This is a genomic window from Bradyrhizobium sp. Kon69 (assembly GCF_055807515.1).
Genome location: NZ_JBVVOS010000024.1, coordinates 57,672 through 113,774, shown reverse-complemented (window position 1 = coordinate 113,774; position 56,103 = coordinate 57,672). Strand labels below are relative to the sequence as shown.

General features: G+C 64.1%; 55 protein-coding genes (2 of these 55 running past the window's edge). 44 read left to right on the top strand and 11 right to left on the bottom strand.

Annotated elements, in window-relative coordinates:
- From AC0L3U_RS28605 to AC0L3U_RS28545, 13 genes are all read left to right on the top strand, one after another.
- Nucleotides 1–321, top strand: the 3' end of a protein-coding gene (locus AC0L3U_RS28605; protein ID WP_027570491.1) for a flagellar hook protein FlgE. It extends 912 nt beyond the left edge of the window; only the last 321 of its 1,233 coding nucleotides appear in the window; its start codon lies off the left edge, out of view; it ends in the stop codon at nt 319–321.
- 34 nt (nt 322–355) lie between these two features.
- On the top strand, nt 356–1,834 hold the full coding sequence (flgK, locus tag AC0L3U_RS28600) for a flagellar hook-associated protein FlgK (RefSeq protein ID WP_473364066.1): 1,479 nt from the start codon (nt 356–358) through the stop codon (nt 1,832–1,834).
- A 3-nt stretch (nt 1,835–1,837) separates the two neighbouring features.
- Nucleotides 1,838–2,884 (top strand): flagellar hook-associated family protein, encoded by a 1,047-nt coding sequence (locus AC0L3U_RS28595; RefSeq protein WP_027570493.1) that lies wholly within the window; start codon nt 1,838–1,840, stop codon nt 2,882–2,884.
- Nucleotides 2,885–2,951: 67 nt separating this feature from the next.
- Complete coding sequence (gene flaF / locus AC0L3U_RS28590; protein ID WP_027570494.1) at nt 2,952–3,296, top strand: flagellar biosynthesis regulator FlaF; 345 nt, start codon at nt 2,952–2,954, stop codon at nt 3,294–3,296.
- Nucleotides 3,296–3,706, top strand: coding sequence for a flagellar biosynthesis repressor FlbT (gene flbT / locus AC0L3U_RS28585; protein WP_027519845.1), 411 nt, complete (start codon nt 3,296–3,298; stop codon nt 3,704–3,706). The genes flaF and flbT overlap by 1 nt, the downstream gene beginning before the upstream one ends.
- 14 nt (nt 3,707–3,720) lie before the next feature.
- Complete coding sequence (gene flgD, locus AC0L3U_RS28580; RefSeq protein WP_473364065.1) at nt 3,721–4,134, top strand: flagellar hook assembly protein FlgD; 414 nt, start codon at nt 3,721–3,723, stop codon at nt 4,132–4,134.
- Entirely contained in the window at nt 4,131–4,397 is a 267-nt protein-coding gene (gene fliQ / locus AC0L3U_RS28575) for a flagellar biosynthesis protein FliQ (RefSeq protein ID WP_008130649.1), read from the top strand. Before flgD ends, fliQ begins: the two co-directional genes overlap by 4 nt.
- Before the next feature lie 85 nt (nt 4,398–4,482).
- On the top strand, nt 4,483–6,564 hold the full coding sequence (gene flhA, locus AC0L3U_RS28570) for a flagellar biosynthesis protein FlhA (RefSeq protein WP_007595850.1): 2,082 nt from the start codon (nt 4,483–4,485) through the stop codon (nt 6,562–6,564).
- Entirely contained in the window at nt 6,561–7,313 is a 753-nt protein-coding gene (gene fliR / locus AC0L3U_RS28565) for a flagellar biosynthesis protein FliR (protein WP_027570497.1), read from the top strand. Before flhA ends, fliR begins: the two co-directional genes overlap by 4 nt.
- Nucleotides 7,314–7,319: 6 nt before the next feature.
- Nucleotides 7,320–7,739 (top strand): hypothetical protein, encoded by a 420-nt coding sequence (locus AC0L3U_RS28560; protein WP_473364064.1) that lies wholly within the window; start codon nt 7,320–7,322, stop codon nt 7,737–7,739.
- Nucleotides 7,736–8,221 (top strand): rod-binding protein, encoded by a 486-nt coding sequence (locus tag AC0L3U_RS28555; protein ID WP_456768232.1) that lies wholly within the window; start codon nt 7,736–7,738, stop codon nt 8,219–8,221. Before AC0L3U_RS28560 ends, AC0L3U_RS28555 begins: the two co-directional genes overlap by 4 nt.
- Before the next feature lie 42 nt (nt 8,222–8,263).
- A complete protein-coding gene (locus AC0L3U_RS28550; RefSeq protein ID WP_473364063.1) occupies nt 8,264–8,776 on the top strand; it encodes a flagellar biosynthesis protein FlgN in 513 nt (170 codons plus the stop codon).
- Nucleotides 8,773–9,231 (top strand): hypothetical protein, encoded by a 459-nt coding sequence (locus AC0L3U_RS28545; protein WP_473364062.1) that lies wholly within the window; start codon nt 8,773–8,775, stop codon nt 9,229–9,231. The genes AC0L3U_RS28550 and AC0L3U_RS28545 overlap by 4 nt, the downstream gene beginning before the upstream one ends.
- Before the next feature lie 174 nt (nt 9,232–9,405).
- Here AC0L3U_RS28545 and AC0L3U_RS28540 read toward each other — a convergent pair whose 3' ends face one another.
- Nucleotides 9,406–10,176: a response regulator transcription factor gene (locus tag AC0L3U_RS28540; RefSeq protein WP_473294921.1), complete on the bottom strand. Its 771-nt coding sequence runs from the start codon at nt 10,174–10,176 to the stop codon at nt 9,406–9,408.
- 818 nt (nt 10,177–10,994) lie between these two features.
- On the opposite strand from AC0L3U_RS28540, the gene AC0L3U_RS28535 reads away from it, so the two are divergent.
- On the top strand, nt 10,995–11,963 hold the full coding sequence (locus AC0L3U_RS28535; protein WP_473294920.1) for a hypothetical protein: 969 nt from the start codon (nt 10,995–10,997) through the stop codon (nt 11,961–11,963).
- 13 nt (nt 11,964–11,976) lie between these two features.
- Here the strand turns inward: AC0L3U_RS28535 and AC0L3U_RS28530 are convergent, their stop codons facing one another.
- Entirely contained in the window at nt 11,977–12,555 is a 579-nt protein-coding gene (locus AC0L3U_RS28530; RefSeq protein WP_473364061.1) for a MarR family winged helix-turn-helix transcriptional regulator, read from the bottom strand.
- A 426-nt stretch (nt 12,556–12,981) separates the two neighbouring features.
- Between AC0L3U_RS28530 and AC0L3U_RS28525 the strand changes: the two genes are divergently transcribed.
- A complete protein-coding gene (locus AC0L3U_RS28525) occupies nt 12,982–14,265 on the top strand; it encodes an MFS transporter (protein ID WP_473364085.1) in 1,284 nt (427 codons plus the stop codon).
- 104 nt (nt 14,266–14,369) lie between these two features.
- Nucleotides 14,370–15,257, top strand: coding sequence for a dienelactone hydrolase family protein (locus AC0L3U_RS28520; RefSeq protein WP_473364060.1), 888 nt, complete (start codon nt 14,370–14,372; stop codon nt 15,255–15,257).
- A 57-nt stretch (nt 15,258–15,314) separates the two neighbouring features.
- On the opposite strand, the gene AC0L3U_RS28515 is transcribed toward AC0L3U_RS28520, so the two are convergent.
- Nucleotides 15,315–16,580, bottom strand: a complete 1,266-nt coding sequence (locus AC0L3U_RS28515) for a serine hydrolase domain-containing protein (RefSeq protein ID WP_473364059.1) — start codon at nt 16,578–16,580, stop codon at nt 15,315–15,317.
- 120 nt (nt 16,581–16,700) lie between these two features.
- The gene (locus AC0L3U_RS28510) at nt 16,701–17,549 is read right to left on the bottom strand and encodes an SDR family oxidoreductase (RefSeq protein WP_473364058.1); all 849 of its coding nucleotides are present in this window, start codon (nt 17,547–17,549) and stop codon (nt 16,701–16,703) included.
- 115 nt (nt 17,550–17,664) lie between these two features.
- Between AC0L3U_RS28510 and AC0L3U_RS28505 the strand changes: the two genes are divergently transcribed.
- Nucleotides 17,665–18,411: an HAD family hydrolase gene (locus AC0L3U_RS28505; RefSeq protein ID WP_473364084.1), complete on the top strand. Its 747-nt coding sequence runs from the start codon at nt 17,665–17,667 to the stop codon at nt 18,409–18,411.
- A 62-nt stretch (nt 18,412–18,473) separates the two neighbouring features.
- Here the strand turns inward: AC0L3U_RS28505 and AC0L3U_RS28500 are convergent, their stop codons facing one another.
- Both AC0L3U_RS28500 and AC0L3U_RS28495 read right to left on the bottom strand, forming a co-directional pair.
- Entirely contained in the window at nt 18,474–18,881 is a 408-nt protein-coding gene (locus tag AC0L3U_RS28500; protein ID WP_473364057.1) for a nuclear transport factor 2 family protein, read from the bottom strand.
- 100 nt (nt 18,882–18,981) lie between these two features.
- On the bottom strand, nt 18,982–20,466 hold the full coding sequence (locus tag AC0L3U_RS28495; RefSeq protein WP_473364056.1) for a mannitol dehydrogenase family protein: 1,485 nt from the start codon (nt 20,464–20,466) through the stop codon (nt 18,982–18,984).
- A 145-nt stretch (nt 20,467–20,611) separates the two neighbouring features.
- Here AC0L3U_RS28495 and AC0L3U_RS28490 point away from each other — a divergent pair, with 145 nt between their 5' ends.
- From AC0L3U_RS28490 to uxuA, 6 genes are all read left to right on the top strand, one after another.
- Nucleotides 20,612–21,421 (top strand): FadR/GntR family transcriptional regulator, encoded by an 810-nt coding sequence (locus tag AC0L3U_RS28490; protein WP_473364055.1) that lies wholly within the window; start codon nt 20,612–20,614, stop codon nt 21,419–21,421.
- 103 nt (nt 21,422–21,524) lie between these two features.
- Complete coding sequence (locus AC0L3U_RS28485; RefSeq protein WP_473364083.1) at nt 21,525–22,484, top strand: sialic acid TRAP transporter substrate-binding protein SiaP; 960 nt, start codon at nt 21,525–21,527, stop codon at nt 22,482–22,484.
- 135 nt (nt 22,485–22,619) lie between these two features.
- The gene (locus AC0L3U_RS28480; protein WP_473364054.1) at nt 22,620–23,198 is read left to right on the top strand and encodes a TRAP transporter small permease; all 579 of its coding nucleotides are present in this window, start codon (nt 22,620–22,622) and stop codon (nt 23,196–23,198) included.
- A 4-nt stretch (nt 23,199–23,202) separates the two neighbouring features.
- On the top strand, nt 23,203–24,609 hold the full coding sequence (locus tag AC0L3U_RS28475; RefSeq protein ID WP_473364053.1) for a TRAP transporter large permease: 1,407 nt from the start codon (nt 23,203–23,205) through the stop codon (nt 24,607–24,609).
- A complete protein-coding gene (locus AC0L3U_RS28470) occupies nt 24,606–25,655 on the top strand; it encodes an L-idonate 5-dehydrogenase (RefSeq protein ID WP_473364052.1) in 1,050 nt (349 codons plus the stop codon). Before AC0L3U_RS28475 ends, AC0L3U_RS28470 begins: the two co-directional genes overlap by 4 nt.
- Nucleotides 25,656–25,670: 15 nt before the next feature.
- Entirely contained in the window at nt 25,671–26,861 is a 1,191-nt protein-coding gene (gene uxuA / locus AC0L3U_RS28465; protein WP_473364051.1) for a mannonate dehydratase, read from the top strand.
- Here uxuA and AC0L3U_RS28460 read toward each other — a convergent pair.
- Nucleotides 26,855–27,793 carry a LysR family transcriptional regulator gene (locus tag AC0L3U_RS28460; protein WP_106945810.1) on the bottom strand — a complete coding sequence of 313 codons (939 nt, stop codon included), beginning with the start codon at nt 27,791–27,793 and terminating at the stop codon, nt 26,855–26,857. The two genes, uxuA and AC0L3U_RS28460, sit on opposite strands and share 7 nt — an antisense overlap.
- Nucleotides 27,794–28,004: 211 nt before the next feature.
- Here AC0L3U_RS28460 and AC0L3U_RS28455 point away from each other — a divergent pair, with 211 nt between their 5' ends.
- From AC0L3U_RS28455 to AC0L3U_RS28400, 12 genes are all read left to right on the top strand, one after another.
- Nucleotides 28,005–29,087 (top strand): ABC transporter ATP-binding protein, encoded by a 1,083-nt coding sequence (locus AC0L3U_RS28455; protein ID WP_473364050.1) that lies wholly within the window; start codon nt 28,005–28,007, stop codon nt 29,085–29,087.
- A gap of 36 nt (nt 29,088–29,123) precedes the next feature.
- Entirely contained in the window at nt 29,124–29,840 is a 717-nt protein-coding gene (locus AC0L3U_RS28450) for an HAD family hydrolase (RefSeq protein ID WP_473364049.1), read from the top strand.
- Nucleotides 29,841–29,857: 17 nt separating this feature from the next.
- Nucleotides 29,858–31,165 (top strand): NAD(P)/FAD-dependent oxidoreductase, encoded by a 1,308-nt coding sequence (locus tag AC0L3U_RS28445; protein WP_473364048.1) that lies wholly within the window; start codon nt 29,858–29,860, stop codon nt 31,163–31,165.
- Nucleotides 31,166–31,187: 22 nt separating this feature from the next.
- Nucleotides 31,188–32,237 (top strand): ABC transporter substrate-binding protein, encoded by a 1,050-nt coding sequence (locus AC0L3U_RS28440; protein WP_473364047.1) that lies wholly within the window; start codon nt 31,188–31,190, stop codon nt 32,235–32,237.
- A gap of 73 nt (nt 32,238–32,310) precedes the next feature.
- Nucleotides 32,311–33,123: an ABC transporter permease gene (locus AC0L3U_RS28435; RefSeq protein WP_473364082.1), complete on the top strand. Its 813-nt coding sequence runs from the start codon at nt 32,311–32,313 to the stop codon at nt 33,121–33,123.
- Nucleotides 33,120–33,905, top strand: coding sequence for an ABC transporter permease (locus AC0L3U_RS28430; protein WP_473364046.1), 786 nt, complete (start codon nt 33,120–33,122; stop codon nt 33,903–33,905). The genes AC0L3U_RS28435 and AC0L3U_RS28430 overlap by 4 nt, the downstream gene beginning before the upstream one ends.
- Before the next feature lie 198 nt (nt 33,906–34,103).
- The gene (locus AC0L3U_RS28425; RefSeq protein ID WP_473364045.1) at nt 34,104–35,765 is read left to right on the top strand and encodes a thiamine pyrophosphate-binding protein; all 1,662 of its coding nucleotides are present in this window, start codon (nt 34,104–34,106) and stop codon (nt 35,763–35,765) included.
- Between the two features lie 3 nt (nt 35,766–35,768).
- Nucleotides 35,769–37,034, top strand: coding sequence for an NAD(P)/FAD-dependent oxidoreductase (locus tag AC0L3U_RS28420; RefSeq protein WP_473364044.1), 1,266 nt, complete (start codon nt 35,769–35,771; stop codon nt 37,032–37,034).
- Nucleotides 37,035–37,043: 9 nt separating this feature from the next.
- Nucleotides 37,044–37,787, top strand: a complete 744-nt coding sequence (locus AC0L3U_RS28415; RefSeq protein WP_473364043.1) for an aspartate/glutamate racemase family protein — start codon at nt 37,044–37,046, stop codon at nt 37,785–37,787.
- A 313-nt stretch (nt 37,788–38,100) separates the two neighbouring features.
- Nucleotides 38,101–38,640 (top strand): thiamine pyrophosphate-binding protein, encoded by a 540-nt coding sequence (locus AC0L3U_RS28410; RefSeq protein ID WP_473364042.1) that lies wholly within the window; start codon nt 38,101–38,103, stop codon nt 38,638–38,640.
- Entirely contained in the window at nt 38,640–39,230 is a 591-nt protein-coding gene (locus AC0L3U_RS28405; protein ID WP_473364041.1) for a thiamine pyrophosphate-dependent enzyme, read from the top strand. The genes AC0L3U_RS28410 and AC0L3U_RS28405 overlap by 1 nt, the downstream gene beginning before the upstream one ends.
- A gap of 56 nt (nt 39,231–39,286) precedes the next feature.
- Complete coding sequence (locus AC0L3U_RS28400) at nt 39,287–40,069, top strand: SDR family NAD(P)-dependent oxidoreductase (RefSeq protein WP_473364040.1); 783 nt, start codon at nt 39,287–39,289, stop codon at nt 40,067–40,069.
- Between the two features lie 145 nt (nt 40,070–40,214).
- Here the strand turns inward: AC0L3U_RS28400 and AC0L3U_RS28395 are convergent, their stop codons facing one another.
- From AC0L3U_RS28395 to AC0L3U_RS28385, 3 genes are read right to left on the bottom strand one after another with little or no spacing between them, the layout of a single operon-like run.
- Complete coding sequence (locus AC0L3U_RS28395; RefSeq protein WP_473364039.1) at nt 40,215–41,009, bottom strand: IclR family transcriptional regulator; 795 nt, start codon at nt 41,007–41,009, stop codon at nt 40,215–40,217.
- A 23-nt stretch (nt 41,010–41,032) separates the two neighbouring features.
- Nucleotides 41,033–42,766 (bottom strand): FAD-dependent oxidoreductase, encoded by a 1,734-nt coding sequence (locus tag AC0L3U_RS28390; protein ID WP_473364038.1) that lies wholly within the window; start codon nt 42,764–42,766, stop codon nt 41,033–41,035.
- A gap of 7 nt (nt 42,767–42,773) precedes the next feature.
- Entirely contained in the window at nt 42,774–43,988 is a 1,215-nt protein-coding gene (locus AC0L3U_RS28385; protein ID WP_473364037.1) for an ABC transporter substrate-binding protein, read from the bottom strand.
- 365 nt (nt 43,989–44,353) lie between these two features.
- Here AC0L3U_RS28385 and AC0L3U_RS28380 point away from each other — a divergent pair, with 365 nt between their 5' ends.
- The 9 genes from AC0L3U_RS28380 (at nt 44,354) to AC0L3U_RS28340 (ending at nt 55,498) form a co-directional block, all read left to right on the top strand.
- A complete protein-coding gene (locus AC0L3U_RS28380; RefSeq protein WP_473364036.1) occupies nt 44,354–45,655 on the top strand; it encodes an MFS transporter in 1,302 nt (433 codons plus the stop codon).
- Between the two features lie 263 nt (nt 45,656–45,918).
- Nucleotides 45,919–47,268: an ABC transporter substrate-binding protein gene (locus AC0L3U_RS28375; RefSeq protein ID WP_219681221.1), complete on the top strand. Its 1,350-nt coding sequence runs from the start codon at nt 45,919–45,921 to the stop codon at nt 47,266–47,268.
- Nucleotides 47,269–47,323: 55 nt separating this feature from the next.
- Nucleotides 47,324–48,229 (top strand): ABC transporter permease, encoded by a 906-nt coding sequence (locus tag AC0L3U_RS28370; protein ID WP_473364035.1) that lies wholly within the window; start codon nt 47,324–47,326, stop codon nt 48,227–48,229.
- A complete protein-coding gene (locus tag AC0L3U_RS28365; RefSeq protein ID WP_473364034.1) occupies nt 48,226–49,161 on the top strand; it encodes an ABC transporter permease in 936 nt (311 codons plus the stop codon). Before AC0L3U_RS28370 ends, AC0L3U_RS28365 begins: the two co-directional genes overlap by 4 nt.
- Nucleotides 49,162–49,169: 8 nt before the next feature.
- Nucleotides 49,170–50,276, top strand: a complete 1,107-nt coding sequence (locus tag AC0L3U_RS28360; RefSeq protein ID WP_473364033.1) for an ABC transporter ATP-binding protein — start codon at nt 49,170–49,172, stop codon at nt 50,274–50,276.
- 24 nt (nt 50,277–50,300) lie between these two features.
- Entirely contained in the window at nt 50,301–50,789 is a 489-nt protein-coding gene (locus AC0L3U_RS28355) for a (2Fe-2S)-binding protein (protein WP_473364081.1), read from the top strand.
- Nucleotides 50,790–50,791: 2 nt separating this feature from the next.
- Entirely contained in the window at nt 50,792–53,179 is a 2,388-nt protein-coding gene (locus AC0L3U_RS28350) for a xanthine dehydrogenase family protein molybdopterin-binding subunit (protein ID WP_473364032.1), read from the top strand.
- Nucleotides 53,180–53,190: 11 nt separating this feature from the next.
- On the top strand, nt 53,191–53,988 hold the full coding sequence (locus AC0L3U_RS28345; RefSeq protein ID WP_473364031.1) for an FAD binding domain-containing protein: 798 nt from the start codon (nt 53,191–53,193) through the stop codon (nt 53,986–53,988).
- Between the two features lie 16 nt (nt 53,989–54,004).
- Complete coding sequence (locus tag AC0L3U_RS28340) at nt 54,005–55,498, top strand: amidase (RefSeq protein WP_473364030.1); 1,494 nt, start codon at nt 54,005–54,007, stop codon at nt 55,496–55,498.
- Between the two features lie 173 nt (nt 55,499–55,671).
- Here the strand turns inward: AC0L3U_RS28340 and AC0L3U_RS28335 are convergent, their stop codons facing one another.
- Nucleotides 55,672–56,103 carry the 3' portion of a LysR substrate-binding domain-containing protein gene (locus AC0L3U_RS28335; RefSeq protein WP_473364029.1) on the bottom strand. Its footprint extends 468 nt past the window's final position, so 432 of the gene's 900 nt are visible here — the last part of the coding sequence; its start codon lies off the right edge, out of view; its stop codon occupies nt 55,672–55,674.

Below are 56,103 nucleotides of genomic sequence, written 5' to 3'. Positions count from 1 at the left end.
TACGTGACCGCCGTGCTCAAGAACGGTCAGCAGCTGACGCTCTACACGCTCATGCTCGCCGACGTGGCGAGCCCCGATAATCTGACGCCCGAGCCGGGCAACGTCTATTCGACCAACCAGAATTCGGGCAACGCCCAGGCCGCGAATGCCGGCACCGGTGGGCTTGGCACGATCCAGTCTGAGGCGCTCGAAGACTCCAACGTCGATCTCGCGGACGAGCTCACCGGGATGATCGAGGCACAGCGCGGCTTCACCGCGAACTCGAAATCGTTCCAGACCGGCGCCGACCTGCTCGACGTCGTCGTCAACCTGAAGCGCTGAATCCTTCCGCACTCGTCCCGGCCAAGAGTAGACCATGTCCCTTACCGCTGCTCTCGACTCCGCTCGCGCATCGCTCATGGCGTCGGGCATCCAGTCGTCGACGATCTCGCGCAACATCGCCGGTGCCAGTGCCGCCGGCTATTCGCGCAAGATCGCCGTATTGGACAATTTCCCCGGGGCCGGCGTTTACGTGGCGGCGATCCAGCGCGCCGCCAGCTCGGGGCTCTACGACAATGTCTTGACCGCAACCTCGACGTCGGCCAAGCAGAGCGCGATCCTTGACGGTCTCCAGAAGATCGCATCTGCCACGGTGGACGATCCGGAACTCGACCAGTCGCCGACGGCGCAGCTCAATGCGCTGAAGAAGGCGCTCCAGCAATATGCCAACGCCCCGGATAACACCACGCTGGCGCAGGCGGCGGTGACGTCCGCCAAGGACATGGCGACCGCGCTCAATCAGGCGACTCTGACCGTGCAGTCGGCCCGCGAGGGCGCGGATGCCGACATGCAAACGTCGGTTCAAAACATCAATCGGTTGCTCTCCCAGTTCCAGACCGTCAACACCGCGATCGTGAAGGGTACGATCTCCGGCGACGACATCACGGACTACCTCGACCAGCGCGACAGCATCGTCTCGCAGATGTCGCAGGAGGTCGGGGTCTCGATGTCGCTCCGTCCCAACGGCGACGCGGCGCTCTATACCGACAGCGGCGTCGTGCTGTTCGACAAGATAGCGCGCACGGTGAGCTTTGCGCCGACGAACGCCTATACGGCCGGCACCACCGGCAATGCCGTCTATATCGACGGCGTTCCGGTGACCGGCGCCAATTCAGTGATGCCGCTCAAGTCCGGCAAGCTTGCTGGCCTGGCCCAGCTGCGCGACAATGATACGGTTACTTACCAGAGCCAGCTCGACGAAATCGCGCGCGGCCTGGTCGATGCCTTCAAGGAAAGTGACCAGTCGCCTGTTCCGACGCTGCCCGACGTCCCCGGTCTCTTCACCTATCCCGGCGCGCCGGCAATGCCCGCGAGCGCCACCGTCTTGGTGGGCCTCGCTGGTACGATTTCCGTTGCTGCATCGGTCGATCCGGCCCAGGGCGGCAATCCCAATCTGCTGCGCGACGGTGCGATCAGCGGCAACGTCGCATACCAATACAATACCGCCGGCAATGGCGGTTACTCGACCCGGCTGCAGCAGCTCATCGGCGCCATGGATGCGTCGCAGCCGTTCGATGCAACCACGCAAGGCAAGCCGAACGGCAGCTTGATCGACTTCGCGTCGTCTTCGACGAGCTGGATCGAAAACCAGCGCAAGACCGCCGATTCCAACGTCACCTACCAGAAAACGCTGCTCGACCGCAGCACCGCGGCGCTGTCGAACGTCAGCGGCGTCAACATGGACGACGAGATGTCGTTGATGCTCCAGGTCGAGCGCACCTATTCGGCCTCGTCGAAGATCATCTCGACCGTCGACGAAATGTTGCAGAGCCTGCTGGCTGCCGTGGGAAATTAAGTCATGATGAGCGCGAACTACATCTCGACCTTGATGCTGTCTTCGTCGTTGAGGTCCTCGATCACCAACAATCAGGCCGCGCTGGCCAAGGCCTCGAAGGAAGCCACCACCGGCCGCTTCGCCGATGTCGGCCTCGAGCTTGGCGCCACGACGGGAGGCGACGTCACCCTGCGGGCGGATTTGAGCTTCGCCGATCAACTCGTCGATACCAACGGGCTGGTCTCGGGACGCCTGGACATCACGCAGAGCCGGATCACCCAGCTTGGTTCGACCGCAACGGACTTCCTCAAGGACCTGATCGCGGCGCGCAGCACCGACGGCGGCGGGCGGATCATCCTGCCGCCTGCGTCCTCCAACCTCCAGGATCTGATCGGCGCGCTGAACGTCTCCTATAACGGCTCGTCACTCTTTGCGGGCATCAACACGCAGAACACGCCGATCACGGCCTACACCGCGGGCTCGGCCAGCAAGAACCAGGTCGATGCCGACTTCCTTGCGACCTTCGGCTTCTCGCAATCATCGCCCAGCGTGAACACCATTACCCCGGCCCAGATGCAGACCTTCCTCGACACCACCTTCGATGCCGAGTTCGCGAGCCCGGCCTGGAACACCAATTGGTCATCGGCGACCGACCAGGTCATGCAAAGCCGTATCTCCACGACCGAGATCGCCGATACCTCCGTCAGCGCCAATCAGACTGGCTTCCGCAAGCTCGCCGAGGCCTACACCATGATGGCGGATCTCGGGAACGCGAACCTGGACCAAGCGACGTTCCAGGTCGTCGTGGACAAGGCCATCGGCCTTGTCGGAAACGCCATCACTGACCTTGCGACCCTCGGCGGCGACATCGGTACGGTCCAGCAGCGGATCACCTCCGCAACCGACAAGCTCAAGACCCAGCAGGATATTCTGAACAATCAGATCGTCGGCATAGAGAAGGTCGATCCGACGGAAGCCTCCGTGAGGGTCAACACCTTGCAGACGCAGATCCAGACGGCACTTGCGCTCACCTCGCAGCTCCAGAAGATCAGCCTCATCAACTATCTCTGAGTCCAGCTCCTTCGTAAGGCGCGTAACCCTTGTCTTGTTGTTCGGTCTCCTGCGCAGAGTTGTCCTGATGACGTTTGAAGCCTATGAATCGGTCGTCGACGAGAGCGGCTATGAGGCGCGGGGCCGCGAGCGGCAGGCGCTCAGCCTCGGCATCGACCGGCTCGAGCGGATCCAGGAGGACCGCTTCAGCCTCGAGGATCTGGTCGAGAGCCTGCTCTATGTGCGGCGGCTGTGGACGATCTTCATTGAGGATCTCGCGCATCCGGAAAACGGGCTTCCGGAAAAGCTGCGCGCCGACATCATCTCGATCGGGCTGTGGGTGGTCAAGGAAGCCGACCGCCTTCGCGAAGAAAAGTCGAATGACGTGATCCAGCTCATCGAAATCAACCGCCTGATCCGAGACGCACTTTGATGAAGATATCCTTGCGTGCAGGCGAACGGGTCTACATCAACGGCGCGGTGCTGCGCGTGGACCGCAAGGTCTCCGTCGAGCTCGTCAATGACGTGATGTTCCTGCTCGAAGGGCAGATCATGCAGGCCTCCGACGCCACAACGGCGCTGCGGCAGCTCTATTTCATCGTCCAGCTCATGCTGATGAATCCGACCGATGTTCGGGATGCCTCGGCTCTGTACGGGCAACATCATGCCGCTCTGCTCGCCGTGTGCGAGAGCCAGGAGATGCTGGTCGGGCTTGGCGCGGTCGACGACCTGGTCGGGGCGAGCCGTTACTTCGAGGCGCTCAAGCGGATCCGGGCACTGTTTCCGGTGGAGCAGGCCATCCTGGCCGGCGCCAAGATCGATTCCCCATTCGAGGCTGCCTGACAGCGGAGAGCGATATGAACGTCACCAGCGCGACCGATAGTACCAACAAGTCAACCAACACGACAACGACGACGTCGAGCACCGGGGTCGACTACAACACGTTTCTTCAGCTCCTCGTCGCGGAGATGAAGAATCAGGATCCGACCAATCCGATGGATACCTCGCAATATATGAGCCAGTTTGCGCAGCTCTCGTCGGTCGAGCAGGCGATGCAGACCAATACCAAGCTCGACGCTCTGCTGTCTTCGCAATCGCTGTCGCAGGCCAATGGACTGATCGGAAAGACCGTCAGCTTCACGGACTCGACCGGAGCGAGCTTCAGCGGCAAGGTCGCTTCGGTCTCCATCAACAGCGACGGCTCCATCGCGACACTCGACAACGGTACGAAAGTCGCGGTCGGCCCCGGTCTCACGATCAGCCAGTCATGAACGAACGGGATGCCCTCGACATCGTCCAGGCGGCGATCTGGACCATCATCGTCGCCTCCGGGCCTGCCGTCGGTGCCGCGATGCTGGTCGGCACCATCATCGCGCTGATCCAGGCGCTGACCCAGATCCAGGAGGTGACGCTGACCTTCGTTCCGAAGATCATCGTCATTCTCGTGGTCGTCGCCATCTCCGGCTCCTTCATCGGAGCCCATCTCTCCACCTTCACCGAGATGGTCTATTCGCACATCGAGCGCGGCTTCTGATCCGGGCGGTCCCGGCCGCCTCTGCCACCACCCCCGCGTAAGCTTTGCACGGCAGATTACGGACCGGATCCTCTGCCGGTGACCCATGTCCGATACGTTAGCTGCTAGCCTGCCGACCCCGCGACGATTGGGCGCCGACGCCTTTTTCGCAGGCGGCATCGTGGCCATGCTCACGATCCTGTTCCTGCCGATACCGCCGATCCTGATCGATCTCGGCCTCGCATTCTCGATCGCGCTGTCGGCGCTGATCCTGATGGTCGCGCTGTGGATCCAGCGTCCGCTCGATTTCTCGGCCTTCCCGACCGTGCTCCTGATCGCGACGATCCTGCGGCTTGCACTCAACGTCGCAACGACCCGTCTCATCCTGTCGCGCGGCGGGGAGGGGGAAAACGCCGCGGGCCACGTCGTTGCCGGCTTCTCCAAGTTCGTCATGGGCGGCGACTTCGTCATCGGCTTGATCATCTTCGCGATTCTGGTCACGGTGAACTTCGTCGTGATCACCAAGGGCGCGACGCGTATCGCCGAAGTCGGCGCCCGCTTCACCCTGGATGCGATCCCCGGCAAGCAGATGGCGATCGACGCGGATCTGTCCGCGGGCCTGATCGACGACAAGGAAGCCCAGCGCCGGCGGCGCGAGCTGGAAGAGGAGAGCGCGTTCTTCGGCGCCATGGACGGTGCCTCGAAATTCGTCCGCGGCGACGCGGTCGCCGGCCTGATCATCACCGCGATCAACATTTTCGGCGGTATCATCATCGGCGTGACGCATCACGGATTGACGCTGGCACGCGCCGCCGACGTCTACACCAAGCTCTCCGTGGGCGACGGTCTGGTAACGCAGATGCCCGCGTTGATCGTGTCGCTGTCGGCGGGCCTGCTCGTCTCGAAGGGCGGCACCAGAGGTTCGGCCGAGCAGGCGGTGTTGCGGCAGCTCGGCGGCTATCCGCGCGCGGTGTCGGCCGCCGCACTGATGATGTTCGTGCTCGCCTTGATGCCGGGGCTGCCGACGGCGCCCTTCCTGCTGCTCGGCGGCGTCATGGCCTTCGTCGGATACTCGCTGCCGAGGCGGCAGGCAGCCCTGAAGCAGAAGGAAGATGCGCGCAAGGCCGACGAACGCGCCCAGGTCGATGCCAAGGAGTCCGTCAAGGAATCGCTCAAGACCGCGGAGATCGAGCTGGCGCTCGGCGGCCACCTCTCGGTCCATCTACTGGGCTCGCGCAACGAGCTGGCGCACCGCGTGGCCAAGATCCGCAAGAAGTTCGCCAAGCAGTACGGCTTCGTGGTTCCCGAGATCAAGCTCACCGACAATTTGTCGATCGATCCCAAGGGATACCAGATCCGGATCCACGACACCCGCGTCGCCCAGGGCGAGCTCAGGCTTGGCGAAGTGCTGGTGCTGGTCGACAAGGATGGCAAGCCGGACGTTCCCGGCGAAGAGGTGATCGAGCCGGCCTTCGGCATGAAGGCGCTGTGGGTGACGGACGCGTTCACCGACGAGGTCAAGCGCCAGGGCTGCAAGCCGGTCGACAATCTGTCGGTGCTGCTCACGCATCTGAGCGAAGTGATCAGGGCCAACCTCGCCCAGCTTCTGTCCTACAAGGACATGCGCGGCCTGCTCGACCGGCTCGATCCCGAATACAAGCGCCTGGTCGAGGATCTCTGCCCGTCGCAGATATCGTATTCGGGGCTGCTTGCGATCCTGAAGATCCTGCTGGCCGAGCGCGTGTCGATCCGCAATCTCCATCTGATCCTCGAAGCCATCGCCGAGATCGCGCCCCATGTGCGGCGCTCCGAGCAGGTGGCAGAGCATGTGCGTACGCGTCTTGCCCAGCAGATTTGCGGCGATCTCTCCGACAATGGCGTGCTCAACGTAGTCCGTCTCGGCAACCGTTGGGATCTCGCGTTCCACCAGAGCCTGAAGCGCGACGCCAAGGGCGACGTCGTCGAATTCGACGCCGATCCGCGCCTGATCGAGCAGTTTGCGACCGAAGCCAGCGCGGCGATCCGCAAGTTCACCGAGAACGGCACCAGCGTGGTGCTGGCGGTGACCCCGGAAGCGCGTCCCTACGTCCGGATGATCCTGGAGCGGGTCTTTCCGACCCTGCCGATCCTGTCGCATGTCGAGGTCGCGCGCAGCACCGAGATCAGGGCACTCGGAGCCATATCGTGATCAGCGGCCTCACCGACAGCGTGCTGGTGACGTTCATCGTGTTCTGCCGCATCGGTGCCTGCCTGATGCTGGTGCCCGGCTATTCCAGCGTCAACGTTCCGGCCCAGGTCCGCTTGTTCGTCGCGCTCGTCACGACGTTTGCGCTGACGCCGATCCTGATCGCCGTCCTGAAACCACTTACGGACAACGCGGCGCCGCTGACCCTTGTGCTGCTGATCTGTTCCGAGCTCGTGGTCGGCAGCGTCATCGGGCTCGGCGGTCGCGTGTTCTTTCTCGCACTCCAGACCATGGCCACCGTGATGGCCAGTGCAATCGGGCTGAGCAACATCCCGGGGACGCCGGTCGGCGACACCGATCCGGCGCCGGCCCTGGTGCCGCTGATCATGACATCCGTCACCACGCTGTTCTTCATGACCGACCAGCACTGGCAGGTCCTGCGCGGGCTGATGAACTCCTACGACGTCTGGCATCCGGGCGACCGGCTCGGCGGCAGCATGCCGCTCGACCAGCTCGTCGGCCGGCTGTCGGAGGCATTCGTGCTGACGCTGCGGATCGCCAGCCCTTTCATCGTCTATTCGGTGGTCGTCAACCTGGCGGTCGGCCTGATCAACAAGCTGACGCCGGCGATTCCGGTCTATTTCATCTCGGTACCCTTCGTGCTGTTCGGCGGCTTCCTGCTGCTCTACCTCACCAGCGACGAGCTCCTGACGCAATTCATGCTCGGCGTCTCGTCGTGGCTGGCGGAGTGATCGGTCATGACGTCGCGCGCGGATAAGCTCGGCCGGATGGTCTCCCTCGTGAAGCTCCAGCTCCGGCTGTCAGAGTGGCAGCTCGCGCATCTGCGGCAGCAGGAGCGCAGCTTGCAGGACGAGCAGGAATGGCTAGTCGGGACTCTCAACGAGAGGAAGCCGCCGGCGGGATCATCGAGCGAATCGATCGCGCGGCGTCTGACCAGAACCAGCGTCGGCGCGCGCGCGATTCAGGCGCAGGCCTCGCAGCAGCTCGACCAGGTTCGCGCGGAGAGCCGCCGTGTGAAGCAGTTCGAGCAGGTCGCGAAGGCGGCGCTCGCGGACAAGCTTCGCGACGCCGAGAAGCGATCGCTCGAGGAGATGACGGGAACAAGCCTCACCGAGCGCGAGTGGACGCCACGGCCAGCCAATCGGACCAAGACATGATCGTGACAGCGACACCCGACCTCGTTCTCGACGTCCTCGATGCCGCCGATCCCGTGACGCAGCGCGCAGCCACCGCGAAGCTCGACGCGTTGAAATCATCGGACGCGGATTTCGCCGCCACGATGGACGCGGAGGTCGGCAAGGCGAAGGCCAAGACGGCTGCTGCCGATCAATCCGGGACGAAGGTTTCGGAACCGCAGTCGAGCGCGGTGAACGGGGCGCCGGTGCAAGTGATCAAGGCGCCGGCATCCGGCGAGGTGTACCGCAAGTTCGAGGCCTTCATCCTCCAGACCTTCGTCGAGACGATGTTGCCGAAGGAGTCGGAGGAGGTCTTTGGGAAGGGCACGGCGGGCGGCGTCTGGAAGTCGATGCTGGCGGAGCAACTTGGTGCGCAGTTGGCAAAGGGCAAGGGCATTGGCATTGCCAAGCAGCTTGCTGCCGCGCATCCGGCGGGACCGGACGCTACGGGCAAGGCCGGATGATGATTCGGGAATGGGTGACAGAAGTTGAAGGGTGAATTTCCTATGCAGGCACAAGAAGGCGCGGCGGCCATGGTGATGGAGCAGCCGGCCGTAGACACCGAGGCGATGACGACGGCGGCCGTGTCGGGGGATGCCCTGTTGCCCGTGCTGCTGCCGAATGTCGGTGGCGAGGTGGCGAACGACGGTGCCGACGCGGCGAGATCGGACGAGGTGCGCGGCCTGTTGGCTGCGATCCGCCGGCTCGAAGGAATCGTCGAAGAGGAGACGGCCGCGCTTGCGACGGGCAAGAAGATTGACTTCGACGAATTCAGCGCCCGGAAGAGCCGGAGCATGCTGGAATTCGTCCGCCTGATGCGGGCACGAATGCATCTCGGCGGCGAGGTCGAGATCACCGAAGAGGTCCAGCGGCTGCGCGAGAAGCTCGAGCGAAACCGTTCCATCCTCGAAATGCATTACGATGCGGTGCGCGAGGTTGCGACCATCATCGTCAAGGCCATCAAGGACGCCGAGTCGGACGGCACCTATACCGGTCGCGCAGCACAGGACGGAAAATGATCAGACTCGTGCTGGCCGGGCTCTGGGTATGCATCCTCACCGCGGGAACGAGCTATGCCGTGGCCTATTGGAAGGAAAATGGCAGTCTGCTGCCGGCAAAGGACGAATACCTCGAAGGGCTGCAGTACCAGAAGACGCGGGCGCTGAGCGTGCCCATGGTCGAGAGTGGCAACGTGCAGGGCTACATCGTCGCGCGCTTCGTCTATACCGTAGAGGCGCGGACCATGCATCAGCTCAACGTTCCGCCCGAGCCGTTCGTCGTCGATGAAGCCTTCCGCAGGATCTATGCCGACGACCGCCTCGATTTCAGAAAACTCGCCCGTTACGACCTCTCCATCCTCACGGCGGCCATCAAGCAGCGTGTCAACGAACGAATGCAGGCCGAAGTCGTCCAGGACGTCCTTGTCGAGGACTTCAATTACGTGTCGAAGGAAGAATTCCAGCAGAAGCCCTAGGACATTACCGGTTCTGATTGAATCAGAAGCGAGCCTCTAGAATTATACTTACACGCGAGCCGCAGCGCCGGGACTGCCGCGCTCTATTCGCCGTTGACGTCGCAGAAACTACAACGGCCTCTGCGAAGGTGGTTCGCAGAGGCCGTTGTCGGTTTCGTGGCAGCGCGCTGCCGATCAGTTTCCGGCCGGATACGCCACTGGGGCGGTATGCGCCCTGTTCAGCAGGATGCCGACTTCGTCGAGCTCCTGCATCGGCACGTCGATGGTCTCGCCGGCCGGGATGTCGAGGCGGTATCCGACGTAACGCCGGGCCACGATTGCATCGAAGCCGAGGCGGTCGCGGAGCTTCTTGCGCAGTTTGCTGACGTGGCTCTCGATCACGCTCTCGTCGAATGTCGCTTCGAAGATGCCGTAGACCGCGTTGAAGATCTGCGTCTTGGTGACCCACTTGCCGTGGTTGCTGACCATATATTCGAGAATGCGCAGTTCGCGGCGGGGCAGGGTGAGGGCGTGGCCAGCGATCTCGGGGTCGCGTCCGTTGAAGAAGACCTGGATCCTGGTCTCGCAGGGCCTCGGCAGTTCCCCGACCCGGCGGCGCGCAATCGCGGCCGTTCGGGCGAGGATCTCGCGGAGGTGAATCGGCACGTGGACGACGTCATCGACGCCCGATTCGAAGAGCTCCAGCGTGTTCTTGAGCATCTTCTGGCCGCTCATGGCGATGATCGGCGCCGAGGAGCGCTTGCGCATTGCCCGCGGCAGGCTTCCGCGGGTGTCGCAATCCCCGAGGAGGAAGGCGTCCACCGCGGCCAGATCCGATTCACTCGCGGATTGCAGCCAGTCCCAGAATTCTCCGGAGGAGAAGCCGATCGACGATACACCTTCGCGAACGAGCCCTCCGACATAGCTGTTCGCGACGCTCTCGCGATCATCAACGATAATATACATCAGTTTTCGCCCCTGTTTCGCACTTGTTACGGCCGGTTGGTTGTTGTGATGCCCGGCTCGGCAACTGTGCTGTTTGACGATATTCCTTCCCGCGAACCGTTATTATGGTTTCGATATTCGCGGGCAGCCCTACGCATTCAGTGCCTGCGTCTCGCAGGCCTGCTACTTCGACTCGATACTGAACGCTTACTGCGTGAGGCTCGGCGGGTGTCTTGCGGATCACCTCGCGGAGCGGATTGAGAAAGCGACCTAGAACAGTTGCGCCAAGTTGCTCATTGCATCCGAACGCTACTGTACTGTGTCGATCCCCTCGCCAACTGGCGAGAATCACTTGAGTAGGACCGTAACAATTGCCGATTTCCGATCAAGCGTGCGCAACTAAGCGTTTGCTACACGTGCTTGATGCTGTTGATTCGGTTCGAGTTGTTTCTTGGTATATTCAATCGCATCAGTTGATTTGGAATTCGAACTAGTTTTGCACCCTGGCGGTTCTAAAGTTCCGCATCCCCGTATGATTACAGCTATTTTGGATGGTGCTGCGCTTCATGCACATTGATGGGTTTTCAACCCGGGATTGACTCCCGCGATCATCTTTGCACATGCGACAATTCGACTCATGTATGGCGAGGCGACTCCAGCTTGGCGAAATCTTGGCGAGGGTGTGTCTTTCGAGTCGCACTCTCGCCACGTGCGTGACGCGTTTGACTCATGTGACGTCGCATCGCGCGTGATGAAAAGTTTTCGATGCGCACGTTTCAGGCAAGCTTCGGCAAATAATGTCACCGTTCGACAGATCGAACCGAACGGAGCATTCTCGCATGTTGTCCGATGGACAAGCTCGTCCCAACGCGACCGCCGATGTTTCCGCAGCGGCGAAACCTGCTGCGGAGACGCGCGATGCCAGAGACAATGCGGCACCGACGGCCAAGCCTTTTGCAAATACCAAAGCTGCTGTGAACACCAAGCCTGCTGCGAACACCAAGCCTGCGTCGGCAGCAGCGAGCGATGAAACTCTGGCGAAAGAGGCGCTCGAGGGTCTCAAGCGTATTCGCGCCAAGGCGCGCCTCGACAAGATGGCAATCTCCAAGCCTACGCCGATCGTGATCAAGCCGGCCGTGATCGTGGCCAAACCGCCGCCGCCGCGTCCGACATGGGTCGCGCCGCTCGCGACATTGGCGGTCGCTGCGATCCTGGTCGTCTGTGCCTGCACCGGCGTGATCGCCTATTTCGCCATGCAGCCCGCCCAGACCAACGTCGCGGCCAATACTGAGATCAGGAATCTGCGCGAGACCGTGGCGCAACTGCGCAGGCAGGTGTCGGGCGTGTCCGACAATCTCGACGGCCTGCGCACCGCGGTCGATCAATCGAGCAAGGCGACCAATGACCGTTTTGGCCGGTTTGGCGAAAATCTGGATCGCATCGAACGGGTGAGCTCGTCCTCTACGGTGAAGCTCGACAAGCTTGCCCAGGTGCAGGCCCAGGCTCCGGCGCCCGTCGCCTCGCAGCCAATGCCGATGATGGCCTCGGCCGCGACGCCCGAGGTCACGGGATCGGTCGCTCCGTCCGAGCGCATTTCGGCGCCGCGCAAGTCGATCAAGGGCTGGTCGGTCCGCCAGGCCTATGAGGGGATTGCGATCCTGCAAGGCCCGAACGGCGTCGTCGAGGCGGTGTTGGGACAGCAGGTGCCCGGCCTTGGCCGTATCGAGGAGATCAAAAACGAGAACGGACGTCTGGTGGTCGAGTCCAGCGGGGGCGTCATCTATTCGTCACGCAAGGCCACGCCTTGATCGAGGGCCGCTTCTATTTGCGGTGATGCTCGAAGCTGGTGCATAGCAGATCGACCTCCGCCTCCGCGATCGGCGCCCGAAACAGGCGGCAGCTGAACTCGGCCGTCGTCCTGTTGTCCGTGGTGGTGCGATCTTCGCGGAGGAAGATGCATCGCTTGCAGACGTCGGTATGGTGCCGCTGTTCGGCTGCGTCCGACTGATCCAGCACGTGGCGGAGCGCGTCGCGGAAGCTGACCTTCGCCTCGCCCTCGAGCACGGCGATGGCCTCGACGAGGACGTTGACGGGGTCGCGCACCAGGAACTTCTTGCCCTGTTGTGTCACGCTCAGCATCACCGACCGCTTGTCCTGGGCCGAGCGCTTTCGCTCGAGATATCCGAGCCGCTCCAGCTCGCCGATGATGAACGAGGCGGTGCCTCGCGTAGTGCCGACGTAACTCGCGAGCGCCGACGGCGTCCTGGAAAACCGGTTGGCGCGGGAAAGGAAACGTAGCGCCATCCACTCGCGGTCACGCAAGCCGTGCTTCGTGCCTTCGAACCACAAGATCCGGGCGACCTGTTCCAGCAGTTCGATCGATTCGCGAGCCAAGTTCATTTCAATTCCAGGTCGGTAAAGCTTAAATTCAATTGAGCTTTTGGTAGCGCAATCCGGGCGGCTGATAATGAGGATCCCCAAAGAGGTGGAACCTTCCGGTGGTGGAACTAGAGCGTCGCGAAGAAAGTTCGAGTAAATCGCCCGGCTCAACTCTTCTGAAAATTTCAGTCAAATGACCGCGGTGTACGCGCAAATACCAATGGCGTGGGATGTGCGTGCAACATGATGTGTCGTTACGACCACCGCAAAGCCCATTTATTGCGTGATGCGCTTCGAATCGCGCGAGCAGGCGGATCGGCCGCAACTCGGGCCGGCGGAAAGGGGGCGCGAGGAACCACCGTTTGCGGTTAATGGATGTTGCGTTGCAATGCGGCCAGGCGGTTAAATCGAAATAGGATCGAGCCCGGGAATGCCAGAGTGTCGTCCGTGATCGAGCAAGTGAAGCCGTTCAGCGTCAAGCGCGCAGCATTGGCCGCCACCGTCGGCAACATGCTCGAGTTCTACGACTTCATCACCTACAGCTTCTTCGCCATCCAGATCGGCCATACCTTCTTCCCGACGGGAAGCGAGTACGGCAGCCTGATGCTGTCGCTGGCGACTTTCGGCGCCGGCTTCGTGACGCGGCCGATCGGCGGAATCGTGCTTGGGATCTATTCCGACCGGATCGGCCGGCGGCCTGCCATGCTGCTGAGCTTTGCGCTCATGGGGCTATCGATCCTGACCATCGCGCTCACGCCGTCCTATCAATCGATCGGCCTTGCCGCGCCCATCATCGTGATCGCGGCGCGTATGGCGCAAGGCTTTGCCCTGGGCGGGGAGGTTGGACCGACCACCGCCTATCTGATCGAGATCGCCCCGCCCCAGCATCGCGCGCTGGTGGTGGCCTGGCAGCCGGCGAGCCAGGAGATCGCCGCGACCGCGGGCGCGCTCGTCGGCGTCATCCTGAGCCGGACGATGGCGCCGGAGATGCTCGACGCCTATGGCTGGCGGGTGGCGTTTCTGATCGGGGCGGTGTGCCTGCCGTTCGGCTTCTGGATGCGCCGGACGCTGCCCGAGACAATCCCGCAGGCCGAAGCCGGTGCCCGCACCGTCGAGCACACCAGTCATCTTTCGCAGGCGAGACGGCACCTTGGCATCATCGGACTTGCGTTGATGATCCTGGCAAGCGGCACGATCTCGACCTACGTCACCCAATATATGACGACCTATGCGCAGAATACGCTGCATGTGTCGTCGACACTGGCTTTCGCCGTGTCGCTGGTCAGCAACGGCATCCAGTTCGTCGGTGCGCTGGTCGGGGGCTGGCTGGCGGATCGTCTCGGTCGCAAGCCGGTGATGATCTGGCCGCAGCTCGCAACGCTGCTGCTGACCTACCCGACCTTCCTGTGGATCGTCCATGCGCCCGGCGCGTTGTCGCTCCTGGTCGGTTTCGGTGTCCTGTCCGTCATCGGCTCGCTGCCGTTCACCGCGTTCTACGCGACCTTCACCGAGGCGCTGCCCCAGAACATCCGCGGCGGCGTGTTCGCGACCGTCTATGCGGTCGCGATCGCGAGCTTCGGCGGGACGGCGCAGCTCGTGGTCACCTGGCTCCTCCACGTCACCGGCAATCCGCTGGCGCCGGCCTGGTACCTGCTGCTTGCGGCGATCGTCGGACTTGGCGCAATGAGCCTCATGCCCGAGACTGCGCCGGTGAAACAGCGTCAGATCTGAAAACAAGGCCTGAAAGCGCCGCGCTCGCAGGCTGGTGATTTGCGTTTCACCGGCAATTATTGGCGAATGCGCGCCTGAAGGATCACGGCAGGAAGGACGAACCGATGAGTATCGAGACCACCATGACATCCGACGTCGTCGGGCTGACCAAGATCGCCCCTGTCTCGCGCCGCGGATTCATGAGCGCGACTGCGGCCGTCGCCGCCGGCTACACGCTTGCGGCCGGGCCCGTGCGCGCCGAGGCGATCACGACCGACACCAGCGGCCTCCAGACCGGGGACGCCAAGATCAAGGTCGGCTCCGAACAGATGCCTGCGTATTTTGCCCGGCCCGCCGGCAACGCCAAGGCGCCGGTGATCATCGTGGCGATGGAGATTTTCGGCCTGCACGAATACATCAAGGACGTGACGCGGCGCCTTGGCAAGCTCGGCGCGTTCGCGATCGCACCCGACTACTATTTCCGTAAGGGCGTCGATTTGACCAAGGTCGCCGAGATCAAGGACCTGCTGCCGATCGTCAATGCCAAGCCGGACGCCGAGCTGCTGTCCGATCTCGACGCGACCGTGGCGTGGGCGGGATCGCAAGGCGGCGACACCGGTAAGCTCGGCATCATCGGCTTCTGCCGCGGCGGACGCACCGTCTGGGAATATGCCGCTCACAGCGGCAGCCTCAAGGCCGGCGTCGCCTTCTACGGTCCGCCGGTCGATCCAGCCAATCCGCTGTGGCCGAAAAGCCCGATGCAGCTCGCGCCCGAGATGAAGGCACCGGTGCTCGGCCTCTATGGGGGCGCCGATACCGGCATTCCCGTCGCCCAGGTCGAGCAGCTCAAGACAGCCTTGGAGCAGAACAAGAAGACGGCCGAATTCAAGATCTATCCGGAAGCGCCGCACGGGTTCCATGCCGACTACCGCGGCAGCTACCGCAAGGACGCCGCAGAAGATGCCTGGAAGCAGGCCCAGGCCTGGTTCAAGAAGTATGGCGTGTTGAGCTGACGCTGATTTTAGAAGGGCGGCCCGAGCGGCCGCCCTTTTTATTCCAAGGCGCCGATCTCACTTCACCATCGCGCCATAGACGATATCCTGCACCTGCTCGCGATAATATTTCCGCAGCTCGCCCGGCGCGGCCGTTCCCACCACCACCACGAGACGCTCCTTGGGGTCGCAGAAGAATTGCGTTCCGTACGCGCCATTCCAGGTGAACTCGCCGGGATTGCCGGGGACTGACGACAATCCCTCGCTGGTGCGGACCGCGACCGAGAGGCCGAAGCCGAATCCCGCGCGATGCGGCTCGATGTTCGCCACGTTGTTCTTGATCTCGGGGCCGAGGTGATTGGTCGTCATGTGATGCACGGTCCTGGGACCGAGGATGCGCTGGCCGTCAAGATCGCCGCCGTTGAGCAGCATCTGTCCGAAGCGGATGTAGTCGCCGACGGTCGCGAACGAGCAGGCGCCGCCACAGTCGAATTTTGTCGGCGTGTCCAAAAGCTTGATGGCTTGCGGCTTGCCGGTCAGCGGATCGTTGGCGAACGGGCGGGCGAGGCGAGGGCGCTGTGCGTCGGTCGGGTGGAAGGTCGCGTCCTTCATCTCGAGCGGCTGCCAGACGTTGGCGGCGAGATAGTCGCCGAGCTTCTGCTCGCTGACCTTCTCAACGACGGCGCCGAGCACGTCGATCGAGAAACCGTATTCGAACTCGGTCGAGGGTTGATGCGCCAGCGGCAGCTTTGTGATGCGATCGATGAAGGCCTGAGTGTCGCCTTCGATCGCCGGAGCTGTGCCTTCCGGATATTGCCGTGCCACCGGGCTCGCGCTGTCTGGGCGGCCGCCATACATCAGGCCGGACGTGTGTCGGTACAGGTCGTGAATGAAGATCGGTGACGCCTGCGGCTCGAGCTTCAACGAACCGTCGGCCTGCTGAACGCCGACCTTCATGTCGGCAAATCCGGGATAATAGTCGGACAGCTTGGCCTGGAGCGGCAGCTTGCCCTGCTCCATCAATGTCAGGCCCGCGACCGCCGCCATCGGCTTGGTCATCGAGGCCAATGCGAAGATCGCGTCAACAGGCATCGGTGTGCCCTTGTCCGGATCCAGCATGCCATAGGCCTTGTAGTGCACGAGCTTGCCGTCCCGCGCGACCGCAACGACCGCGCCGGGGACGCGCTTGGCGGCGATCTCGCGCGCGAAGAAATTGTCGAGCCGTGCAAAGCCTTGTTTCGAGAAGCTGGCGTCGTCTGGACTAGCTTCGGGCAACGGCGCGGCGCGTGCTGCACCGAACGTGATGACGGCAGCCGCCGCCGCGACCATGGCGATCGTCTTCATTGTATCCTCCCAAGCGCGGGCTCGTTATGCAGTGGCCCGCTCAGTGGTTAGATCACGACCGCACCGGCGCGAAGTCAAGCGCGGGCAGGGCATGTCTGGGACGCTGGGAATGCCGCAACCCTATCGTCCTCCCCCGTGCCACAACGCATCCAGGGCGTGGCGGTAGGTCGGATAAGCAAGCGTGACGCCGAGCTCGCGCTTCAATTTCGCGTTGGAGACACGGGCGCTGCTGGCATAGAAGCTGCGCGCCATCTCCGACATCCCGGCGGTCTCGAACGCTTCTTCGGGTGGCGGAGCAACGTTCATCAGCTTCGCCGCGTAAGCGATCACGTCCTGCGGCGGCGCCGGCTCGTCGTCACAGACGTTCCAGATGCCCCCGTTCGGGTGATGAATCGCGGCCATGATCGCGCTCGCGATGTCGTCGACGTGGATGCGGTTGAACACCTGTCCCGGCTTGATGATGCGCCGGGCCGTTCCAGCGCGCAGCGTCACCAGCGCGTTACGGCCGGGGCCATAGATACCCGCAAGCCGCAGGATCGCGGCGTCGCCATCGGTCGTGCCGGTCCAAGCCTGCTCCGCCGCCAACCGCATGCGCGTGCGGTCGAGGCCGGCCTGCGGCGGCGTGCTCTCGTCGACCCAGCCGCCGGCGTGATCACCATATACGCCGATCGTGGACAAATAGACGATCTTGCGGTCGCCGCCCGCCGCCAGCAGGCCGGAGAAGGCCGCGATGGCAGGATCGCCGCTACTGCCGGGCGGGATCGAGACGAGAAGGACATCCGCGTCTCTCATGCGTTCGACCGTCTCGCGTGCCGGACTGCTGCCGGAGAAAGCGTGCACCTCGACGCCGGTGAGGTCGCCCCGCTGCGCGGGATCGCGCACCGTGCCGGCGATATGCGAGAAGCGGCCACCGAACAGGCGGACGAAGTGCCGGGCACTGTAGCCGAGACCAAGGATAAAGAGCCGCATACATCTTCCTTGCAGGTCGGAGTTCCCGTTCGCGCCGCAGCGCGTCCTCCGCTCATAAGAGATTTTTGGGTCCGGCAAAAGATATTGCGATTTGTCCTGCCCGCCTGTGCAGGCGATGGTCGCTCATCGGAGGGACGCATCGATCATGCAGGCAGAAGCGCCCGCCATAATGCCATCTGACGCGGCTGAGCTGGTCCGCTGCGCCGCCGCGCTGATCTTCGATGTCGACGGCACCTTGGCTGAGACCGAAGAGCTGCATCGGCAGGCCTTCAACCATGCCTTCGCCTGCCACGGTCTCGATTGGCAATGGGACCGGGCCGTCTACAAGGACCTGCTGCGGGTCACGGGCGGCAAGGAACGGATCCGCGCCCACCATGAAAGGCTGAGGATTGCCGCGCCATTATCGGATGTGGACATCGCGGAACTCCACCGCATCAAGACCGCGCATTATGCCGAACTGGTCGAAACCGGCTGCTGCCCCTTACGGCCCGGGGTGACGGATCTGCTCGCTGCTGCCAAGGCGCGCGGCCAGCGGCTCGCGATCGCGACGACCACGTCGCACGCCAACATCGACGCGCTGCTGTCGCGGGCGCTGGGAACGGGCTGGGCCGCGGATTTTGATGCGATCGTCGCCGGGGATGACGTGCGGCACAAAAAGCCTGCGCCGGATGTCTATGTCGAGATCCTGGCGCGGCTGAAGCTCAACGCGTCCGACTGCGTCGCGATCGAGGATTCCGCCAACGGCCTGATCGCAGCCTCAGGCGCGAACATTCCCGTGCTCATCACCAGAAGCATGTTCTTCCGGGATGATGATTTTAGCCAGGCGCGGGTCGTGCTGGATGATCTGTCCGGGCTCGGGTGAGGCGCCAAAAAACTGAAAAACAACCCCATGCACAGTAGAATGTGCCTGCGGGCCGGGCGCCCTCAATGGACGCGGTGGCTCGCTCTATCGTCCTCAGCTTGCTCAACAATCTGGGCGATCGGGCTCGACTGATGGTGCACCAGGCGCCAGTCGTCGCCGACGCGCCGAAAATGGTTGGCGGCGGCCAATGCCGTGCCGTCGACGATCTCGATGCAGAGCACGCGCGCGCTGTCGCCGTCGACGATGGCCTGGGGTTCCGCGCAAACGATCTGCGGCCGTTCCGGACTCTGCAGGATGTCGCGCCAGCTTCCGATCACCGTGGTCCGGCCGATGATGGCCGGCCAGCCGGGGTGAATGCAGGAAATGGCGTCATCGTCCGCCCACATCCGCTCCATTTCGTCGAAATCGCCGGTCGAAAAGGCGGCGTAGAACGCTGCGTTCGCGGCGATCACCTTGGTGTCCTTTGCCATGCCTCTCGGGTGGGGCAATGACAGGCAAAAATCAAGCGCGACTTCAGTCGACTTTCCGTTCGATCTGGACCGCAATGCAGCATTGCTGCCCGTTTTGTGGTCACGCCGAGACCAGCGTCTCCACCGCCCGCCGCGCGCCATCCTTGTAGAGTCGGCCGAGCGCCGCGGTCACGGCCTCGCGCAGGCGCGGCTCCGCGCCCAGCGGCCCGAACACTTTTCCGACGCCGAGCAGCGCGGGCGCCAACCGTTCGGCGACGGGACCTGCCTCGCGCGCCAAATCGGCGAACTCGGCGGCGAGCGGATCGCGCACGTCGATGGTGCGGCCCTTCTCGTCGAGGCCGGTGACGTAGCGCATCCAGCCGGCCACCGCGAGCGCATGCGTCGCGATCGGCAGGTTCCTGGCGAGACGATCCTGGATCGCGCCGAGCAGGCGCTGCGGCAGCTTTTGCGAGCCATCCATCGCGATCTGCCAGGTGCGGTGATGCAGTGCCGGATTGGCGAAGCGCTTGAGCAGCGAGGCGCGATAGGCGGCCAGGTCTGCGCCTGATGGCATCGTCAGCGTCACCGCGGCCTCTTCCATCACCTGCGCGGCGAGGCGCGCGAAATGCGGATCCTGCATGGTGTCGGCGATGGTCTCGTAGCCGGCGAGATGGCCGAGATAGGCCAGCGCCGAATGGCTGGCGTTGAGCAGCCGCAGCTTCATCAACTCGAACGGCTTGACGTCGTTCACCAGTTCGACCCCGGCGGCGGCAAGATCGGGCCGGCCGGCCGTAAAGCGATCCTCGACCACCCATTGCGTGAACGGCTCGGTCATGACGGGCCATGCGTCGCGCAAACCGAGCGCTGATGAAACCGCATCGCGGTCACCATCCGTCGTCTCCGGCACGATGCGGTCGACCATGGTCGAGGGGAAGGCCGCCGTATCCGCGATCCACTTGCCGAGATCCTTCGAGCGCAGCGCGGCGAATTGCGTCACGATCCGCTGCACGGTGTGGCCGTTGGCGGCGAGGTTGTCGCAGCTCAGCACGGTGAAGGGAGCGGCGCCCAGCGCCCGCCGGCGCGCCAGCGCTGCCACGATGAAACCGGGTGCCGAACGCGGCGCGTCGAAATTGTTGAGATCGTGCACGACATCAGGGTGCCGCTCGTCGAGATCGCCGGTCTGCGGCGTGTGGCAATAGCCCTTCTCGGTGACGGTGAGGGAAACGATGCGAATGGCGGGATCGGCCATTCGCTCGACCAATCGTGCCGGGCTCTCGCGCGCGACCACACTGTCGAGTAGCGCACCGATGATGCGGTGTTCGGTGGCTTCGGCCGCACGGACCGTGACCGTATAGAGATGATCCTGCGGGGCGAGGGCGTCGCGTGTGTCGGGGCTGCGCAGGCTAGCGCCGACGATGCCCCATGATGTGGCGCCGGCGGCAAGGCAATCATCGATGACGACGGCCTGGTGGGCGCGATGAAACGCGCCAAGGCCGAGATGCACGATGCCGGAGGTGACGCGCGAACGGTCGTAGGCCGGGCGGCGGATACCTGGTGGCAGCCGATCGAGATTGGCGCGGCCAAGGCGCGTTGGATCAAGGCGCATGGTCGTCTCTCCCCTTGTTTGGCCGCTGCTTGACATGACGCCTGTCCTCGGTCAATGCTGCGGTCAATTGGTAAGACCAATTTCACAAAATTGGCGGGCCGCGGGCAGCGAGAGCTGCCGGCATGACCCTTTCGGGAGGACCAGCGTGCCGCTAGAAGCTGTGGAGGCGAGACGGCTTTATCGCCAGGTAGCCGATCAATTGCGAAGCCTGATCGACAGCGGCGAGTACGCGGTCGGCAGCCGCTTGCCGACCGAGCGCGAACTCGCCGAGCAGCTCAAGATTTCCAGGCCGACGGTGCGCGAAGCCTTGATCGCGCTGGAAGTCGAGGGCCGTCTCCGCATCCGCGTCGGTTCCGGCATCTATGTGATCGAGCCCGCGGCGGTTGCGGCGACCGCGCCTGCTTCCGTCATCGAGGGCCCGTTCGAGCTGCTGCGCGCCCGCGAGTTCCTGGAAAGTGCCATCGCCGAAGAAGCCGCGCGCGTGGCGACGAAGGACGACGTTGCCCGCATCGATGCGTCCCTTGTGGCGATGGAGAATGTAGAACACCCCGGCGAAGCCTCGATGGTCCACGACCGCGCGTTCCACGTCGCGATCGCCGGAAGCCTCGGCAATGCCGTTCTGGTCCGTGTGGTCGGCGAGTTGTTCGACCAGCGCCTCAATCCCTATTTCGCGCAGCTTGCGCATTATTTCGAGAGCCCGGGCACGTGGCGCACTGCGCTCGACGAGCATCGCGCGGTGCGCGACGCGATCGCGGCACACGATCCTGAAGCGGCTCGCGACGCGATGCGCGATCATCTCGCGCGATCGCAGGAGCGCTTTGCGCAGAACTTCGGCGCCGAGAAAGCGGCAGCACCGTCTTCCGGGCGCACCGGGCGATCGACGGCAAAGCCGTCAAAACCGGAACGTGCGCCGAAGAAGAAGCGAGCTGCGAGCAGCAGCGCGCGACATCAATGACATTGTGCAGCCCGCACCCGCGTTGGGGGCGGGCTGACAAGAAGCCGATTTAAAAGAAGCAGACTTGAAAAATGGAGGAAAGTCAGTGTTGAAAAAGATGACAATGGTGCTGGCGGTCTCGGCCGCGGCGATGATTGCTACGACTGGCGCCGGCATGGCGCAGACCAAGCTCAAATGGGCCCATGTCTACGAGACCTCGGAGCCGTTCCACACCGCGTCGGTCTGGGCCGCGCAGGAGATCGGCAAGCGCACCAACGGGCGCTATGCGATCGATGTCTATCCGGCCTCGCAGCTCGGCAAGGAGGCCGACATCAACCAGGGCCTTTCCCTTGGTTCGGTCGACATCATCATCTCCGGCTCGAGCTTCGCGGCCAAGAGCTTTCCGCCGATCGGCGTGACCTATTATCCCTACACCTTCCGCGATGCCGATCATCTGCTCGCCTACACCAAGAGCGACATCTTCAAGGAGCTCACCAATGGTTATGAGGACAAGAGCGGCCACCACATCCTCGCGGTGACCTATTACGGCGTGCGTCAGACCTCGTCGAACAAACCGATCAAGACCTGTGCCGATCTCAAGGGCCTGAAGATGCGCGTGCCCGACGTTCCCGCCTATCTGGCGATGCCGCGCGCCTGCGGCGCCAACACCGCGCCGATCGCGTTCGCCGAAGTCTATCTGGCGCTCCAGAACGGCACCGTCGAGGCCCAGGAGAACCCGCTGACCACGATCGAGGCCAAGAAGTTCTACGAGGTGCAGAAGCACATCGTGCTAACCGGCCACATCGTCGACCACCTCAACACGGTGGTGGCCGGTGCGCTCTGGAAGAAGCTCAGCGACGAGGACAAGAAGATCTTCACCGACGTAGCGCAGGAAGCCGCCGCCAAGGCGACCGCGGAGATCAAGCAGAACGAGGCCAAGCTGGTCGCCTTCTTCAAGGAGAAGGGCCTGACCGTCACCGAGGTCGACAAGAACGAGTTCCGCGACACCGTTCTGAAGAACGTCGCGTTCGAGACGTTCGGCTACCGCAAGGCCGACTGGGAACGGATCCAGGCGGTGAAGTGACGACGTAGTCGTCATCCCGGAGCGGTCCGCAGGACCGAACCTCAGGTGCGCAATTGCGCACCTGAGAATCTCGAGATTCCGCGTTTGGTGCTGACGCACCATCCCGGAACGACGTGACCAGTTTGAGGAGCAACCATGTCCACCGCCGAAACGCACCGGCAGATCACCGCGGACGAGATCGCCCACACCTTCGAGGAAGAGGCGACACCCAAGGTCGATCTCGGCATCTACGCTTTCGAGGACTGGGTCGCGCTGGCGATCTTCTGGGTGATGGCGCTCGCGGTCTTCCTCCAGTTCTTCACCCGCTACGTGCTCAACGACAGCTACGCCTGGACCGAGGAGATCGCGACTTACTGCCTGATCGGCGTGGTCTTCATCGGCTCCTCGATGTGCGTGCGGCTGTCGCGGCACATCCAGGTCGATCTGCTCTATCGCTATCTGCCGCACCTCGTGGCGCGCGCATTGTCGACGGTGATCGACCTGATCCGGATCGCCTTCTTCGGCTACGCCATCAAGCTGGTCTGGGTCTACATCCAGATCATCGGCGACGAGTCCATGACCACGATCAATCTTCCCAAGGACTACGTCTACTATTCGGTGCTGCTCGGCTTCGTGCTGATGTTCGTGCGCTCGCTGCAGGTGGCTGTGCAACATTTGCGACAGGGCTATTCGATCCTCGAACGTCCCGGCGCCTACGACGGTTTTGAAGGGTAATTTCATGCTGCTGTTGCTTGGAGGCTTTCTCGTCCTGATGCTGCTCGGCGTTCCCGTGGCGATCGCCATGGCCGCGTCGTCGCTGCTCTACATCCTGGTCAGCGGCGTGACGCCCGACGTCACGCTGGCGCAGCGCATGATCGCCGGCGTCGAGAGCTTTCCGTTGCTCGCCGTGCCGTTCTTCATCCTGGCCGGCAATCTCATGAACATCGCCGGCGTCACCGGGCGCATCTACAAGTTCGCCGTCGCGCTGGTCGGCTGGATGCGCGGCGGTCTCGGCCACGTCAACATCATCGGCTCGGTGATCTTCTCCGGCATGTCCGGCACCGCGATCGCGGATGCTGCCGGTCTCGGTACCATCGAGATCAAGGCGATGAAGGACCACCGCTACTCCACGGAATTCTCCGTCGGCGTCACCGCGGCGTCCGCCACGCTCGGGCCCATCATCCCGCCGTCGCTGCCTTTCGTGATCTACGGCATGATGGCGAACGTCTCGATCGGCGCGTTGTTTCTGGGGGGCGTCATTCCAGGCGTCGTGCTGACGCTGCTGATGATGGCTACCGTCACCTACTTCGCGCACAAGAACAAATGGGGCAGCGATACGCCGTTCTCCTGGCCGCAATTGGGATCGGCGGGGCTCGAGATCCTCGTCGTACTGAGCTTCCCGATGGCCGTCTGGCTTCTGACGGTCGCCGGTCTCTCCACCAATTGGGCAGTTGGGCTTGGTCTGGTCGTGCTGCTCGCGATGGACTGGTACTTCGACTTCTCCGCGGTGATGGCGCTGATGGCGCCGGTGATCCTGATCGGCGGCATGACGCTCGGCTGGTTCACCCCGACGGAAGCGGCGGTCGCTGCCGTGATCTGGTCGCTGTTCCTGGGCCTCGTGCGCTATCGCACCATGACGATGAAAACGGTCGCGAAAGCGACGTTCGACACCATCGAGACCACGGCGTCGGTGCTGTTCATCGTCACGGCGGCCTCGATCTTCGCTTGGCTGCTGACGGTGTCGCAGGCAGCCCAGATGCTGTCGGACTGGATGCTCAGCATCACCCACAACAAATGGGTGTTCCTGGCGCTCGCCAACGTCCTGATCCTGTTCGTCGGCTGCTTCATCGACACCACGGCCGCGATCACCATTCTGGTGCCGATCCTGCTGCCCATCGTGCTCAAGCTCGGAATCGACCCGATCCATTTCGGTCTGATCATGACGCTGAACCTGATGATCGGCCTGTTGCATCCGCCGCTCGGCATGGTGCTGTTCGTGCTCGCGCGCGTCGCAAAGCTCTCGGTCGAGCGCACGACGGTGGCGATCCTGCCCTGGCTGGTGCCACTGATGCTCGCGCTGATCGCGATCACCTACATCCCCGAACTGACCCTCTGGCTGCCAAAATACATGGGACTTTCCAAATGACTTCCACAGCTCTCGCCGCAACCCTGTTCGGCCCCGAAGACCTGCGCATGGTCGAGCATCCGCTCGACAAGCTCGCTGAAGGCATGGTGCGCCTCCGTTTCGGCGCCGGCGGCATCTGCGGCTCGGACATGCATTATTTCCGTCATGCCCGAACCGGCGATTTCGTGGTGAAATCGCCGCTGGTGCTCGGCCACGAGATCTCCGGCGAGGTCGTGGAGATCGCGGGCTCCGCGGCGAATCTGAAGGTCGGCGACCGCGTTGCCGTCAACCCGTCGCGCTGGTGCGGCCATTGCGGCGCCTGCCGCCAAGGCCGGCAAAACCTCTGCGAAAATATCTACTTCATGGGCTCGGCCTCGAAGACTCCGCACATGCAGGGCGGCTTCGCTAATTACTTCGACGCGATTCCGGCGCAGTGCGTGAAGATCCCCGATCATGTGTCCTATCAGGCTGCGGCGCTGGCCGAGCCGCTCGCGGTCTGCCTGCACGCGGTCGCGCGTGCCGGCAACATCGAAGGCAAGCGCGGCATCATTTTCGGTGCCGGTCCGATCGGGCTTCTGACCATGCTCGCCGCGCGCCGCGCCGGCATGACCGACATCACGGTGGCCGACATCGCGCCGGCGCCGCTGGCCTTTGCGACCCGGCTCGGCGCCTCTCACGTCGAGAATGTCGCAGCCGGCGAGGAAGGCCTGAAGGCGCAGGCCGCGTCGCGCCCCTACGATGTCGCTTTCGAAGTCTCGGGCACGGCTGCAGGCCTTGCCAGTGCGATCGGTATCGTCAGGCGCGGTGGCGTTGTCGTACAGATCGGCAATTTGCCGGGTGGCCAGATTCCAGTGCCCGCCAATGCGGTGATGGCCAAGGAGATCGATTTGCGCGGCTCGTTCCGCTTCGGGCTCGAGTTCATGACGGCGGTGGAGCTGATTGCGGACGGCAGCGTCGACGTGCTGTCGCTGGTCACCGCCGAGCGGCCGCTGTCCACCGCGCCGGACGCGCTGCGGCTGGCGCTCGACCGCTCGCAGAGCGTCAAGGTCGTGCTGACCGCGAACTGATCCGGGAGATTTTTTATGATGCTTGAGGGATGGCGCTGGTACGGGCCGGACGATCCGGTCTCGCTCGATGATGTCAGGCAGGCCGGCGCGAGCGACATCGTCTCGGCGCTGCATCAGGTGCCGATCGGCGAAGCCTGGACACGCAAGGCGGTCGAGGAGCGCAAGAACTTCATCGAGAACGGCCAACCCGGCCGTTCGCAGCTGACCTGGTCGGTGGTGGAATCGATTCCGATCCCGGACGACGTCAAGCGTCTCGGGGCCAAGGCAACGCGCTCGATCGAGACATGGATCGCGAGCCTGGAGGCGGTTGCCGAGGCCGGCATCAAGATCATCTGCTACAACTTCATGCCCGTCGTGGACTGGTGCCGCACCGATCTCGAATGGGAGCTGCCGAGCGGCGCCCGCGCCATGCGCTTCGACCAGGATCGCTTTGCTGCGTTCGAGCTGCACATCCTGAAGCGTCCCGCCGCCGTCCAGGAATACTCACCCGAGCAGCAGGCTCGCGCGAAAAAGCTGTTCGACCAGATGAGCCAGGCCGATATCGACTATCTCGTCATGGTCGTCGCCAGCGCGCTGCCGGGCTCGACCACCGAGCCGATGACCATCCCGCAATTCCGCGACCGGCTTGAAACATATCGCGACGTCACGCCAAAAATCCTGCGGCAGCATCTCGCCGAGTTTTTGGGCCGCGTCACGCCCGTCGCCGAGCAGCTCGGGGTTTCATTGACACTGCATCCGGACGACCCGCCGCGCCCGCTGTTCGGCCTGCCGCGCGTCGCGTCCAGCGCCGACGACTATCAGGCGTTGTTCGATGCCGTGCCGTCGAAGGCGAATGGTATCTGCCTGTGCACGGGCTCGCTCGGCGTGCGCGCCGAGAACGATCTTGCCGCGATGGCCGAACGCTTCGGTCCGCGCATCGCCTTTGCGCATCTGCGGGCGACCAAGCGCGAAGCGGATGGCCTGTCCTTCTACGAGTCCGATCATCTCGACGGTGACGTCGACATGGTCGCGGTGCTGAAGGCGCTGCTGAAGGAGAACGCGCGGCGTTCGCCCGACAAGAGAATCGTGTTCCGGCCCGATCACGGCCATCGCATGCTCGACGACCTCGCGGCGACCAAGCGCACCAATCCGGGCTACACCGCGATCGGTCGCCTCCGCGGTCTCGCCGAGCTGCGCGGCGCAATCCGCGCAATCGAGCATCAGTAGCAGGCCGCCATCGCGCCGAGCTTCGGATAGAGCCGGTCGATCGCGGCGATCTCGCTTTTCATCTGTGCAGTGATCCAGTCGCGGATCTCGGCGGCGATGGGGCGCATCGGCCGGTTGCGCGGTGGCAGGAATTCGCAGATGCGGCGCGTGGTGGTAAGCGTGTCGGAGGCCGGCACCAGTGCGCCGGTCAGCATCCAGTGCGAGGCGACTGTCAGCCAACCGAGCGCGATGCCCTGGCCGAGCAGGGCGGCCTGCATCACGACGGCATAGTCCGTGAAGCTCAGCGCCTTGGCCGCACCGCGGCGCCCCGTGAGAAGCGACGCGTAATCCGCGGCCCAGTCGCCCGGCGTCTCGGCGAGCCGAATGATGGTGTTGCCCTCGGCGGGATCGGTTTCGCCGAGATAGGCAGGGCTGCACATCGGCAGCATGACCTCCTTCATCACCAGCGTGCCGCCGGATGACGGCTCCTCGCGATCGCGGAAACGCATGCCGAGATCGACATTCTCCACCGGTCCGCGCAGCGCGCCGGAGATCAGTTGGAAGCGCAAATCGACCTGAGGAAATTGCTTCTGCAGCTTGTCGATGCGCGGCATCAGCCAATGCGTGGTGAAGGCGGAGGAGACCGACAGCGTCACCGTCTCGGTGCCCTTGCGGCGGCGCTCGATCTCGACCAGCCCGCTTTCGATGCTGCGAAAGCCTTCGAGCACGCGGCGATACAAGAGTTCGCCTTCCTCGGTGAGCACCGCGCGCCCCGCCTTGCGGTCGAACAGGCGGACGCCGAGATGGTCCTCGAACTGACCCAGCATCCGGCTCACCGCAGGCTGGGTGACGTTCAGTTCGGCGGCAGCCGCCGTGAAGCTGCCATTGCGTGCCGCTGCGTCGAAGACGAACAGGGCGTTACTTGAGGGCAGCATCCGACGTAGCTCAGGCATAACGCCATGTTATGGGCCAGGTGAGAATTTGGCAATTGCCGAGTTTTGCCAAGTCTGGTGTCATCGACATGACAGCCTAAAGACAGGGCTTGCGAGCGAAGAAGTTGGTGCGGTGCACGCTTCGACCGTAAGTGCTCAAATGTCTTGTCTATAAAGCAGGCTTATGGCGCGCAGTGAGGCACGCCATGTAGGGACATGGCGAGGTCGATCGTTGGACAAACGAGCGGAAAGCGTCGAGATCAGATCCGCGAGCAAGGCCTATGGCGCCGTTCGCGCCCTCGACGACGTGTCCCTCAATGTCGCCGCCGGCGAGTTCGTCTCGCTGCTCGGCCCCTCCGGCTCCGGCAAGACCACGTTGCTCGGCATCCTCGGTGGCTTCATCCTGCCATCGAGCGGAACGATCCTGTTCGGCGGCCGCGACGTCACCTGGATGCCGCCGCACAAGCGCGACATCGGCGTCGTGTTCCAGAACTACGCGCTGTTCCCGCATATGAGCGTCGGCGAGAATGTCGCCTTTCCCTTGCGCGCGCGACGGCTGCCCAAGGCGGTCTGGCCGGACAAGGTGCGCGCGGCGCTTTCGATGGTCGGCCTTGCCGGCTACGAAGAGCGCGGTATCGCGCAACTCTCCGGCGGCCAGCGCCAGCGCGTGGCGCTCGCACGCGCTATGATCTTCGAGCCGCGGCTGATCCTGATGGACGAACCGCTGTCCGCGCTCGACAAGCAGTTGCGTGAATCCATGCAGATCGAGCTGCGCACGCTGCACAAGCGCATCGGCGCCACCATCATCTACGTCACCCACGATCAACGCGAAGCGCTGACCATGAGCGACCGCGTCGCCGTGATGAAGGACGGCAGGCTGATCCAGATCGACGCGCCCGAGCGCCTGCACGATCATCCCGCGGATTCCTTCGTCGCGAGTTTCATCGGCGAGGCCACGATGCTTCCCGTGCGACGCGTCGATGCCTCCGGCGTTGCGCTCGGCAATTTCCTTCTGCGCAGCGCCCGCGCCATTCCCGACGGGGACGCGCTGATGCTCGCCGTGCACAGCGAAAAGCTGCTGATCGACGACGGCGCGCCGGACACCGCCTGCAATCGGCTCACCGGCACGGTCACCGACATCGTCTATCAGGGCGAGAGCCTGCGCATCTTCCTGGCGCTCGCCGATGGGATCGTGCTCAGCCTGCGCCAGGCGAGCCATCACGAAGCCTACAGCCGCATCCCGCCGCTCGGCGGTAGCCTCACCGTGACCCTTCACCCCGAGGACACCATCGTCGTGCCCAGGGTGAGGGACTGAACCCAAGCCTTGTCCAACCGAGAGAAGAAGCCAAAAATGTCGTCAGCAGCCTCGTTCAGCAATTTCAAGGTTCTCACCTTCGACGTCGTCGGCACCTTGATCGATTTCGAGACCGGCGTGCTCTCCGCGGTGCGCCGGATCTCGGGCAAGTCGCCGGCCGAGCTCAGCGACGACAAGATCTTCGAATCCTACAAGCGCGGTCGCGACAAGCATCACGAGCGTTCGAGTGAGGTGATGTTTCATGTCTATCGCTATCTTGCCAAGGAGCTCGGGCTGCAGGCCGATGACGCCTCCTGCGACGTCTTCCAGCTCGCGGTGCTGCGCTGGGGACCGTTCCCGGACTCGGTCGAGGCACTCAAACGCCTGCGCACCAAATTCAGGCTGGTCGCCATGACCAACGCCGACCGCGTCGCGCTCTCCTGTTACGCGCATGCGCTCGGCAATCCCTTCGATGATACCGTGTGCGCCGACGAGACTGGCGTTGCGAAACCAGATCCGGAGTTCTTCGCGTACAACAAGGGGCGCCAGTCCGCTTTCGGCTACAAGCAGTCCGATATCCTTCACGTCGCCCAGAGCCAGTATCACGACATCGGGATCGCGCGGAAGCTCGGCTACAAGGTGTGCTGGATCGAGCGCCGCCAGGGCATGGGCGGCTTCGGAGGCACACCGGCCGTGGAGACGCTGACCAAGCCGGACTTCCACTTTTCGACGTTGAAGGCGCTCGCCGACGCGGCCATCGGGCCGGCGGTGTAACTTTTGTGAGCGCGGAGATGACGCAGAACTGGAGCGCATTGCCGTCGGCCAACTCGCTGTGGGAAGCCACGGCGGAGCCGGCGCGGGCGTTTCCGGTCCTGTCCGGCGAGAGCCAAGCGGACGTGGTGATCATCGGTGCCGGCTATACCGGCCTGTCCGCGGCCCACCACATCGCCAAGAGCGGGCTCAGCCCCATCGTGCTCGAGGCCAACCGCCCCGGCTGGGGCGCGAGTGGCCGCAATGGCGGTGTGATCACCGCAAAGTTCCGCCTCTCGTTCCGCGAGATCGACGCCGTGCACGGCCGCGCCATGGCGCAGCGCATGTACGGGATCGCGCATGAATCCACTGATATCGTCGAGGAGCTGGTCTCCGAATTCGGCATCGCCAGTGCCGCGCTGACGCGCACCGGCCAGGTCAAGGCCGCCCACAACGACACGACCCTGAAGGCCGCGATCGACGAAGTGGCGTGGATGAAGCAGGAAATGGGCGATGCGGAGGTCCGCATCCTCGACAAGGGGCAAGTGCGCGACGAGACCGGCTCCGGCATCTTCGTCGGCGGCGTGCTCAATCCCGGCTCCGGCGGCATCCATCCACTGAATTATCTGCGCGGCCTTGCCGATGGCGTGGCGCGCCGCGGTATCCCCATTTTCCAGGAGTCGCCGGTCGTAAAACTTCGGCGCGATAATAGCGGCATCGTCGCCGAAACGCCGCAGGGCGCGGTGCGCGCGAAGCAGGCGATCATCGCCACCAACAGCTATTCCGACCTCACCGGCGCGACCGCGAACATGCAGCGCACGCTGATCCCGTTCCGCAGCGCCATCATCGCGACCGACAAGCTGCCGCGCAACCTCGCGGGAAGCCTGATGCCGACCGGGCGCACCTACACCGAGACCAAGCGCATGATGCGCTGGTTCCGCATGGTCGACAACCGCGTGATTTTTGGCGGCCGCGGCGCGTTCGGCAAGCAGGATTCGGAAACCGCCTTCGACGCGTTGCGCAAGGCGATGGTCGGCATCTTCCCGGATCTCGCCGACGTCCCGCTCGCCTACAAATGGTCGGGCCTTGTCGGGATGACGCTGGACTCGGTGCCGCATATCGGCCGGCTCGACGACCGCACGCTGTTCTCGATGGGCTACAACGGCGCGGGCGTGGCGATGTCGAGCCTGATGGGCCGCTATCTCGCCGCCTTCGTGCGCGGCGAGACGCCAGAGGTCGGGCTGCTCGACGCGCGGCGATTGAGAGCCATCCCGTTCTATCCGCTGCGCGAGCCCGCCGTGCGCATGGTCGCCGGCTGGTACCAGTTTCTCGATGCGATCGGACAGTGAGATTTACCTGGAGGAGGCGAGGATGAATACGAAACGGCTTGTTGGATTTGGCTACACGCTGGTTGGCGCGATTGCGCTTGGCGGGACCGCGGCCAGTGCCGCCGAGCAGATCACCTTCGTCTCGCAGGGCGGCGCCTACCAGCAGGCGCAGACGGTGGCGATCCTCGATCCCTCCGCCAAGAAGCTCGGCATCACCATCAATCAGGATTCGATTCCCGACGCCTGGCCTGCGATCAAGACCCAGGTCGGCAGCGGCAAGCCGATCTGGGACATTGTCGATACCCCGACCGGCAACTGCCTGCGTGGCGGCGAGCAGGGGCTGATCGAGAAGCTCGACTTCTCGAAGATTCCGAATGGCGCCGCGATGCCGGAGGCGTATCGCAGTCCCTATTCGGTTTCCTACGAGTTCTATTCCAGCGTACTGGCCTACAGCCAGAAGACCTTTCCGAAGGACGCGCCGAACAGCTGGGCCGATTTCTGGGACGTCAAGAAATTTCCCGGTCGCCGCGCATTGCGCAACCACCCGTTCGCGACGCTCGAGGCGGCACTGATGGCCGACGGCGTCGCGCCCGACAAACTTTATCCGCTCGACGTCGACCGGGCCTTCAAGAAGCTCGAAGAGATCAAGCCGCACATCACGGTGTGGTGGACCTCCGGCGCACAGTCGGCGCAGCTTCTCAATGACGGCGAGGTCGATATGGAGATGGCCTGGAACGGCCGCGTCAGCGCAGTCGCGAAGGAAGGCGCCAAGGTCGCCTTCACCTACAACCAGGGGGTCTTGCAGAGCACCTCGCTCTGCATCCTCAAGGGCGCGCCGAATCTCGAGACGGCGGTCAAATTCCTCAACGAGGCCGTCGATCCCGTGCACCAGGCGAATCTGCCGCTGCATATCGATTATGGCCCGGGCAACCCGAAGGCGTTCGAGACCAACGTGATCAAGCCCGAGCGCGCCGCGCAATTGCCGAGCGAGCCGGCCAATGCGGCCAAGCAGGCGCTGATGTCCTACGCCTGGTGGTCCTCGCCGGCGGGCGAAGCCGCCGAGAAGCGTTGGGCGTCGTTTATGCAGAAGTAAGCCAAGCGAGGCCGCGTTGACGACATCCGTGCCAGATCCATCGCAAAAGCATCAGCGCCGCGAGCATGCGCTGATGCTGGCATTGGTATCGCCGGCGCTGCTGGTGATCTTGGCTCTGATCGTGCTGCCGGTCGGCTGGCTCGCCTGGCAGTCGATCTACCATGACGGCTTCACGCTGGAGAACTATCGCCGCGTCTTCACCGAAGACATCTACTGGCGCAGCTTTGCGCTAACCTTCGAGATCAGCCTCGCGGTCACGGCAATCGCGCTGCTGCTCGGCTATCCCGTGGCCTACTTCGCCAACTCGGTGCCGAAAGGATGGAGCATTCTCATCCTGTCGCTGGTCGTGCTGCCGTTCTGGACCAGTGTGCTGGTGCGGGCCTATGCATGGCTGGCGCTGCTCCAGCGCACCGGCGTGATCAACCAGCTTTTGCGTTATCTCGACGTGACGCGCGAACCGCTCGCGCTGGTGCACAACACCTTCGGTACGGTGGTTGCGACGGTACACATTCTCCTGCCATTCATGGTGCTGCCACTCTATGCCACCATGCAGAAGATTCCGAGCGACCTCATGCAGGCCGGCGCCAGCCTGGGGGCGAGCCCGTCGCTCACCTTCGTCCGCGTCTTTCTGCCGCTGTCGCTGCCGGGCGTGCTCGCAGGTTCAACCATGGTGTTCGTGCTCTGCCTCGGCTTCTACATCACGCCGGAACTGCTCGGCGGCGGCCGCACGGTGATGGTGTCGATGCTGGTGAGCCGCAATGTCGAGCTCTACAACCAGTTCGGCGCTGCGAGCGCGGTCGCAGTCGTGCTGCTCTTAAGCGTGCTCGCGATCTTCTTCGCCGTCAGCCGCTTCATCTCGCTCGATCGCATATTGGGGCAGAAATGACACGATGGTCGCCTGCCCGGGTCGCCCTCTATGTGATCAGCGCGCTGGTGCTGGTCTACCTGATTTTGCCGGTCCTGATCATCGCGCCGATCTCCTTCTCCAGCGCGCGCTTTCTGACCTTTCCGCCGCCGTCGTTCTCGCTGCGCTGGTATCAGCAGTATTTCTCCAACGCGGCCTGGATGCAGGCGACGCGGGTGACGCTGACGGTAGCGCTCCTGACGGTGGTTGTCGCAACGCCGCTCGGCGTTGCCGCCGCCTACGCCATCAGCCAGTCGAAGCTGCGAATCATGCGCGTCATCCACATGGCGCTGCTGCTGCCGCTGGTGGTGCCGATCATCATCACCGCCGTCGGCATCTTCTTCCTCTATGCCAAAGTCGGCCTGGTCGCGACCCTGCCGGGCCTGGTGCTCGCCAACGTGATGCTGGGCCTGCCGTACGTCATCATCTCGGTGCTGGCGGGTTTGCAGAGCTTCGATCCGGCGCAGGAGATGGTGGCACGCAGCCTCGGCATGAACCGGCTGCGCAGCTTCTTCGCGGTGACCTTGCCGCAGATCAAGTCCAGCGTGGTCGCAGGCGGCATCTTCGCCTTCATCTCGGCGATAGACGAGACCATCGTCGCGCTGTTCATCTCCGGCGGCCAGTATCAGCCGCTGACCAAGCGCATGTTCACCGCGCTCCGCGACGAGATCGACCCGACCATCGCCGCCATCTCGACACTGATGACGGCGGCCTCGTTCATGCTGGTGCTGCTGGCGAGCGCGCGGCAGCGCAAAGGGGCATGACGGCAAGGAGGCCTGCTTCCCGGTCGACGTCCGAGAGAGGCATGGCTGCCGCCGCCATTTGCCGGAGAGGCATGACGAGGCCGTAATGCCGGGCAGCGGTTTCGGCCTTGCACCTTGTTTCCGGCTGTCCTACGCCAGCCCGGAACAAAAGTTTCGCGAAGCTGCGAAACGCATCGCCAAAGCCTTGAGGGAGCCGTCATGACCATTCGCAACACCCGCACCGGGGGCCAGATCCTGATCGATCAGCTGGTCGCGCAAGGCGTCGAGCGCGTCACCTGCGTGCCGGGCGAGAGCTACCTTGCGGCGCTCGATGCGCTGCACGACAGCCCGATCGACGTCATGATCTGCCGCGCCGAAGGGGGAGCTGCGATGATGGCTGAGGCCTATGGCAAGCTCACCGGGCGTCCCGGTATCTGCTTCGTCACCCGCGGCCCCGGAGCCACCAATGCCAGCCACGGCGTCCACATCGCGATGCAGGATTCCACGCCCCTCATCCTGTTCGTCGGTCAGGTCGACACCGGCATGCGTGAGCGCGAGGCGTTCCAGGAGCTCGACTACAAGGCGGTGTTCGGCACCATGGCGAAATGGGCCGTCGAGATCGATCGTCCCGACCGCATTCCGGAGCTGGTCGCGCGCGCTTTCCGCGTCGCCATGCAGGGCCGTCCCGGTCCCGTCGTGATCTCGCTGCCCGAGAACATGCTGACCGAGACTGCTGCCGTTGCGGACGCCATGCGGATCGAGCCGGCGGTGAGCTGGCCGGCGCCAGCCGATATCGAGCGCGTTGGCGCCATGCTTGCGAGCGCCAAGGCGCCGCTCGTCATTCTCGGCGGCTCGCGCTGGACCGATGAGGCGACCAGGAGCATCGCGCGCTTTGCCGAACGGTTCGACCTGCCGGTCGCGACCTCGTTCCGCCGGGCGTCGCTGATCGACGCCGATCACTCGCATTATGCCGGTGACCTCGGCATCGGGCCGAGCCCGGGCCTGAAGGCGCGGATCGACGGTGCCGATGTCATTCTGCTGATCGGCGGCCGTATGTCGGAGATGCCGTCCTCATCCTACACGCTGCTCGACATTCCGACCCCGCGGCAGAAGCTGATCCACGTTCATCCCGGCTCGGAAGAGCTCGGCCGCATCTATCAGCCTGAGCTCGCGATCCAGGCCACGCCCGCCGCGTTCGCGGCCGCGATCGAGACGCTGAAGCCGGCAGGCGCCGTTGCCTGGAAGGGCGAGGCCGCCAAGGCGCATGCCGATTATCTCGCCTGGACCGACAAGGCGCGCGAGCTGCCGGGCACGTTCCAGTATGGTCAGGTCATGACCTGGCTGCGCGATCGCCTGCCCAAGGACGCGATCGTCTGCAACGGCGCCGGCAATTATGCCGGCTGGATCCATCGCCATCACCGCTTCCACAGTTTTGCAGCGCAGCTCGCTCCGACGTCGGGCTCGATGGGCTACGGCGTGCCGGCCGCGGTGCTCGCGAAGCGGCAATATCCGGATCGGACCGTCATCGCCTTCGCCGGCGACGGCTGCTTCCTGATGAATGGGCAGGAGTTCGCGACTGCCGTGCAGTACGACGCAGCCCTCGTCGTCATCGTCATCGACAATGCGCAATACGGCACCATCCGCATGCACCAGGAGCGCGACTATCCCGGTCGCGTGGTCGGCACCCAGCTCAAGAACCCGGATTTCGCGATGTACGCAAAAGCGTTCGGCGGCCATGGCGAGCGCGTCGAGCGCACCGAAGAGTTCGCGCCGGCCTTCGAGCGTGCGCTCGCCTCGGGCAAGCCGTCGATCCTCCACTGCATCATCGATCCGCGCGCGATGTCGGTCAGTAAGGACTTTGCCCCTGCGGTGAAGGCTTAAGCGATGTCGGAGGGCCGCCACGTCGCCATCATCGGTGCCGGCGCGGTCGGCGTGATCAGCGCCATCGAGGCACTGCGCGAGGGACATCGCGTCACGTTGATCGATCCGGGCGAGCCCGGTGGCGAACAGGCGGCGAGCTACGGCAATGCCGGCTGGCTCTCCTCGCATTCGGTGATCCCGCCGGCCGAGCCCGGCGTCTGGAAGAAGGTGCCGGGTTATCTGATGGATCCGCTCGGGCCGCTCGCGATCCGCTGGTCTTATCTGCCGAAGGCGCTGCCCTGGTTGATCAAATATCTGCTCTCGGGCTGGACCGAGGCGCGGGTCGAGACGACGGCCTTTGCGCTACGCGACCTTCTGAAGGATGCGCCGCTGTTGCACAGGAAGCTCGCCGAGGAGGCGGGCGTTCCTGAATTGATCGAGCGTAACGGCGTGATGCATGTCTTCCCGTCGCGCGGCAATTTCGACGATGATCTCGGCTGGCGCGTGCGCAAACGCGTTGGTGTCGAATGGCTGGAGCTTTCGGCCGACGAGATGCGTCAGCGCGAGCCCGATTTGCATCCGCGCTACACTTTCGGCGTGGTGGTGGAAGAGGCCGGGCGCTGCCGCGACCCCGGAGCCTATGTCGCGGCCCTCGCGCAACATGCGCTTTCAAGCGGCGCCACGCTCGTGCGGACCAAGGCAATCGGGCTGAAGCTATCTGACAACAAGCTCGTGGCTGTCCTGACCGAGACCGGCGAGATTCCTTGCGATGCCGCGGTGATTGCCGCCGGCGCGCATTCGAAGCGGCTCACCGCATCCGTCGGCGATCCGCTGCCGCTGGAGACCGAGCGCGGCTATCACGTCATGATCGAGAATCCGGAATCGGGGCCACGCAGCTCGATGATGGCCTCGGATGCGAAGATGGTGGTGAACTGGACCGACAAGGGTTTGCGCGCCGCCGGGACGGTCGAGATCGCAGGCCTCGAGGCCGAGCCGAACTGGAAGCGCGCCGAGATTTTGCGCAACAACCTCTTCAGCATGTTCCCGAAACTGCCGACGGACATTCCGGCTTCGCGTATCAAGACCTGGTTCGGCCATCGTCCCAGCATGCCGGACGGACGTCCCTGCATCGGCTACGCGCGGGCATCGCGCGACATCGTCTATGCCTTCGGCCACGGCCATATCGGCCTGGTCGGTTCGGCCCGCACCGGCCGTCTCGTCGCCCAGCTTCTGAGCGGCAAGCCGCCGGAAATTCCGCTCGCACCGTTTTCACCCGATCGTTTTCTCTGAGATCGCATCATGACCGCTCCAGCCAACTCGTCCCTCCGAATCGCCCGCGGCGGCAAAGCCATTTATGGGGCGCCGCTCGGCATCTTGATGCTGGAGGCGCGCTTTCCCCGCATTCCCGGCGACATGGGCAACGGCACCACCTGGCCTTTCCCCGTGCTCTATCGCGTGGTGGGTGGGGCTTCGCCGGAGAAGGTGGTGCTGAAGGGTGCGGCCGGTCTGCTGCCTGACTTCATCGATGCGGCAAAGGATCTAGTGCGGCTCGGGGCCGAAGCCATCACCACCAATTGCGGCTTCCTCTCACTGTTCCAGAAGGAGATCGCCGCCGCGGTCGGCGTTCCCGTCGCGACCTCGTCACTGATGCAGGTGCCGTGGGTGCAGGCAACCTTGCCGCCTGGCAAGCGCGTCGGCGTCGTCACGGTGTCCGGTTCGTCCTTGACGCCGGCCCATCTCGCAGGTGCCGGCGTGCCGCTCGATACGCCGCTGGTCGGCACCGAACACGGCAAGGAATTCTTCCGCGTCCTGATCAAGGCCGAGAAGGACGATATGGACATCGCGCAGGCCGAACGTGACGTGGTCGAGGCCGGCAAGGAGCTGGTCGCCAGCAACCCGGATGTCGGCGCGATCGTGCTGGAATGCACCAACATGCCGCCTTATGCGGCGGCGCTTCAGGCCGAGGTCGGATTGCCCGTCTATGACATCTATTCCATGATTACGTGGTTTCACGCCGGACTTCGGCCGCGCCGGTTTGGCTAGAGGTCGAGAAGCTGCAGATGGCTGCTCTTCCTTCTCCCCTTGTGGGAGAAGGTGGCGCGAAGCGCCGGATGAGGGGTATCTCTCCGCGCGTGAATGCGCGGAGAGATACCCCTCACCCTAGCGAGTTCGTATCAGCCTGCGGTGATGCCCTCTCCCACAAGGGGAGAGGGCGCAGCCATGCGCATCGTGCGCTGTCCCACCGGCAGCGGAAGAGGCAGCTATACAATCCCTCGATACCTGATCGCGCCAGACGGTCAGAGCTTTCGGGCCTGAACATCGCTAGAGTGCTGCTCGAAATCCACGGAGACAAGCGGTGCACAGCCTTCAATCCAATCCCGACACGCGCGCAGACGATTGGCCGTCCGAGCTCTACCGCATCCTGAAAGCCGCCGACGTGCGGCAGATGTCCTACGTCCCCGATGCCGGCCACAGCCAGCTGATCCGCCTGTTCTCGGCCGACCGCGATGTCACCACCAACGTGCTGACGACGGAAGAGGAGGGCGTTGCCATCGCCGCAGGCGCCTGGCTCGGTGGACAGCGTAGCGTGCTCTTGATGCAGTCGAGCGGGGTCGGCAATTGCATCAACATGCTGTCGCTGTCGGCGATCGGACGATTTCCACTGCTGATGCTGGTGACGATGCGTGGCGAATGGGCCGAGTTCAATCCCTGGCAGGTGCCGATGAGCCGGGCGACGCAGCCCTCGCTGGAGGCGATCGGCCTTAAGGTAATGCGCGCAGAGACTGGAGAGGATCTGGTCGAGACGGTGGAATCGGCCGCAGCGCTCGCCTACGATTCCGATCAACAGATCGCGGTGCTGATCGGGCAACGCCTGATCGGCAAGAAGAAGTGGTGATGTCAATGCAAGCTCAGCTCGACCGCCGCGCCGCCGTTGCCGCGCTCTTGAAGAATCGCAAGGACACGCTGGTCGTCTCCGGCCTCGGCTCGCCGACCTATGACCTTCATTCGGTCGGCGACCACGACGGCAATTTCTATCTCTGGGGCGCCATGGGCGGCGCCGCGCTGATCGGGCTTGGCCTCGCGCAAACCCAGCCGGGAAAACGCGTCCTCGCCTTGACCGGGGATGGCGAGCAGTTGATGGGCCTCGGCGGCATCGCCACCATTGGCGTCGCGCGCCCGCGCAATCTCGACATCGTCGTGATCGACAACCAGCATTTTGGCGAGACCGGGATGCAGGCCAGCCACACCGGGCGCGGCGTCGATCTCACCGCAATCGCCGTGGCTTGCGGCTTTGCCGCCGTCGGAACCGTGCGGACGCTCAAGGAAGTGGAACGTCTGGCGACGCAGCTCGACGAGACGGCCGATGGCCCGCGGCTTTTTGTCATCAAGGTTCTGGCGGAAAATCCGCCGCGCTCGCTGCCCTCGCGCGATGCTGTCTTTATCAAGAACCGGTTCCGTGCTCATCTCGGCTTCGCGGCGGCCTGAGCCGGGTTTCTCACCCGGCGACATTCTGCCCCGAGCAGCTATCCTGGAGTGAGACCATGAAACTAACCGGCAAGGTCGCCGCCATCACCGGCGCAGCGCGCGGCATCGGCAAGGCTTGCGCAAAGCGATTCCTGGACGACGGCGTCAAGGTCGTCATCTCGGATGTCGATGCCGACGGCTTGGCCGCGACGGCCGCCGAACTCGCGCGACCGGATGCCTTACGTACCGTCGTCGGCGATGTCGCCAAGCGTGCCGATGTCGACCAGCTGGTTGCCACCGCCGCAAAAGAGTTCGGCCGGCTCGACATCATGGTCAACAATGCCGGCGTTGCCCGCAACCGGGACCTCCTGGAGATTTCCGAAGAAGAATTCGACGAGATCATCGGCATCAATCTGAAGGGCGCGTTCTTCGGTGTGCAGGCGGCGGCCAAGCAGATGATTGCGCAAGGTAGCGGCGGCGGGGTCATCATCAACATGTCCTCGGTCAATGCACTGCTGGCAATCCCGGCGCTTGCGACCTACGCCATGTCCAAGGGCGGCATGAAGCAGCTCACATCAGTGGCCGCCGTCGCGCTGGCTCCGCACAATATTCGCGTGGTGGCCGTCGGACCGGGCACGATCCTGACCGACATGGTGGCATCGTCCATCTACACCTCGGAGGATGCCCGCAAGACCGTGATGTCACGGACGCCGGCCGGCCGTGGCGGCGAGCCGAGCGAGGTTGCCTCGGTCGTGGCGTTTCTTGCGAGTGACGATGCCTCCTACATCACGGGGCAGACCATCTATCCGGATGGTGGGCGGTTGATTCTGAATTACACGGTGCCGGTGAAGGAGAAGTAGGACTCGGAAGGTTGTCCACACTCGCTGTCATCGCCCGGCTTGACCGGGCGATCCAGTACTCCGAGATAGCAGCGACAGGGCCGATGGGCCGCGGCGTACTGGATGCCCCGCCTTCGCGGGGCATGACAGCGGTGGTTGTATGCGGCTATTCCGCCGCGGCCGTCATCCCGTGACCAAGCCGTTTCGAAATGCCGCCCGCGCAGTCGCGTAGCGCGTGTGCAATCGGGCTGTCCCACCGGGCGTCGAACGTGCCTTCCGGCCCCATCGCGGTGATCACCAGCGCGACATGGCCGGAATGGTCGAACACCGGCGCTGAGAATGCGTTGACGCCGGGCAGGGGGTCGCCGAGCGCGCGGGCGAGGCCGTGCTTGCGGACCTCCGTGAGCATCTCAGTGAGCTTCGCGCCTTTCGCGGCGCGCTTCGGATTATAGCCGACGCCGTGACGATCGAGGCCGCTTTCGAGCGCGGCATTGATCGTTTTCTCCGGCAGGAAGGCCGCAAAGGCCCGACCCGTGGCCGTCTCCAGCAGCGCCATCACCGAGCCGGCCCGCATCACGATGTGAACGGGCTGGGCGGGTTCTTCCAGCTGCACCACGGTCGGGCCGTGCGTGCCCCAGACCGCGAGCGAGACCGCGTGCCCGATCTGACTTGCGAGGACCGCGATCTTCGGTAATGCGATACGTACGCCGGAGAGGCGGCGCAGGCTGATCAGGCCGAGCTCCAGCGCCAGTGCGCCGATCTCGTAGCGGCCGCTGGTCTCGTCCTGCTCGATCAGGCCGATGCGGGAGAAGCTGGCGAGATAGGGATGCGCCTTGGCTGGCGTCATGCCGGCCTCGCGCGCGAGATCGCGCAGCATCATGGGCTCGCCGCATCTGGCAAGCGCGCGGAGCAATTCTCCGCCAACCTCGATCGACTGGATGCCGCGGCTCTCTCTTTTCATACGGCTCCTGGCGTGCGGCTCGCTTACGCCGCGTTGCGCTTGGCGGCGCTGTCGGCGAGATGACGGCCGGCAATGTAGCCGAAGGTCAACGCCGGCCCAAGCGTGATGCCGGCGCCGGGATAATTGCCGCCCATGATGCTCGCCATGTCGTTGCCGGCGGCATAGAGCCCGGGAATGACCCGTCCTTCCGCATCCAGCGCCCGCGCGTTCTCGTCGGTGACGATGCCGGCATAGGTGCCGAGATCGCCGACCACCATCTTGATGGCGTAGAACGGCCCGTTCTCGATCGGCGCGACGCAGGGGTTCGGGCCGTGCAGCGCATCGCCCTGGTAGCGGTTATAGGCCTTCGAGCCCTTGCCGAAGGCGGCATCATGTCCCTGTGGTGCGGTCGCATTGAACTGCTTGACGGTCTCGACGAACGCCATGCTGTCGATGCCCGCCTTTGCCGCGAGCGCCTCCAGCGTCTCGCCGCGCATGAGATAGCCGGTCTTGAGGTGATGACCCAGCGGCATCGGGAATGGCGGCACGCAGCCGAGGCCGTATTTGCGCAGGGTCGGGTGGTCGCAGATGAGGTAGGCCGCGATCTCCTCGCCGGGCTTCGCAGCCTTCACCATGGCCTGGACAAAGTCGTGATAGGAATTGCCCTCGTTGGCAAAGCGCTTGCCGTCACGCATCACCGCGATCACGCCGGGTTTGGCGCGGTCGATGAAATGCGGCATCACACCGTTTGAGCCGTCCTTGCGCTTGGTGACCGAAACCGGGACCCAGGCTGCCGCGTTCGGAAGCCGGTCCTCGACCTGTCCGCCGGCGCTTTCCGCAAGCCGCAGGCCGTCGCCGGTGTTGCCGGTCGGTCCCGGCGAAAAATGCTCGTTCCCAGTCGGCGCGTGTGGGAACATCTTTTTGCGCCGTTCGACATCATGCGGGAAACCGCCGCAGGCGAGCACGACGCCTAGTCTGGCACGAATGCGGACGTCGCGTCCCTCGCGGGCGACGATGGCGCCGGTGACAGTGCCGTTCTCGACCGTCAGCTCGCGCACCGGGGCGGACAGCCACATTGGAATCTTCAGATCCTGCGCGGATTTTGCCAGTCGCCCGGCGAGCGCATTGCCGTTGGTCAGCGTCATGCCGCGGCCATAGCGCAGCACGTCCATCAGATGCCGCGACAGGCGCTTTGCGACATAGACCGCCGAATTCAGCGACTTCGTCGCGCGCATGAAATGGACGATGTCCTTGCCGGATCCGAGCATCATCCCGAATACGGTCAGCTCGGGCAGGGGCATGCCGAGGGTCTTGATCTGGTCGCCGAGCTCGCGGCCGTCGAACGGGCGCGCCACCATCGAACGACCACCCTGGGTGCCGCCGGGCGCCTCGGCGTGATAATCCGGGAAAACCAGCGGCATGTCGAAACGGAGCGCCGTCTTGCTGGTGAAAAAATCGACCGCCTCGGGGCCGGCGCTCAGGAACGCATCGACGCGTGCGGCGTCAAAATTGTTGCCGGCTTCATGGCGCAGGTAAGTCCGCGCCTGCTCGGGCGTCTCCGCGATGCCGTAAGCCTTGGCCAGCGAGGTACCGGGAATCCATAACCAGCCGCCGGAGCGGGCGGTGGTACCTCCGAAGCGTGGCTCCTTCTCGACGATCAGGACGTCGAGACCGCGATAGCGCGCGGTGATCGCGGCCGACATGCCGGAACAGCCCGATCCGGCCACGAGCACATCGCACTCGTAAGTCTCAATTGCGCTGCGCTCGTTGCCGGTCATGCAGGCCTCACTTCTTGAGCAGCGGACATTTGGATTCGGAGACCGGGCGGAAGGCGTCCTCGCCCTTCACCGTCTTGATGATCTCCAAATAATCCCACGGTTCCCTAGACTGCTCGGGTGTTTTCACCTTGGCGAGATACATGTCGCGAATGACGCGGCCGTCCTCGCGCAGACGTCCGCCATGAACGAATGTATCCTCGATTGGCAGCTCGCGCATCTTGGCCATCGCCTTGGCGGGATCATCGGTGCCGGCGGCCTTGATGGCCTTGAGATAATGCAGCACCGAGCCGTAAACGCCGGTCTGGATCATGGTCGGCATCACCTTGGTGCGCTCGTAGAATTTCCGCGACCAGGCGCGGGTCGCCTCGTCCATGTTCCAATAGGACGCCGTGGTCATGTAGGTGCCCTGCGCGGATTTGAGGCCGATCGCGTGCACGTCGGTGTCGAACATCAGGAGGCCGACCAGCTTCTGGCCGCCCTGGACCAGGCCGAACTCGCCGGACTGCTTGATCGCATTGTCGGTGTCCTGGCCGGCATTGGCGAAGGCGACCACGTCCGATTTCGAGCTTTGCGCCTGGAGTGCAAAGGAGGAGAAATCGGCCGTGTTGGTCGGGTGCTTCACGCCGCCGAGGACCTTGCCGCCCATCTCGTTGATGAAGCGGGTGGCATCCTTCTCGAGCTGCTGGCCGAAGGCGTAGTCGGCGGTGATGAAGTACCAGGATTTGCCGCCTTCCTTGATCACGGCGGAGGCCGTCACCTTCGACAGCGCGTAGGTATCGTAGGTGAAGTGGACCGTGTTCGGGCTGCAAAGCTCGTCGGTCAGCGAACTCGCGCCGGGGCCGGAGAGCAGCGCAATCTTGTTGCGCTCGCGCACCATGTTGTGGACGGCGATCGCGATGCCGGAATTGGGGATGTCGACGACGGCATCGACCTTGCCGTTGTCGAACCAGCCGCGCACGATCTGCACGCCGACGTCGGTCTTCATCTGGTGGTCGGCGCTGATGATCTCGATCGGCTTGCCGAGCACGGTGGGCCCGAACTCCTCTACCGCCATTTTCGCGGCCTCCACGGAGCCTGGCCCGCTGTTGTCGCGGCCCCAGCTCGACAGATCCGTCAGCACGCCGATCCGCACGGCGTCGTCGGAGATTTGCGCGTTCGCAACGGTGGTCATGGCAGCCGAAGTCATGGCCGCGAGCATGGCGCAGGCCAAAAGCCCTCTCATCGTCGTTCCCTCTCGTTTATGGCCGCTTGGCGCGGCTGGTTATTGTGACGGCAAGTTAGATAATGATGAATAAGTTTGTCAATGGCGAATAACGGGTGTGGCTCGGTTCCGCTTCCCCGCGGACGGCGCTGCCGCCATCGCACAACGGCTCGCATATCCGTCATTGCGAGCGGAGCGAAGCAATCCAGAATCCTTCCGCGGGGGCACTCTGGATTGCTTCGTCGCAAGTGCTCCTCGCAATGACGGGTGTTGAAGCAGCGGCGCGTAAATCCCGCATCCGAATCCTGGGAAGCCCACACGCCCGTAGGTTGCAACCGGCATCGCGATTGGCCAAGATGCCCTCTGGAATTTTGGGGCGGATGGTAATGACGGCAGCATCGGGGATCTCCACGGCGAGCGAGAAATCGACGACGGCGCAGGTGGTGTGGGCAGCCGCGCTCGGCACCGCGATCGAGTGGTATGACTTCCTGATCTACGGCACGGCGGCGGCGCTGGTTCTGAACAAGCTGTTCTTCCCGAGCTTCGATCCCTTCGTCGGCACGCTGGCGGCGTTCTCGACCTATGCCGTCGGCTTCGTCGCGCGGCCGATCGGCGGTGCGATCATCGGGCATTATGGCGACCGGCTCGGCCGCAAGAAGATGCTAGTCGCCACCATGATCGCGATGGGACTGGGCACGTTCCTGATCGGCTGCCTGCCGACCTACAGTCAGATCGGCGTCTGGGCGCCGATCTTTCTCGTCATTTTGCGCTTCGTCCAGGGCATCGGGCTCGGTGGCGAGTGGAGCGGGGCGGTGGTCATGGTGGCCGAGCACGCCGGTAACCGCCGCGGCTTCTACGGCAGCCTGGTGCAGATCGGCTTCCCCGTCGGCGTTGCCGCGTCCACCGGCATTTTTGGTCTGATGACGCAGCTGCCCGAGGCGGACTTCCTGAGCTGGGGCTGGCGCGTGCCGTTTCTGATCAGCATCCTGCTCGTCGGTGTCGGCTTCATCGTGCGGCTGAAACTTGCGGAGACGCCGCACTTCAAGGAGGTGCTCGAGCGCAAGGAGGTTCTGGCGCAGCCGGCGCTGGAAGTGCTGCGCCGCGACTGGCGCAGCTTCCTGCTCGCGATCGGCATCACGGTGTCCGAAGTCGGGCTCGCTTATCTCCTCACTGTTTTCACCGTGGTCTACGCCACGACGCAGCTCGGTCTGCCGCGGCAGGTGATCCTGAACGCGGTGGTCTATGCCGCGCTCGTCGAGCTCGCGACGCTGCCCCTCGCAGGCTGGCTGTCCGACATCTTCGGCCGCAAAGCGCTGTATCTCGCCGGTGGCGTGTTCTCGGTGGCGCTGGCGTTTCCGTTGTTCTGGTTCCTCGACACCAGGGACCCGGCGCTGATCACGCTCGCGCTCGTCGTCACGATGACACTGACGCATGCGTTGCTGTTCGGGCCGAAGGCCGCCTTCATGCCGGAGCTGTTCCGCACGCAGGTGCGCTACAGCGGCGCATCGCTGGGAGCCAACGTTGCGGCGGCGCTGAGCGGCGGCTTCTCGCCGCTGATTGCGACGGCACTGCTGGCATGGGCCGGTTCTTATTGGGCCGTCTCGGTCTACATCGTCGCGCTGTCGATGATCACGATCATCGCGACCCTGCTGGCGCCGGAGACGGCGCGGGACCAGCTCAGGTCCTGAGGACCGCTTTCATCACGTCTGCCGCGCCAGCGGACCTGCACGTTCGAAGCTATCGCTTTGTATGCAAGTCGTGACGCCTTCTTATGCGCGTTGCCAAAAGCCGGTGCAGCGGGGCGAACCATTAGCCGCGTTTATGCGGCGAATTTTTACTTCCAATTTTACTTCACAACATCCCGCCCATAGCCTCCCTCGCAATTGATCACATCCGCAGCCGGTCAATGGCGACCGGTGCGCAGCGTTCATCGTAGCCAACGAGGGTTGCCATGCTTGACAGGGACAAGGGGACATCCACTGCCAATCCGGTGGGGACGAGCGACAAGCCTGCGAAAAAGCTGAGCCGGCGCACGCTGTTGAAGGGCGCAGCGGCCGTGGCCGGCGCGGCCGCAGGATCGGACGCGATCCGCGGATTCCCGACGATCTGGGCGCAGGAGATCAAGGACATCGAGCTGCGCCATGTCGGCGTGTCCTATTCGGTGGTGAAGGCGATCGGCGACCAGGCGGCCAAGGATCTCGGCTTCAAGGTGACGATGCAGAACCTCGACACCTCCGCCGCCATCAACCGCTTCATAAGCCAGCCTAATACGGTCGACATCGCCGATCTCGAGGGCTGGCAGGCCAAGCTCGCCGCCAAGCGCGGCGTGATCCAGGGCATCGAGGTCAAGAAGGTCAAGGAGTTCGACAACATCCTGCCGATCTTCACCAAGGGCGAGATCGACGGTCACAAGATCCCGCGCCAGGGCATCTCGCCCTACGAGGCCATGTATATCGCCAAGCCGGATTCGACCGATCTGAACGACGGTGTGACCGAATGGGCGACCTTCCTGCCGCAGGTCTACAACGCCGACTCCATCGGCTACCGCCCCGATCTCGTCGGCCATGAAGTCACCGAATGGAAGGATCTGATCGATCCGAAATTCAAGGGCAAGGCCGCGATCCTCGACGTGCCCGCGATCGGCATCATGGACGCCGCGCTCTGCTTCGAAAGCGCCGGGCTGATCAAGTACGGCAACAAGGGCAACATGACCAAGGAGGAGATCGACTTCACCTGCAACAAGCTGATCGAGCTCAAGAAGCAGGGCCAGTTCCGCGCGACCTGGACCACCTTCGACCAGTCGGTGCAGCTGATGGCGGCGGGCGAAGTGGTGATCCAGTCGATGTGGTCGCCGGCGGTTGCCGCGGTGCGCGTAAAAGAAATCCCCTGCGTCTACGCGCCGGTCAACATCAAGAACGGCAAGGAAGGCTATCGCGGCTGGTGCAACGGCATGGGCCTGATGAAGCATCTCTCCGGCAAGAAGCTGGATGCCGCCTACGAATATCTCAACTGGTATCTGTCGGGATGGCAGGGCGGCTTCGTCGCGCGCTACGGTTACTACAGCCCGGTGCCTTCGACCGCGAAGAAATTCCTCACGCCGGCCGAATGGGCGTTCTGGTACGAGGGCCAGCCCGCGCCCGAGGTGGTCAACGACCCCTATGGCGTGCCGATGGAGAAGAGCGGCACCAAGCGTGACGGCGGCTCGTTCCTCGACCGCGTCAAGAACATCTCGTGCTGGAACACCCTGATGGACGAAGCCGCCTACATGAACAAGCGCTGGAACGACTTCAAGGTGGCCTGAAACCTGCTTCACCTGACGTGAACGAAGCGCCGGCGCGGCAATGCGCCGGTGCCAAATGACCGAGTTCGAGGCGTTTGCCGACATGCAGACCAGTCAAACCCTATCACGCGCAAATCTCGCTGGCTGGCTCTACGTGTCGCCGCTTGTACTGGTGCTCGTGCCGTTCTTCGTTGCGCCGATCCTGGTCGTGCTGGCCGCGAGCTTCTTCGCCACCGACGGCTTCGGCGGGCTGACGCCGGGCTTCACGCTCGCAAGCTATGTCGAGGTGCTGCATTCGGCGCTGACGCTGAAACTGTATCTGGCGACGATCAAGTTCACGGTGCTGACCTGGATATTTACGCTGATCATCGGCTTCTTCGTCGCATACTTCCTGGTTTTCCACGTCCGCAACCAGCTGCTGGCGATTGGCCTGTTCCTGCTTTGCACGGTACCGTTCTGGACCTCGAACATCATCCGGATGATTTCCTGGATTCCGCTGCTCGGCAAGGAAGGCCTGATCAACCAGGCGCTGCTGGCAATGGGCGTGATCCGCCAGCCACTGGAAGTGCTGTTGTTCTCGGACCTGGCGGTCGTCATCGCCTATGTCCACCAGCTCACCATTTTCATGATCGTGCCGATCTTCAATTCCATGGCACGGATCGACAAGAAGCTGATCGAGGCCGCGATCGATGCAGGCGCCAGCCGTTTCGACATCATGCGCCTGATCGTGGTGCCGATGTCCAAGAGCGGCATCGCGCTCGGCACCATCTTCGTCGTCTCGATCGTTATGGGCGATTTCTTCGTCGTCAAGGTGATGTCCGGCGGCGGCTCGGCTTCGGTGGTCAGCGCCTTCTACGAGGACGTCGGCGTGCTGCAATATCCGACCGCGGCGGCGAGCGCGGTGCTGCTGACGCTGGTGCTGGTCGCGATCGTTTCGCTGATCCTGCGCACCGTCGACATCAGGCAGGAGATCACGCGATGAGCGCGGTTCTCGCCGACATGCCCAAGACTGACATTTCCAAGACTGACATTTCCAAGACTGACATGTCAAAGACGGTCGCGCCGGCGACGACCAAGGCGATTGCACCGAGCAAGGGCGGCCGGCCGTGGACGTTCTATGTTCTGGCGACGCTATTCGGGTTCTATGTGATCGCCCTGTACGGCCCGATGTTCTGCATCTACGTCCTGTCGTTCCAGGACATTCGTGGCGGCCTCGTGTTCCCGATGAAGGGCACTTCGCTGCACTGGTTCGTCGATCTCTTCACCCAGGTGCGGACCGGCGACGTCAAGGGCTCGTTCGATCGTTCGATCAAGCTCGCCGTCATCGTCACTGCCATCACGGTGGTAGTCTCGTTCCTCGCCGGGCTCGGTTTTCGCAAGCGCTTTCGCGGCGACACCGTCGTGTTTTACATGATGATCGGCAGCCTGGTCGCTCCGGGTCTCGTGCTCGGCCTCGGCACCGGTCTGTTGTTCCAGGCGCTCGGGCTCAATGCGAGCTGGTACACCTCGGCGCTCGGCGCGCAATTGTCCTGGACGCTGCCGTTCGGCGTGCTCGTGATGTTCGCGGTGATGTCGCGCTTCAACCACGTCTGGGAGGAGGCGGCCTACGACCTCGGCGCCAGCCGCTGGCAGTCGATCCGGCTGGTGATGATCCCGGTGCTGGCGCCCGGCCTGGTCGCGGTCGCGCTGTTCGGCTTCACGCTCTCCTACGACGAGTTCGCCCGCAGCCTCCAGACCGCGGGCTCGCTCAACACGCTGCCGCTGGAGATCTGGAGCATGACGCTGAACGTCACCTCGCCCTCGCTTTACGCGCTCGGCACGGTGACGACGATCGTGTCCTTCATCGTCATCGGCGCGAGCCTGGGCAGCATCGTGCTGATCCAGAAGAAACGCGGCAGCAGCACAAAGGGTTGAGCTGGGAAATGAAGAGCGATCGCGGCGATATCGAACTGGCGGGCGTCTGCAAGAGCTTTGACGGCGTCAGCAATGTGGTCGACGGCGTCAACCTCAAGATCGCCGATGGCGCTTATTGCTGCTTCATCGGCCCGTCCGGCTGCGGCAAGACCACGATTCTGCGCATGATCGCCGGCCACGAGGACCCGACCGCCGGTGAGATCGTGATCGGCGGCCAGAACGTCGTCGGGCTCGCGCCGGTGCAGCGGCGCACCGCGATGATGTTTCAGTCCTACGCGCTGTTCCCGCACCTGACCGTGCGCGAGAATATCGCCTTCGCATTGCGCGTCCGCGGCCAGTCCAAGGCTGATCGCCTGCGCGCTGCGGATGCCATGATCGAGAAGGTGCGTCTGACGCAGTTCGCCGACCGCCTGCCGGCGCAGCTCTCCGGTGGCCAGCAGCAGCGCGTGGCGCTGGCGCGCGCGGCGATCACCGAGCCGAGGGTGCTGCTGCTCGATGAGCCGCTCTCCGCCCTCGACGAGCAGCTCCGCGTGCAGATGCGCCAGGAGCTCAGGCGGATGCAGCAGGAGCTCGGCATTACCTTTATCCACGTCACCCACACCCAGCTCGAGGCGATCGCGCTCGCCGATCTGGTAGTGGTGATGGAGCAGGGCAGGATTAAGCAGGCGGGCGCGGCCCGCGACGTCTATGCCCATCCGCACGATCGTTACGTCGCCGAGTTCATGGGCGGGCAGAACGTGCTGTCGGGGCGTGTCGAGAAAGTCAACGGTTCGACCTTTACGCTCGCGCAGGCCGCGCCTGATGGCATCGAGGTCCCGCTCCAAGCGCGGTCCACGGTCAGCGTCGGGGACAAGATCGATATCGCCGTGCGCCGCGACGATGTCGCGCTGGTCCGACCGGGCAGGGAGCTGCCGCCGGGCTGCTCCAATTCGCTGCCGAGCCGCGTGCTCGCGATCGAATACCAGGGCTATTTCGTCAAGGTCATGCTCGACACCGTGCCGGACGACGCGTTCGTCGCCTATGTGCCGGAAAAGACCTTCTTCGCGGATCCGTTCACCGTCGGCGACGTCGTGATGGCCACATGGGCCACCGGCAGCGCGCTTCCACTCGCCTAAAGATCCGTCGCGCACAGGAGTATGATCGTGCAGATATCCTTCACACTCAACGGACGGCCAACCACTGTCGATGTCGAGCCGGCGACGCTCGTCGCCGAGCTGCTGCGCGAGCGGCTCAACCTCACCGGCACCCATATCGGCTGCGACACCAGCCAATGCGGCGCCTGCGTGGTGCATCTCGACGGCCTGCCGGTGAAGAGCTGCACGCTGCTGGCGCCTGCGCTCGACGGTGCGACGCTGCTCACCATCGAGGGCCTGCAAGGTGCGCCGGGTTCGAACCGGCTGCATCCGATGCAGGAGGCGTTTCGCGAGCATCACGGTCTGCAATGCGGCTTTTGCACGCCCGGCATGCTGATGACGGCGGTGGCGCTCGCGACCGAGAAGCCGGAGCTCACGGAAGCCGACGTCCGCCACGGCCTTGAAGGCAACATCTGCCGCTGCACAGGCTATCAGAACATCGTCGTCTCGGTGATGGCAGGCGCTGCCGCCATGAACGCCGCCAGGGGAGAGTGACCATGGGCAATGTGATCGGGATCGGCGCTTCACCTAAACGGAAAGAGGACCAGCGCTTCCTCACCGGCCGCGGCAATTACGTCTCCGATATCAAGCGTCCCGGCATGACGGCCGGTGTGTTCGTGCGCTCGCCGCACGGACACGCGATCCTGCGCGGCATCGACAAGAGTGCGGCGCTCGCATCGCCCGGCGTCATCGCGGTCCTGACCGGCGAAGATGCCACCGCGGACAAGCTGGGCTCGCTACCCTGCGGCTGGGGTATCACGGATGCCAAGGGCGTGCCGATGAAGGAGCCGCCGTTTCCGATGCTGGCACAGGGCAAGGTGCGCTTCGTCGGCGACATGGTGGCCTTCGTCGTCGCGGAGACGCCGGCACAGGCCAGCGCGGCAGCCGAGCTGCTGACGGTCGAGTACGAGGTGCTGCCCTCGGTGGTCGGCGTGCTCGAAGCCGTGCGGCCCGGCGCGCCACAACTGTTCGAGGACGTGCCGAACAACATCTGTTGCGACTGGGAGCTCGGCGACAAGGCGGCGGTCGAGACCGCGTTCCGGAAAGCGGCGCATGTCGCAAAGCTCAGCCTCGTCAACAACAGGCTGATCGGCAACCCGATGGAGCCGCGCGCGGCGATCGCGGAATATGAGCCCGGCACGGATCGCTTCACGCTGTGGACCACCAGCCAGTTCCCGCATGTCGTGCGCTTCCTGATGGGCGCGCTGGTGCTGAACATCCCGCAGCACAAGCTGCGCGTGGTCGCGCCCGATGTCGGCGGCGGCTTCGGCGTCAAGCAGTTCCACTACGGCGAGGAGGCCGTGATCACCTGGGCCGCCAAGCGCGTGATGCGGCCGATCAAATGGGTTGCGAGCCGGTCGGAGGGTTATGTCTCCGATCGGCACGGCCGCGATCACGTCACAGAGGCCGAGCTCGCACTGGACGAGACCGGAAAGTTTCTGGCCTTCCGCGTCAATACGCTCGCCAATATGGGCGGCTATCTCTCGACCTTCGGACCGAACATCCCGACCAATCTCTACGGACCGCTGCTCGGCGGCGTCTACACCACGCCGGCAATCTACTGTAACGTGAAGGTGGTGTTCACTAACACCGTTCCGGTCGACGCCTATCGCGGTGCGGGGCGACCCGAGGCGACCTTCGTGCTGGAGCGCATCGTCGATGTCGCAGCCAGCGAGATGGGCATCGACCGCGTCGAGATACGCCGACGCAACATGATCCCGAAGGAGGCCTATCCGTATCAGACGCCGGTGCTGGTGCAGTATGATTCCGGCGATCCGATGGGGTGTCTCGACGGCGCTCTTGTCGCGGCCGACGTCAAGAACTTCGGTATCCGCAAGGCGGAGTCGGCGCGCAGGGGCAAATTCCGCGGGCTCGGCTACTCGACCTATGTCGAGGCCTGCGGCCTCGCGCCGTCGCGTTTTGCGGGACGATTGGGCGCGCGCGGCGGGCTCTATGAAAGCGCCACGGTGCGGGTGCATCCGACCGGCCAGGTCACGGTCATGATCGGCACCCACAATCATGGCCAGGGCCATGAGACGACGTTCGCGCAGATCGTCTCGGAAAAGCTCGGCGTCGCGTTTGATAATGTCGACATCGTGTTCGGCGATACCGACCGCGTGCAGTTTGGGATGGGCACCTATGGCTCGCGTTCGCTGGTGGTCGGCGGCGCGGCGCTGTCGAAGGCGACGGACAAGGTGGTCGCGAAAGGCAAGAAGATCGCGGCGCATCTGCTTGAGGCGGCCGAAGTGGATATCCAGTTCGAGGCCGGAAAATTCTCGGTCGCAGGCACCGACCGCATGAAGACGTTCGAGGAGATCGCGGGCGCCGCCTACGTGCCGCACGACTATCCGCTCGAAGTGCTGGAGCCGGGGCTCGAGGAGCAGGCTTATTATGATCCCGTCAACTTCACCTATCCCGGCGGCTGCCACATTGCCGAGGTCGAGATCGACCCGGAAACCGGCACAGTGACGCTGGTCAATTACACTGCGGTGGACGACGTCGGCACGGTCATCAACCCGATGATCGTCGAGGGCCAGTTGCATGGCGGCATCGTGCAGGGCGTCGGCCAGGCGCTGTACGAGAACGCGGTCTATGACGAGGGCTCGGGCCAGCTGCTGTCGGGCTCGCTGATGGACTACTGCATGCCGCGCGCCGACCACATGCCGATGATGAACATTGCGACCCATTCGACGCTGTGTACGCATACGCCGATGGGCGTGAAGGGCTGCGGCGAGGTCGGCACCATCGGTTCGCCGGCCGCGGTCATCAACGCGGTAGTCGATGCGCTGTCGCATCTCGGCGTCACCCATGTCGACATGCCGGCGACGCCGAACCGGATCTGGCGCCTGCTGCAAAATGCATCGCTGCCGGTCGCTGCGGAATAGGGAGGATGACAATGAAGCCGTTTGCCTATCACCAACCGGACCGGATTCCTGACGCTGCCAAACTGCTGACCTCGATCGAGGACAGCAAGCTCGTCGCCGGCGGCATGACGCTGATCCCGACGCTGAAGCAGCGGCTCGCCAGTCCGCCTGCCCTGGTCGACCTGTCGAAGCTCGGACATCTGAAGGGCATCAGCGACGACGGCTCCACCATCACCATCGGTGCGATGACGCCACACGCGGTGGTGGCCGCCTCGAAGCTGGTGCAGGCGAAGATCCCCGGTCTCGCCGCGCTGGCCTCGATGATCGGCGATCCAGCCGTCCGCATCCGCGGCACCATCGGTGGCTCCGTCGCGAACAACGATCCGGCGGCCGATTATCCGGCAGGTGTGCTCGGATTGGGCGCGACCGTCGTCACCAGCACGCGCGAGATCGCGGCCGACGGGTTCTTCCGCGGCCTGTTCGAGACCGCGCTCGAACCTGGCGAGATCATCACGGCGATCCGCTTTCCGGTGCCGCCTAGGGCGGGCTACGCCAAGTTCAAGGCGCCGGCGTCGCGCTATGCGCTGGTCGGCGTGTTCGTCGCGAAATTCGCTGATGGCGTTCGCGTGGCCGTGACGGGAGCAGGCTCCGGCGTATTCCGCGTTCCCCCGATGGAAGAAGCACTGTCGCGAAATTTCGATCCGTCCGCGATCGCGGCAATCAGGATCGACACCGACGGTCTCACTTCCGACATCCATGCCGAAGCCGATTACCGTGCGCATCTCGTCACGGTCATGGCCAAGCGCGCCGTCGACGCGGCGCTCAGCTAGCACTTTAGGGTTGATGATGACTGATGGTTCCGGCCGAACGGCCTTCCCGCCGGCGCCGACTGGCCTTGGCTCGCTTTCCGCAACCGAGATCCTGGCCGGCTACCGGCGCAAGGCGTTCACTCCGCGCGATGTCGTCGACGACACCATTGCCGCGCTGGAGACGACGAACGAGGCCTGTAACGCAGTGGTGACGCCGATGTACGAGCAGGCGAGGGCGGAGGCCGATCGTCTCACCAGGGAGATACGCGCCGGCGAGGCCAAGGGAGCGCTCGCCGGTGTCCCCGTCACGATCAAGGACCTGGTCTTTGTCGCAGGCGTGCCGGCCTATGGCGGTTCGCCGATGAACAAGGCATTCGTGCCCGATTTCGACGCGGCGGTTGTCTCGGCGCTGAAGGAGGCGGGTGCAATCGTCACCTGCAAGACCACGACCTGCGAGTCCGGTTACAAGTTGACGGCGGACAGCCCGGTCACCGGCACCACGCGCAATCCCTGGAATCCCGGTCGCACCAGTGGCGGATCGAGCGGCGGCGCGGCGGCGGGCGTTGCCGCCGGCTGCGGTCCGATCGCGATCGGAACCGATGGCGTCGGCTCGATCCGCGTGCCCTCGTCTTTTTGCGGGGTGTTCGGCCTGAAGCCGACCTTTGGCCTGGTGCCGCGTTCGCCCGGCTTCTCGCCACCGTCCTGGGGCTCGCTCGCGCATACCGGGCCGATCACGCGCACGGTCGCGGATGCCGCGTTGACGCTGGAGATCATCGCCGGCTACGATCTGCGCGATCCCGCGAGCCTGCCGGTGCCGGCGCGGCGGTTCGATGCGAAGGTCGCGCCGTTGAGCGGTATTCGTATCGGCGCCAGCGTCGATCTCGGCTACGCCGCCGTCAGCGCTGATGTGCGCGCGGCGTTCGGCAAGGCGTTGGCCATTCTCGATGCCTGCGGCGCGCAGGTCACCATGGATGGTCCGGGTCTCGATCCCGGCATCCTCGAGCATACGCTGAAGCCGATTGCCTTTACCGAACAGGCGGCCGCTGTCGCGAGCAGGACGACGGCCGATCTCGCCAGCTCCGAAGCAGATTATCTTGACGTCATCAGTGCCGGTCGGCGCTACAGTGGCACGGACTATATCGAAGCTGGGTATCGCCGCGGCCAGGCTCGCAGCGGCTTCCTGAAGCTTTTCGAGCGCGTCGATGCGCTGGTGACGCCGACCGTCGCGGTGACCGCGTTCGAGGCCGGCCGCATCGGCGTCGACACGATCGACGGCGGCAAGGTCGATCCGCATCTCGGCTGGTCGCCCTTCACCTGGCCGATCAACCTCGCCGGCCTTCCGGCGGCGACGCTGCCCTGCGGCTTCGATCGCGATGGAATGCCGATCGGCTTGCAGATCGTCGCTCCCTGGCTCGACGAGCCCACGATCTTCCGCATCGCCGCCGCGTTCGAGGCGGCGCAGCCCTGGGCAAACTTCTGGCCGTCACTGGCGCTCCGCGAAAGTCCCGCGCGCGCGAAAGCGGCGCCTTAACCTCGCCCCGCTTGCGGGGAGAGGTCGGATTCCATCGGAGATGCAATCCGGGTGAGGGGGAGTTTCCGCGAGGGCAGCTCTCACCGAATGTGCGGAAGCAGCCCCTCACCCCAACCCTCTCCCCGTAAGAACGGGGTGAGGGAGCGCACCATCGCAGCGGGAACAGGCCCCAGCTAAGACAGCTCGATCGGGTCGCCGCGGCCGCTGAGCTCTTCATCGAGGCGCAGATAGTGCGCGAGATAGTCGTGCAAGGCGGTCGCCGCCTTCGAGGTCGCGCCGCTCGACTTGTAGAGCAGCAGCTCGATCTTCGGCAGCGGCGGCAGGCCCTCGTTCGGGCCGATCTCGCGCATCGCCGGCACCAAGGCGCTGCGGCCGAGTACGGTCACGGCCATGCCGGCGAAGGCCGCTGCCTGGAGGCCGCCGACGCTTTCGCTGACGCAAGCGATACGCCAGCGCAAATTCGCGCGTTCCAGCGTGTCGATCGCGTAGTCGCGATAGATGTTGCCGGGCGGCAGCAGCGCCAGCGGAATGGGTCGTTCCTGGTGCGCGGCGGACTGCTCGCCGGTCATCCAGACCAGCTGCTCGCGCCGTACCACCTGGCCGCC

Coding starts and splice junctions, on each gene's coding strand:
- flgK (WP_473364066.1), top strand. CDS start 356: ATGTCCCTTACCGCTGCTCTCGACTCCGCTCGCGCATCGCTCATGGCG.
- AC0L3U_RS28595 (WP_027570493.1), top strand. CDS start 1,838: ATGATGAGCGCGAACTACATCTCGACCTTGATGCTGTCTTCGTCGTTG.
- flaF (WP_027570494.1), top strand. CDS start 2,952: ATGACGTTTGAAGCCTATGAATCGGTCGTCGACGAGAGCGGCTATGAG.
- flbT (WP_027519845.1), top strand. CDS start 3,296: ATGAAGATATCCTTGCGTGCAGGCGAACGGGTCTACATCAACGGCGCG.
- flgD (WP_473364065.1), top strand. CDS start 3,721: ATGAACGTCACCAGCGCGACCGATAGTACCAACAAGTCAACCAACACG.
- fliQ (WP_008130649.1), top strand. CDS start 4,131: ATGAACGAACGGGATGCCCTCGACATCGTCCAGGCGGCGATCTGGACC.
- flhA (WP_007595850.1), top strand. CDS start 4,483: ATGTCCGATACGTTAGCTGCTAGCCTGCCGACCCCGCGACGATTGGGC.
- AC0L3U_RS28560 (WP_473364064.1), top strand. CDS start 7,320: ATGACGTCGCGCGCGGATAAGCTCGGCCGGATGGTCTCCCTCGTGAAG.
- AC0L3U_RS28555 (WP_456768232.1), top strand. CDS start 7,736: ATGATCGTGACAGCGACACCCGACCTCGTTCTCGACGTCCTCGATGCC.
- AC0L3U_RS28550 (WP_473364063.1), top strand. CDS start 8,264: ATGCAGGCACAAGAAGGCGCGGCGGCCATGGTGATGGAGCAGCCGGCC.
- AC0L3U_RS28545 (WP_473364062.1), top strand. CDS start 8,773: ATGATCAGACTCGTGCTGGCCGGGCTCTGGGTATGCATCCTCACCGCG.
- AC0L3U_RS28540 (WP_473294921.1), bottom strand. CDS start 10,176: ATGTATATTATCGTTGATGATCGCGAGAGCGTCGCGAACAGCTATGTC.
- AC0L3U_RS28535 (WP_473294920.1), top strand. CDS start 10,995: ATGTTGTCCGATGGACAAGCTCGTCCCAACGCGACCGCCGATGTTTCC.
- AC0L3U_RS28530 (WP_473364061.1), bottom strand. CDS start 12,555: ATGAACTTGGCTCGCGAATCGATCGAACTGCTGGAACAGGTCGCCCGG.
- AC0L3U_RS28520 (WP_473364060.1), top strand. CDS start 14,370: ATGAGTATCGAGACCACCATGACATCCGACGTCGTCGGGCTGACCAAG.
- AC0L3U_RS28515 (WP_473364059.1), bottom strand. CDS start 16,580: ATGAAGACGATCGCCATGGTCGCGGCGGCGGCTGCCGTCATCACGTTC.
- AC0L3U_RS28510 (WP_473364058.1), bottom strand. CDS start 17,549: ATGCGGCTCTTTATCCTTGGTCTCGGCTACAGTGCCCGGCACTTCGTC.
- AC0L3U_RS28505 (WP_473364084.1), top strand. CDS start 17,665: ATGGTCGCTCATCGGAGGGACGCATCGATCATGCAGGCAGAAGCGCCC.
- AC0L3U_RS28500 (WP_473364057.1), bottom strand. CDS start 18,881: ATGGCAAAGGACACCAAGGTGATCGCCGCGAACGCAGCGTTCTACGCC.
- AC0L3U_RS28495 (WP_473364056.1), bottom strand. CDS start 20,466: ATGCGCCTTGATCCAACGCGCCTTGGCCGCGCCAATCTCGATCGGCTG.
- AC0L3U_RS28485 (WP_473364083.1), top strand. CDS start 21,525: ATGGTGCTGGCGGTCTCGGCCGCGGCGATGATTGCTACGACTGGCGCC.
- AC0L3U_RS28480 (WP_473364054.1), top strand. CDS start 22,620: ATGTCCACCGCCGAAACGCACCGGCAGATCACCGCGGACGAGATCGCC.
- AC0L3U_RS28475 (WP_473364053.1), top strand. CDS start 23,203: ATGCTGCTGTTGCTTGGAGGCTTTCTCGTCCTGATGCTGCTCGGCGTT.
- AC0L3U_RS28470 (WP_473364052.1), top strand. CDS start 24,606: ATGACTTCCACAGCTCTCGCCGCAACCCTGTTCGGCCCCGAAGACCTG.
- uxuA (WP_473364051.1), top strand. CDS start 25,671: ATGATGCTTGAGGGATGGCGCTGGTACGGGCCGGACGATCCGGTCTCG.
- AC0L3U_RS28460 (WP_106945810.1), bottom strand. CDS start 27,793: ATGCCTGAGCTACGTCGGATGCTGCCCTCAAGTAACGCCCTGTTCGTC.
- AC0L3U_RS28450 (WP_473364049.1), top strand. CDS start 29,124: ATGTCGTCAGCAGCCTCGTTCAGCAATTTCAAGGTTCTCACCTTCGAC.
- AC0L3U_RS28445 (WP_473364048.1), top strand. CDS start 29,858: ATGACGCAGAACTGGAGCGCATTGCCGTCGGCCAACTCGCTGTGGGAA.
- AC0L3U_RS28440 (WP_473364047.1), top strand. CDS start 31,188: ATGAATACGAAACGGCTTGTTGGATTTGGCTACACGCTGGTTGGCGCG.
- AC0L3U_RS28435 (WP_473364082.1), top strand. CDS start 32,311: ATGCTGGCATTGGTATCGCCGGCGCTGCTGGTGATCTTGGCTCTGATC.
- AC0L3U_RS28430 (WP_473364046.1), top strand. CDS start 33,120: ATGACACGATGGTCGCCTGCCCGGGTCGCCCTCTATGTGATCAGCGCG.
- AC0L3U_RS28425 (WP_473364045.1), top strand. CDS start 34,104: ATGACCATTCGCAACACCCGCACCGGGGGCCAGATCCTGATCGATCAG.
- AC0L3U_RS28420 (WP_473364044.1), top strand. CDS start 35,769: ATGTCGGAGGGCCGCCACGTCGCCATCATCGGTGCCGGCGCGGTCGGC.
- AC0L3U_RS28415 (WP_473364043.1), top strand. CDS start 37,044: ATGACCGCTCCAGCCAACTCGTCCCTCCGAATCGCCCGCGGCGGCAAA.
- AC0L3U_RS28405 (WP_473364041.1), top strand. CDS start 38,640: ATGTCAATGCAAGCTCAGCTCGACCGCCGCGCCGCCGTTGCCGCGCTC.
- AC0L3U_RS28400 (WP_473364040.1), top strand. CDS start 39,287: ATGAAACTAACCGGCAAGGTCGCCGCCATCACCGGCGCAGCGCGCGGC.
- AC0L3U_RS28395 (WP_473364039.1), bottom strand. CDS start 41,009: ATGAAAAGAGAGAGCCGCGGCATCCAGTCGATCGAGGTTGGCGGAGAA.
- AC0L3U_RS28390 (WP_473364038.1), bottom strand. CDS start 42,766: ATGACCGGCAACGAGCGCAGCGCAATTGAGACTTACGAGTGCGATGTG.
- AC0L3U_RS28385 (WP_473364037.1), bottom strand. CDS start 43,988: ATGAGAGGGCTTTTGGCCTGCGCCATGCTCGCGGCCATGACTTCGGCT.
- AC0L3U_RS28380 (WP_473364036.1), top strand. CDS start 44,354: ATGACGGCAGCATCGGGGATCTCCACGGCGAGCGAGAAATCGACGACG.
- AC0L3U_RS28375 (WP_219681221.1), top strand. CDS start 45,919: ATGCTTGACAGGGACAAGGGGACATCCACTGCCAATCCGGTGGGGACG.
- AC0L3U_RS28370 (WP_473364035.1), top strand. CDS start 47,324: ATGACCGAGTTCGAGGCGTTTGCCGACATGCAGACCAGTCAAACCCTA.
- AC0L3U_RS28365 (WP_473364034.1), top strand. CDS start 48,226: ATGAGCGCGGTTCTCGCCGACATGCCCAAGACTGACATTTCCAAGACT.
- AC0L3U_RS28360 (WP_473364033.1), top strand. CDS start 49,170: ATGAAGAGCGATCGCGGCGATATCGAACTGGCGGGCGTCTGCAAGAGC.
- AC0L3U_RS28350 (WP_473364032.1), top strand. CDS start 50,792: ATGGGCAATGTGATCGGGATCGGCGCTTCACCTAAACGGAAAGAGGAC.
- AC0L3U_RS28345 (WP_473364031.1), top strand. CDS start 53,191: ATGAAGCCGTTTGCCTATCACCAACCGGACCGGATTCCTGACGCTGCC.
- AC0L3U_RS28340 (WP_473364030.1), top strand. CDS start 54,005: ATGACTGATGGTTCCGGCCGAACGGCCTTCCCGCCGGCGCCGACTGGC.